Source organism: Maritalea porphyrae, assembly GCF_030159895.1.
Taxonomy (GTDB): domain Bacteria; phylum Pseudomonadota; class Alphaproteobacteria; order Rhizobiales; family Devosiaceae; genus Maritalea; species Maritalea porphyrae.
In genome coordinates this window covers 1,483,294-1,539,508 of sequence record NZ_BSNI01000002.1, presented here as the reverse complement: position 1 = coordinate 1,539,508, position 56,215 = coordinate 1,483,294, and the positions used below count along the sequence as shown (strand labels likewise).

The window sequence follows — 56,215 nt, the reverse complement described above, 5'->3', positions numbered from 1 at the left end:
GGTTTGAGGCTGGCAACGCGCCGGCGGTACCGGTTAGCAAATAACCGATATTGCCCCAAGACCAGCTATCATCCGCAACTTGTGGCGCAGAGAGAAAACCTGTTGGTTTTTTGACGCCATCACCAGAAACAAAGGCAGCCGTTTCTTGCTCTGCAAAGGCCGCTTCGACCTCTTCGGCAATCCACGCATCAACATCAACAGCGGCATCGTCCAGAAAGCTCGCCGTTGCGGCAGGCATGGCGTACAGCTCAGTCGTTGGATATTCGATTTCAGCAAGCGTTGAGGCTGCGGTTTCGGGTCGGGCATCGGTTTCGCCAACCCAACCGACGGTTGGGCCAGCGGTGGCAATTGGTTTTTTGTATACCGATGAGGAAACTTGGCGCACGCTAGCGATTGAGCGGATCGGCGAAATCGCGGCCAAACGACGGCCAATATCTTGATCCGTTTCAATTGGCACAAGATATCCACCGTCCGGATTTGACCCGGCTGACAATGCCTTTTCCTCGCCTTTGCGGACATAGGCGGAGAACGCATCCTTATACTCGCTATCGCCTGCAACAATCAGCCCATCAGCCCCGAGGTTTGGACGCATTTGCTTCGCCAACATATTTTCAATCGCAGCATTTTGACTGTCCATCGCTGCGTTGATGCGATCTAGTTTTTGATCAAGAAGAACGTCTTCTTTCTTGCCTTCGATGGCAGAAAGGCGAGCGTCGTTTGTGGACCTAAACTCTTCAAACGCATGCATAAAATCGTCAAACAAATGCGTGACGTCATCGGTGGCGTCAGCACGTGCGTGTGCCTTCACCTCAAAGTCGTGAGACGGTTTGGTGGTCATTGAGTATCCTTTAAAAGGTTGAGGTTAGAAGCTTGGTTGCTTGTTTGATGTTCTGCGCAAGCTGCGGCGCAGCAATCCGCGCCACGTCGAGCATGGGAAATGTCACTATCGAGATTTCCCAAAGGTCGATTTCGTAAAGACGACGAGCTGAAGCGCGCCACTTGGTGGACGCGCGCACTGTTCGAAATCCAATCGAGAGGCCATCGATCCCACCATCTCGAATGAGACTAATCAAATCATGACCGCGAGCCACGTCAGGACTGATTTGCCCAGTGACTTTGAGACCCAAATCCGTTTCACGAATGGAGTGCCAGACGCCAACAGGTTCTTTGGGGTCGTGCTGGAAAAGCATCCGAATGTTGGCGGCACCACGTTTATTAAGTGAGTTCTGAAACGCGCCGCGCACAACGATGTCGCCGCCCTGGTCAATTTTGCCAAAGATGCTGGCATAACCAGAAAACACACCATCTTCGCTGATTTTTATGTTCATTATTTCGAGCGCACCCGACCACCCGTTGCCGTGCGATGAGTGTTCTGCCCACCGCGACCAGTCGAGTTTTTGGTGGTTTTGGAAAGGCTAGAAGCCACATTCCATGCAAATTCTCTAAATTCATTTTTGGCATTATTGGACATTGTGTTTTTCTCAACCATTGAAACTCTCCCTTTGACTATTTGCGCTTGAAAAGCTTGTTCAGCGCGGCAATCTCATTGACGAAATTGTCAAAGCGGCGATTGGCTGCGCCCAGCTCTTTCAGCGTCCACACCAGCAATGCGCTTGTACTGCTTGCCCAAAGAAAAAGAGCGAGATGCGCTAAGTCACCTCGCTCGACAAAAGTTTGCGAAATTTCAGTCATTTAATCCTCCCTGTGGTCCGATAGGTCCGGACTCGTTTTACTAAAAGTATGCTTTGGAAGACCGATCAGCTCTCGCTTTTCGTCCTCACTTAGTGTGTTGAGGGCATCAATTTTTGCCCAATTGGCCAGTCGCTCATCGGCGATGGCCTCTATCGCCTCAAAGTTCGGCACCAATGCCCAACGCCCTGGAAATATCAGGTGGAGGTTGCGCGAAAGCGCTGCACAGGTTTTGACCATTTGAGGAATTATGGTTTGGCGCCAAAAGGCACGGTTTGCTTCTTTGTAGTTTGCATAAGTCGTGTCGCCCGCAATACAGAGCAACATTGGTGGCACACCAAATGCCATGGCGATGTCACGCGCAGCGCTGTTTTTGGCTTCAATAAAGTCCATATCTCGCGGCGACATTGAGAGCGTTTTCCAGTCAAGCCCACCTTCTAAAACCATTGGACGACCGGCGTTCGCAGCACCTTGAAAACTGGCGTTCAACTCGGACTTGAGCCGATCGAATTGCTCTGCAGTCAAATTGCCTGCTTCTGCGCTATATACGAGTGCGCCAGAGGGACGCGCTGCGTTATCCAGAAGCGATTTGTGCCACTCACAAGCTTTGTTGTGGGTATCCACCGCATCCATTGCGGCCAAGATTGGAGCTAGTCCAGAATGATCGCTTGTGGGATGAAAATTCCGCAAATGGATCATCGGGATCGGGTTTTGTTTTGAAGCTGCAATGCGGCGCTTCGTGTTGCCTACCTTGTAATCATACGCTTTAATCCAGCCATCTTGCCCCACAATTGGAACCACTCGGTCCGGACGCAAGGGGTAGATATGATGGCGTCCTGGCTCAAACTGCAACACCTCTAGATAAGCGTTTCCGCTGAGCAAAAGATGACTAAAAATCGTTTCGATCAGTTCAGGACCACTGAGGTCTGGATTTGGACGCGATAGCAAATCTAGTACCGGATGGGTTGCCAGCCGCTCCCCTTGATCGTCGACCATTAACGGCACACGTGCTGCATTTTGGGTGACCAATGAGATTGCGCGATGAGCAACGGGATTGCGGATACATGCGTTTTGCGCTGCCGCTGCATAAGAGCGCCCCGACCAGTTTGCGGACGGGCTCTCCATCATCGATATAAACGAGTGCGCCGATTTGTGTTCGGCAGGCGAGTTCGCCCGCTGCCCAAACAGTCGGTTGAAAAAGTTGCCCATAGGGTCCTTCCGAAAACTATATGTTTCTAATACGCGGTCGTTGTCGCTTGTTCAGCGCAAGTTCCGCCACCGCCCAAACAAGTGCATCCAGGCGGTCTGGCGAATGTCCATTCGATCGGCCATCAACGCTGAAATTGCACATCTGGTCCTCTAGTTCAGCTAGCAAGCCAACATGGCGCACGCATCCTCGTTCATAGAGAAGCGCCACCGGCTCTGCCCGCAACCACTTGCCGCGTTTGGCGTGCACCGATTTTACGGGCAAACTCGGCTCAACCTGTAGCAATGCATTGCTTACAAGGTCGCCGCCTTGGTTTACCTCTGCAACAACACAATCGGCTTGATAATACTCGTATAGTTCAACCACTTTGCGAGCCCATTTCAGCGGCGACGCTTTTGAAATCGTCGCATCGGCCAAAACGTAGACGCTTTCTTCAAAGAGGCCGGCAACAACGATGCCGCAGCTGTCTGATTTGTCGTGGCTTGTAACCGGCGGATCAACAGCCACCACAATTCGTTCCAACTCTGGTGCAGTTGCAACCCGGTTCAAGTCAATCAATTGCCGCGACCACAAGGCGTCGTCTGCGCTTTGAAGTATTTCACCCTCAAGTTCTTGTCGCCCAAGTGAGGTGCCGCGATACTGACCAACGATGTGATTTAGGAACGCGGGCGCCAGATTTTTCCGATTATCTTGCGTCTTAACTTTGCTTACCCGTGTCATTGGATCATCAATAATCCGCTTTAACAGTTTCATCGGCTTGGGCGTTGTTGTTACCAATTGTTGTGGGCGCTCACCGAGCCGCATACAGAATTGCAGCATGTCCCAGGTTTCATCCGCATGACCCCACTTACAAACCTCGTCGCACCAGGCGCTCGCAAATTGGGGACCGCGCAAGCTCTCGGGATCAGCGGCAGAATATAGACGCGCAATTGCACCGTTTGGCCATTCCAATTCGTTTCTCGCGCGGTGAAAGCTGGGCCGTTCACTTGTCGGGTGAATACTCATCAAGCCAGAATGCCCTTCAACCATCACTGCGCGTGCATCTGCTAGTGTTTCGCCCACCAGCGCAATTGGGCTCTTTGGCTTCTGTGCCATTGCGCTTGCGCGCACCCACTCAGCGCCGGCGCGCGTTTTTCCTGCCCCACGGCCACCAAGCAACAACCATGTTGTCCAATCCCCATTTGGGGGTAGCTGCGAACGTCGCGCCCAAATCGACCAATCAAATTTTAGCGCCTCCAACTCGTCATGGTCGAGTTGAGCAAGCAGTTGGTCAATTCGGTTCATTCAACCTTGCGAGATTTTGAGCAAGTGCCTCACGAAGCGCATGTACGGCCGCACTTTCAACCTTGGTAGACTTTGAAGTCTTTAGAGTTGAGCGCAGCTCCACAAGCTTTTCAAAGGTCTTTGCGATATTGCCAAGTTGCACCGCATCGACTGGTCGTTCAGGACTTATTCGGCGGTCAAGCTGTTCCAGCTGGCGATGCAACACACTAAACATGGTTTCCAAGAATTCATGTTGCTCTGAAATCTCGGTGGGATGCCGACGCGGCCAGCATTCCTTTTTTGCGCGGAGATACAATTGAGACCGAGAAATCGAAAACTTCGCGCAAATCTGCAGGACGGTGAGATTGCTTGAGACATAGGCATTCGCCACGTCGCTCCATTTTGGATCGGTTGGTTTCAAAGGTTTCGCTCATATTGCTGAAATAAAAAAGGCAACCAAGCTTGAGCTGGTTGCCGTTGTTGGCCGCACTACTTCGACCATGCCCAAAACCTACCAAATGACCGTCACGGTGTCAAGGACTATTTTCCTATTTAGGGAATTTTTCTTATTCAGGCTCTACCGTAGGGTCAAACTCTGGCCAGCCAACAATGTGGTTTTCCCAGTCTTCTTCATTCACTTCTGCTTCTGAAACAGAGCGTCCTTTGACGGAAATGCCGGCGTCGATAACGGTCTGCTGATCACCCGAAACAAGCGGATGCCACCAAGCGAGCCCCTTGCCCTCTGCCAAACGCCGATATGCGCATGTCACCGGCATCCAATTGATTTCAGTTACATTTTGGGGCGTCAGCTTTATACAATCTGGTACCCGAACTTGCCTATTGGCGTAGTCCGTACAACCGCACGTTTGCTCGTTCATCAGCTTGCAATGCACATCTGAAGTGACGATTTGTCCGGTGTCCTCGTCCTCAAGCTTAATCAGGCAGCAACGCGCGCAACCATCGCACAATGACTCCCATTCAGCATCGGACATTTGAGCGAGAGATTTTTCTTCCCAAAAATTCATATCGGTCTGTCTTGTTTCAGCCTGAAAATTGCGCCATCAATTGTTTCAATGTTGGCTTAATGCACTTAGTGTTAAGTCTCAAGCGCTTAATCGAAAACGACAATCGCAATTTAGATAGGCATGTAAGTGGTGGATCCGTTCTATCAAAAGAAGAAAGGGCGCAAAACGTCGAAGTTTATCCGCCTGGATTCTTGGCTGGATTCGTCGCTTTATGAGACCTTTCAATCGTTTGGCCATAGCTATCAACGCTTTGGCGATTTTATGTCTCTGTTCCGTGTCACAGGCTTTCGGCGGCTTATCGTCGAGCTGGTCTCTGATGGTTTAACGTTTTTTGCCCTTGGCTTGGTGTTGATGACGGCACTCGCCCTGCCCTCGTTTCAGCTAACAGCGAGTGGCGAGTTTAACCAGGTTGATGACTATGCCATCACCTTTCTTGATCGCTACGGAAACGAAATTGGTCGTCGCGGCATTAGGTCAGACGACAGCATTGAGTTGGCGACAATACCCGAACATTTGATCAATGCGACATTGGCAACGGAAGACCGGCGCTTTTACGAGCACTTTGGCATTGATATCATGGGCATTACACGTGCCATGATCACAAACGTGCGCGCCAATTCCTTTGTTGAAGGTGGTAGCACGATCACCCAGCAGCTTGCCAAGAACCTCTTTCTGTCGTCAGAAAAGACCATCACGAGGAAACTTCACGAAGCGTTCTTGTCGCTTTGGCTGGAAACGCATTATAGCAAAGATGAAATCCTGAAGCTCTATTTTGACCGCGCCTATATGGGCGGCGGCAATTTTGGCGTCGCTGCAGCGTCGGACTATTACTTTGGCAAGAAGGTGCAGGACATCTCCCTTGCTGAAAGCGCAATGTTGGCAGGCTTGTTCAAAGCACCGACAAAATATGCACCTCACGTTGACCTTGCCGCGGCGCGTGGGCGGGCAAATGATGTACTGACCAACATGGTGCAAGCGGGCTTTATGACAGAAGGCCAAGTGACCGCTGCGCGTTTGTCACCTGCTTTCCCGATCGAGCGCTTTGAAGATGTTGAATCGCCAAATTACTTCCTTGATTGGGCCTTCAATGAAGTCAAAAGCATTATCAAGGACTACCCGGTCGGCACCGCGTTTACCGTGCGGACAACTGTTGATCCCGTGTTGCAGAAACACGCTGAAAACTCAGTCGCCTCGATATTGCGTGAAGAAGGCGAAGCCTATCGCGTGCAGCAAGGTGCGATGGTCGTTCTAGAGCCACACGGCGCGGTTCGCGCTATGGTGGGCGGCAGTGATTACGGCAAGAGCCAATTCAACCGTGCAACGAGCCCGACGCGACAACCAGGCTCGTCGTTCAAACCATTCGTTTATGCAGCCGCACTCGAAACCGGCAAGTTCAAACCCAACACCGTTATTTCAGACGCGCCGATTTGTATTGGCGATTGGTGCCCCAAGAACTATGGCCGTTCATATGCTGGCCGCGTTACGCTCAAAAGTGCCCTAGCCCGCTCTATCAACACAGTGCCGGTGCGATTGTCGCAAGCAACTGGTCGCCAACCAATTGCTGATTTAGCGCATAAGATGGGCATACAGAACTCGTTCCCCGTTACCCGTTCGTTGGCACTTGGGGTAATTTCTGTCAGCGTGATGGACATGGCATCGTCATATGCAGTGTTTGCGAATGGCGGATACAAAGCCAAGGCTTTTGGCATAAGCCGCGTCACGACGTTGCGCGGCGATGTGGTTTTTGATGCAAAGCGCGATATTGCACGTGAACGAATTCTACAACCGGAAACCGTTTCAGGAATAAACGAAATGCTCCGCGCTGTGGTGACTTCTGGCACCGGTCGTCGTGCCCAGGTTCCTGGCACGCCTGCATCTGGCAAAACTGGTACCACGCAATCATATAGGGATGCTTGGTTTGCTGGATATACCGGCAATTATGTTGCCGCGGTTTGGTATGGGAATGACGATTACACCAAGACAAATAATCTGACAGGCGGCCGACTCCCAGCCCAGACTTGGCAGAAGTTTATGTCATACGCCCATTCCAACGTAAAGATTGCCGATTTGGAGGGCGCAGAATTTGAGCGCTTGGAAGTTGGTCTTGAGCAGATCGAAGATTCTGACAGTGAAGCACCGCCGTTGGTGCGTCCGCCGACGCTCACGGATGAAGCAGGCGAAAAACTTCGTGAATTGGAACGTACATTCCAAGAGCTTTTGTTCCGCCTTGATGGCTCAACTGGCACCGCAGATGTATCTGCGGCGTCACATCAAGAGTTAGGTTGAAATCTTGCTTCGCAACGCCTTCTACATCCTATTCACACTCGCGATTGCTCTAAGTACCGGGTTCGGCTCGGCTTACTATATGGTGGAAAATGGCCGACAGCTCACCGCATCTAAATATGGAGCTTGGTATGGATGGCCCGATTCTGGGGGCGCAGACACCCATCCCTATCGCCGTGCGGCCCTTGCTCGTTCTGGCGCCCTACAGCTCGGCCGCGCCGAGGGTGTTGTGTTCACCGCAACCAAAGATGACGAAGGTGAAGAGCTGACAAGCAAATGCCAATATCGTATTTTTGGTAGTACGCCGGATGCGTCTGCATGGACACTTCGGGCAGTTCCCGTTGGAAACCGATCATCTGCTGATATCGAGCGCTATTTGGTCAGCGACAAAATCAACCGTATCGAAGGCGGAAACTTTGAAATCGAGGTCTCGCCAAAAATCCAACCAGGCAACTGGTTGCCCACTCCTTCGGCGCAAGCGTTTGCACTCAAGCTGAGTTTTTACGACACAACAGCATTTCTTGTGCTTGGAAACGACGAAGTACGACTGCCGGCAATTGAGCGAGGCAACTGCTCATGATTAGGTTCTTCACCTATATGCTTGCTGGACTTGTTCTAGGCGGCATCATCCATATCTGTGTCATTCTCATTATGCCGGTCGTGTCGACCCAAAATGCATGGGTTTCTATTTCTACTTTTGCGCCAAATAACGAATTACGCATTCTGGGTCCCGACGATGCCGCGCTTGAGACAAGCCTAGAATTGGACCCCGCGTTCGTGCACGCCGTCTGCCAAGTGAGTTTGGACGATGGACCAGTGGAAATAGTGGGAGCTCTGCCCGCGACCTTTTGGTCCGCAGCACTTGTTGCACAAGATGGCAGCGTTCCCTATTCAACGACAAGCCGTACCAATAATAGCCGTGATATGAATATTGGCATATTTAACGTGGATCAGGCGCGAAAACTAATCAGTGACGAACTGGAAATTGATGAGAGCCAACAGATCGTGCGCGTTCCCACAAACCAATTAACGGCAATTATTCGTGTCTTGCCCACGCACCCAAGTTTATCTGCGGCGGTTGAGGCACAGCTAGAGAACGTCCGCTGCGCCCCATTGTGGGGATAGAATACCGCAAAGCTATTTCAGGAATTCGTCTTCATCTTCTTTGATCTCGCTTTGTTGTGAATAGCGAGAATCCAGGAGCGGGAAATCCTTATCGTGGTTGTAGCTTTCCTTCGCGAATGGATCGCAGAATTCACCATTTTTGGCGCGCCCAACAAGTACTGCAAATCGATTCAGATATTCATTTGCGGTGTGGGCTTCTTCATGTGGCGTTTCAACAAGCAATCTGTTTAGCGCGACATCATAAGATTTGTAGCGGTAGTCGACTGCCCTTGCGAACCAGGTGATGTAATTCTTGTTCTCATATTCCCGCGCGCGAACCTGATGCTTAACTGCTGTATTGTCGGCATAAAGTCCACTCAACGCTACTTCGCGTCGACGTTCGATCTCCATGACCAAACAAATCGACCCAAATGCGCTCGGGATCGTTTCAATGTCATCATACACATCTTGCGACAAACGAAGATATCGACCGCGAGAAGAAGCAAAATCCATCAAACGCAAATGGCGATAATATCGGTCTGTGCGGAAGTTGAGATCAACTGGTTTGCTCAATCTAGTTCTTTGCATTTCGACCGCATGATCGAACATCCAATCTTGCGCTTTGTTGGCAACCAAAAAGCGCCATATGCGGTTGCGCATGTCCTGTTCTTCGTTTGTCAAATTGAAAAGGGAGACAGGCTCTTTTCGTCCATCTGCGGCGAGCGCACCAACCCGCGGCAATATCTCATCGTGCAACACATCGGATTGCGCACGCCCAAAATCGCCAACTGGTCGTGCACAAGCAGCCAGTGCAGTCACTAGCAAGGTAAGAGCCATGAACTTGAATAGACTAGTTGCGCTTTTCGCGCCGCTTGCGCTTTGCCCGCACATTATTTTGGTCGTCATTTTCGCGTTCATATCGCACCCCAGGAAAAATCACTACATTGCCGCATCTGATATCTCTCGACCTATCCCGGCGTGGCCTACTACTCTTTATAAACTGTACGATCCGCCCCATGGGAGACCTCACAAATTTGAGTTTGCTGTGTCTTAATTGTTCACAAGCATAAAGTTGCACAAATTCGAGATTGAATTTGCTGTTAGAAAACCATTAAGAAATCGTCAAGGTTAACAGTCTGCTAACGAATTGATGGAAAAGTTAGTTAATTGATTTGTTTTGAACCAATTTTGTGATTCTGGGCGGTTATGATCGGCTTTCAACCATACGAAACATTCCAACTCCTGATTGAATCAGGTGGTATTGATCGTGCAAACACACTTTTGGTCGCCGCTTGTGACGCTTATTCGCGTCGTCCAAAGCCGATGCCAACTGAAAGAATGCAGTTCGAAGCGTTAGCACAAAGACTATTCCCAACAGCGTCTGTTGCGGCGCGTGCGCGAGCAGCTGCAAAGCTTGCCCGGTCTCCTCACCTATCGCCAATTCTCGAGGCACTAGTGGTTGAAAATATCGGCGACGAGTTGGCAAGTTTCCTCGAAAACAATGAGTCGGTTTCTGAAGAGCTGTTGCTCAATATTGTTGAAGGTGGTGACGTTGAAAAAGTCGCCTTGGTTGCTTCGCGTAAAGACCTGACCAAGAAGCTTGTCAGCAAGATTTTTCCGGTGAACAGCCGCAAGGTTTATCGCGCACTCTCAAAGAACCGCTCGATTCATTTCTCCGGCCCTTACTTACGCGCGATCAGCAAAGCCGCAGCAATGGATCAAGTCGTAGCCCATTCTCTTGCCGCACGCGAAGACTTTGACAAGGCATATCTGCTATCTGCGTTTTTCGATCTTAAGGAAGAAGATCGTCTTGAAGTGCTCAAAGCGTTCCAGGGTCGCAAAATTCCGCGCACCAAAATGCACCGCACTTACGAGCATATTTCAGTAGCGACCGCAGAATTCACACAAGCGATGATGAAACTCTTGTCGAAGAACCGTCGACCAGAAGTGACACGCTTGCTCACCCAAATCACTGGGCTTGATGAAGTGCGTTGCGGGGAGATTGCCCACGATGTGAGCGGAGCCGCGCTTTTTGTGGTGCTACGCGCATTCGGATGCAACGAGTATGATGGGCTAAAGGTTCTGATCCATGCCACCGCGCACGATCGAAACAGCTCAAGCGCCCTTGCGCAATATACACGCCTATTCAAACAAGTTGAACCAGAGGCCATGGTGTTTGCAATGTCTGTGTGGCGCGGCGATGCTGAAATCACCGCCCTCGCAAGAGAAGCGTCTTCACGGCCAATTTCACACAAGCCTGTCGCTCCATACAGCACACGTACACCAGAACTGGACAAGGCTGCGGACAGCGCAACCGATGCAGTTGAACGTGCAATGCAGGCGGTTCAAAAGCTGCGTAATAACAAAGCGTCTTAGCCCAAATCTACTATAGTTAGTCCAAGATCAGGTTTTCTGGTTTCGACAGAAACCACCCAAAAGTCTGGATCAAATTCCGCCTCTTGGACAATGCGTTCACGTACGGCAATTGGATCTTTAGCTTTTATGCGCGCAACGAACTGTCGATCGGTCGCGTCTGGATTGGCGGGCGCTGGCGCAAATAGCGAACAAGTGCCGTCAAGGTGATCGACCTCAATCCAAATTTGACCAGCGTCTTTGTCGCCGCGTCGAGACACAACACAGAATTCGCCAGCATCATTTAGCCGTCGCACAAGGGCAGCGACCCATAGCTCGGCGCGAACTCTACTCATATCAAATCAGAATTTCGCGTTTGCAGCGATGAGCATATCAATTAGCTCTGGCGTCACTTCGCCAGTTTGATCGTAATTGTAAAATGTTTCGAATTTGCGGATCGCAGTTGCTGTTGCCTCACCAGCAATACCGTCAACTTTACCGACATCATAGCCAAGTGAATTCAGACCGGCCTGTACTTTTGCGACCAATTCTGAAGAAACTGCGGACGATGTAGATGACGTCGTTTCTGCTGTAGCCTGCTGCGCGATATTAAGAAGCGGATCAGAAGCAGCTTGCGGTGCGCTCGCAGGCGCTGGATTTGAGACTGGAGCCGAGTAAGGCACAGTCACCTGGCCCGAGTTCAAGATTTCAATCAAATCGTCGCTGATGGCCCCGCTAGAGGTCAGCCCATTCTCAACTTCGAACTCGCGAATGGCAGCCGCTGTTTTCGGCCCATAATAGCCATCGACCTTTTCTTTGAAATAGCCGAGCTCATAGAGTTTTGATTGCACGAAGAACGCACTTGGGTTGCCAGTGACAGGACCAAAAGAAGGCGCAGCAGCCGGCGCTGGCATTGGTTGCGCAACTTGCTCGATTACGGTTGGTGTGCGAACTGGCGGCACAAACTCGACGGGCGCAACCGTTGCTTGTTCAATTTGCTGATTGTTTGCAAATAGCGGCGCGGGATGTGCGTTCTCCTGCATATAGAGCGCGTTGATGCTCGCCCAACCCAATGAAGCGGTTAGCGCCAACGTAAATGCTGTGTTGCCAGGCGATTTCGCCATCAATTTCCAAATTGGCATCAAGAAGCCAAGTTTAAACTCCGGCATTTTCATCTCCGGCTGTTGGTTTACACCAGTGTAATTTGCCATTTCAAAATGTCCCCGAATCTATCCCGTCTTCGTGTGCAGCTTTTGCTGCTTGCGCTCTTCTTCAACAAATCGTCTATCGCTCAGGTTTTCCAACACTGCCGCCTGTTCGGGGCTCGTTGGTCCGTCAATAGGCAAGTTGATGGCAAATTGAGCGCCTTCACCTAATTTTGATTTTATCGCCACTTCGCCGTCATGCAGCTCGGTCAAACCTCGCACAATTGAAAGCCCCAACCCAGTGCCCTCATATTGACGATTTAGTCCATTTTGCGCTTGGAAGAACGGCTCTCCAAGTCGTGCAATGTCTTCTTGCGAGATGCCTACTCCGTAGTCTTTGACGCGCATTGAGATCGTTGTTCCGCTCATTCGGATTTGAAGTTCAACCTTTGAGTTTTCCGGGCTGAATTTCACAGCATTTGACAAAAGGTTGATCAACACTTGGCGGCAGGCTCGCTCATCAGCGCGCAGCATTGGCAAGTTCTTTGCAACATCTGCAACCAGCTGAACATTTTTTGCGTCAGCCGCGTTCTTCACAATTGCGAAGCACGGCTCAACCAAATCCTGGGGCGCAAACAACTCTGTACTGATCTCAAACTTGCCAGCCTCAAGCTTGGACATATCAAGTAGCATTGAAACCGTATCGAGCAAATGTGTACCAGACTGACGGATCAGTTGTGCATATTCGAGGTGATCAGGCGAAAGCTCGCCACCAATATTGCTGATCATCATGTCTGAGAATCCCACCACAGCATTAAGCGGTGTGCGCAATTCATGGCCAATGGTTGCTAGGAAGCGCGACTTTGCCTCGCTCGCTGACTCTGCAAGCTTTTTGGCTGCCTCAAGATCAACTTCTTGTTCCTTGCGCGAAGAAATATTGCGCATGATCGCAATAACTTCTGCACGACCTTCATCATTTTGCCGATCGTGAACCGCTGAGAATGCGACTTCCACCCAGACAAACTCTGAGCGATCAGGTCGTTCGCAACGTATACGCACGTCAATCGATTTTGAGACACCTTTATGACTCACATCAGCGATTGTCTTGAGGTACTTAGGGCGATCCAAAACATGCACACGTTCCATCAACCCGGTGCCAGAAAGCTCATATCGCTTGCAGCCGAAGAGATTTTCGGAAGTATGCGATAGATAAATGAGTTTGCCATCAGCATTGTAACGCGCAACTGCGTCACGCACGCTTTCAACCAGATTGCGGAATGCACGCGCCTGTGCCTGGTCGCTTTCAGCAAATGCACGCTTTGATTCAACTAGCGTTACAGCAAACAGCGCAAAGCCCATCACAAAGGCAATGGTCGCCAATGCCGAATTCACATAGCCATTTAGACCCAAGTCAATTTCGATGGCGGATGAGTAAACTAGGAATTGGATTCCCAACGAGAGGCTGCCGAACAATCCAGCACCAAAGAGGGCTGAGCGGCGGCCGAAGAAGTGCGCTGAGATTGCGGCCAAGATAACAATCGCTACCCCCGCGATCGTTGAACTAGGGTCAAGCAACGCGCAGGCGACGCCGACCAAGCAAAGCCCGAGCACCTGCAAATGCACACGCGATTCGATTGGCAATAGTGTTGAGGCAAATCCTATTACCCCAAACCAAATGGCCAGTGAAAGGAATAAAGAGCCAACAACGATTGAGCCCAAATAGAATTGGAAAGCGCAAATGGCGATCCCAACAGCTGCAACAACAATGCTAGCTTGGGCATTCACCTGAAATGAACGCGCGCGAATTTGGCCCGGGTTGTCTCCCGAGATCCTCATACTTTGTTTGTCGGCGTGACTAAAAAGAGCCGCCAAGGGATTACGCATTACAAAACATCACTCGTTGCGGTTTACATGTTGGATGCCAACTTCTCACGCAAGAAACTAAGACAGCCTTAAATGGGCCGTCCCGGAGTGGTTTTTGAGAATGGTTTCTACAGCTGTGGTAAACAAATGCTTTTCAACGCAAAAATGCGGATAGATAAAATTTTATCGAATTTTCGCACGTCGATTTCACAAATTGTAGCTACGGTCAAACCAACGAAAAAATTGTGGTAACAAATTGTGTTTTTAATCCGTTGTGTTTTTTGGCTGGGATTGGGCTTTATGGTCGTCAAACCGTTTGCGTTTGCGCCAGATGACGCTGCAACCCTCGCAAATCAAGCGCTGGCAAATGGCACCAAGTTGGCTGTCGAACAAGCTCTTGATCTAGAGTGTACCGACACAACATGCCAGCAAATAAAGACTGCGGCACTTATTACATCCGTTGTTACCACGCATACGAACAAGCCTTTGAGTGAACCGGTGCGGATGGGCAGCATTGCCCCTACCCCGCCGCCACGCCCAACAAGGTTTAACTGAACCACAAGAGACCGCATCACTTCCCCGATGCTACTCCAAATGCGGTCTTGCACCTGAGCCGACAACATCTCCCCGGTGTTGCGGCTCTTTTTTTTGCGTGGAGAATTTCCTTTGCATGGTCTAGAAGGAGGCGGAATTGCTCTGGAGACGGTAATGAATTTTGATGAGATTAAAGAGAGCCTGGAATTTCTTGACGATTGGGAAGACCGCTACAAGTTCGTAATTGACCTTGGTGGTGACTTGCCTGCGCTTGAGGATGCGGAAAAGACCAAACTCGCTAAAGTCGAAGGCTGCGTTTCTCAGGTTTGGCTCGTCGTTGATGAAAAAGAAAACAATCAACTGGTGTTTCGGGGCGATAGTGACGCAATGATCGTCAAAGGTCTCGTGGCTATTGTTGTTTCTTTGTTTTCCAACAAATCGCCACAAGAAGTAATTGATACACCGGCACAAACTATTCTCGAAGGTTTGGGGCTAAATGAGCATTTGACGTCGCAAAGGGCAAATGGCTTGCGGTCTATGATTGATCGGGTTTATGCGGAAGCCCGCGCGCGTCTCTGATAAATAAGCGCGGCACAAAACCTGTGGCGACATCAAAATCGTTGTCGTTGCCCCCCTTTTGCGTAAGCGTTGATGTTCCAGAACTCGGCAGCGTGATCTAGCCCCATGCGCAGAACCAATTTCGCACTGCGGCGGGGCCATTGACGCTCAAATTCAATTTGTTGAAGGCCCTTGTCGAAGCCACAAATGTCGACAACGACCGCGGCACAGTCTTTGGGCAAGTGACTTATAAGCTCGGCAAGCTTCTTCCGACAATCCAATGACATATCGGATAAATCAGCAATTCCAGCAGGTGTTGTGCCTTTTGGTTGCCTCAAAACCGAAAGGTTTTGTGTAATATTGGGCCGCAACCGACTTCTTTCAATCAAGGTAGAGACCCGATTTGCAACCAAGACATGATGCGGTAACAAGAATGCTTCCGCCTCACCCTTGTTCGCCCGCGACAATCGGGCAATCGTGTCATTGGCGCCTACCACAGGACCAGTTGGTTGCGGGAGGTGATTGTCTTCCTGCAAAAGCCTAAGGTGCTGTCTTTTCAACCATGACCGCGCTTCTGGCGTTGTGAGCAAGCCATTTCCACCTTTGGTCAAGACACCTTGAGAAATGAGTGCGTTTACGACTTCATTTGGCAAAGAGCAGCGATTTGCCCCATCAAGGACTACCCACTTCCCTTCAACTTGAGACAGCTCAGGTTTGGAGTGGACCGTCTTCACAAATCTATATTGGCGTCGCAAATGTTTCATTGCGCGGCCTGCTTGTTGTTGTAGCAATGATTATCTGCTGCGAAATTCAGAACATATTCGAGCGCCGTTAACGCGTGGTCGAATTCGGGATCATCGCGCATATCTTCGATCCGAGCACAGGCGTGGGACACCGTTGTGCGATCGCGCCGAAACAATTGGCCCGTTTTTGTCAATGTATTGCCCAATGCAACGTGCGTCATATACATGGCCAGCTGACGCGCTAAGGCAATATGTGCTTGCCTGCTTGAATGATTAAGGATCTCATCCGGACTGACGCCTTGAATAGCAGCTACCAAATTGACAGCAAGTGTTAGTTCCTCCCTGTTTTTAGTAGTTAGTCGCGTCCGGAAAATGCTGGACCGAATAGATCTAATTTCTTGCGATTTTGATTTTAAAGTATGCATTGTGATAAACGCTTTCATAATAGGTATATATTCCTATACCGCGTTTGTCATGAGGCGGGGATAACTCTGCCCCCAATATTTTTATTAAATTTTTATAAAATATGCATTTTTTTCGCTAGACAGATTCAATCTTCAACTTGAAGTAGAAATAAAAAAAGGGCCGCTAGCGGCCCCTTGTGGATTTTCTTCCTATCCGGAGAACTTACTTCCCGGGCTTGCGGCCCAAACCCATTTCGCGAGCAAGACGCGAACGCGCAGCCGCGTAGTTTGGCGCAACCATTGGGTAGTCGGCTGGCAAGTTCCACTTTTCCCTATATTCTTCTGGAGACAGGTCATAGTGGGTGCGAAGGTGGCGCTTTAACGACTTAAACTTCTTACCATCTTCAAGGCAGATAATGTAATCAGGTGTAATTGACTTTTTGACGGACACGGCAGGTTTACGTGCTTCTTGGGCTGGCTGAGCCTCTTGCTGCGTCAAGGAATGCAATGTGTTGTGAACATCAACAATAAGCTTTGGCAAATCCGCTTGGCTGATCGCGTTATTGCTAACATAGGCACTAACGATATCAGTGCAAAGCTCAATTACTTCGCTACTATTTTGAGTTTGCTTGTCTGCTGTTTGTTCCACGTTTCAACACCGTTCGTTCGAAATTCCAATACAAATAAGTGTTCCGCACTTATTACGTGCGGTACTAAAACGAATATAGTCAACAATCAAGGTGTAAATAGGACCAAATAGAATCAAATATCAGATTGATTGAATTGTTCGTTCTACTTGTCTTTTTCTAAGTCATTTACCTTCATCATTTCTGTTGGCCGGTAACCTGCAGCATAAGCTGCTTTCGCCAATAGATGTGCTGAAATAGGAGCTGTGAGCAAGAAGAAAACAAAGCCGGCGAGCGCGCGAAGCGCAACAGAGCCATCCAGCGCAAATACTGCAATGGCAACGAAAGCCAAGCCGGAGCCAAGTGTACCCGCTTTGGAAGCGGCATGCATCCGCGTGTATAGGTCCGGCAAACGCAATATGCCAATTGCCGCCGCAAGGCTGAAGAAAGCCCCAACAATCAATAATGCACCAGCAAGATAGGCCAAAATATCAGTCATCGTTTAGTTTCCTTCCGATTCTGATTGGTTGGCGCGAATTTCCCAACGCTGTAAGATGTAGCGCGCAAAAGCAACGGTTGCCAAAAAGCCCACTAGGCCAAGTGAAATGGCGATATCAAGGTAAAGCATATAGCCTGTTTTGATGGCAATCACGGCGATGAAGCCAATACCTACCGATACAAGCATATCTAGCGCCAAGACGCGATCTGGAAGTGTGGGACCACGCACAATGCGTATGATCACCAGCAGCATCGCTAGCGTGAGCACAACAAACGAAATAGCGACTGCATATTCGAGAAAAGCCAAGCCTGACATTATTCGAATACCTCCATTATCTTCGCTTCAAAGCCGGTAGAGATGTCTTTGATCAACCCGCGTTTGTCTGGCGCAGAAATAGCATGCACATAAAGGACAGATCGGTCCTCCGCCACATCAACGCTAAGCGTGCCAGGCGTAAGCGTGATAAGGTTTGCTAATAGCGTGATCTCCATATCTGACTTCACCCGCAGCGGGAACGCAATTATGGCAGGTTCAAGCGACTTCTTCATGTTTGGCGATAGGACTAGGGCCATAACTTTGATCGAGCTGAGCACCAGTTCGTAGAGAAACAGCAACGCCAAGCCAATGATCTTTGGCACTTTGGACAAGAATTTAGGGCGAGTGATTTGGAGCCGGATGACCCAAAGCGCAGCAACACCAATTGCGCCGCCAAGCAATAAATTACCGAGACTGAATGTCCCCGTGATTGCAGCCCAGGTGACGGCTAACAAAACTGCGATGGCTAGAAACGTCATTGAGTTCTCTCCCCAAATACTGAGGTGACGTAATCACCGGAACTACGAGTTACATCGTTTGCCGACTCGATACCGGCACGGATATACATTGAGGGCCAAAGTCCAATTGCTACAATCAATGCAACCAGTGCTGCGGTTGGCCATAGGCCCCAACGTGTGCCTCGCCGATCCAACATCTTTATTCGATCGTTTGGCATTTCCGACTGACGGCCCTCGCGGCCATTGCGCCAGAAAATATGCGCCCAAAGTCGCGAACCTGCAATAGACGTCAGGATCGAGTTAAGGAGCAACGCGCCAACCACCCACCACTGGTGAACCGCTAGGCTGTTTTCCGCAAGTGTCAATTCTATACCAGATTGCACAAGCACAAGCTTAGGCCAGAAGCCTAAGAATGGCGGCAGACCTGCTGCGGCAAATACCAAAACAAGGAACAGAATTGAAAGTGGTGAACTTGCCCGATATAGCCCGCCCAAATGGCGAATATCAGATGTGCCGCCCATTCGTTCAACAAGACCAACAGTGAGATAGAGCGCTGTCATGGTGAGCATCGAATGCACAGCATAGAGGCTGGCACCAAGAATGCCGCGGGAAGAGCCAAATGCCAGGCCAGCCATCATTGCGCCGATGCCACCCATCACCAGAAAGCCTAGAGCGCGTCTTGCATTTGTTTGGGCTAATGCCCCAAGCGGCGCAAGCACCAAAGTGAAAACTGCAACGGCCATAATCAGAATTTGGAGTTGCCCATGCGACTGTGGGATTAGCATCAAATGAACGCGCAATAGTGCATAGACGCCAACTTTTGTGAGCAAACCAGCAAATAGCGCTGAAACAGCGGGATCAGGCGCGTGGTAGGATGCAGGCAACCAGCTGTTTACTGGGAATGCTGCGGCTTTCATTGCAAATGCAAGAAAGAACAGTGCTGCAACAGAAGCAATTGCGCCATTTTCAACAAGCGGTGCTTTGACCATGATGTCGGCCATATTCAAAGTACCGACGAGACCATAAAGATAGGCGATGCCGATAAGGAAGAATGTGGTCGCGAGGAAGTTGATGAAGCCATATTTGATCGCGGCATCGAGTTGAATTTTGCGTCCGCCAATGACCATCAATCCAAAGGAAGCAATCAACATCACCTCGAACCAAACATACAGGTTGAACAGGTCGCCCGTAAGGAACGCACCCGACACCCCGGTTAGAAGTATCAGCATCAATGGATGGTAGCCATATTTGGTCTCGCGGGCTTCAACCTCGCTTTGAACAAACAAGACCACCACGAGCATGACGACGGTGGAAACCAACGCAAACAGCGCGCCTAAGGCGTCAGCGGTAAAGCTGATACCAAATGGTGGCAGCCAATCGCCCATCGTCATCGTCAATGGACCCTTGGCGAAGACAGTCTGCAGAAGGCTGAAATTCGCAAGCAATGTGGCGATCAAAATCGCAAATGAAAATGGCGCCTGCCACTCGGTGCGATTGCGCAACATCAGCAAAATTGCGGCGCCAACCATGGGCAAAGCGATGGGCCACACAATGACCCAGTCTGCTGCAGACGTGGCGACGTCCAGCATGGCTGGCGGAAGATCTTTTGGTGTCGCTGCGGAACTAGCCATCTTGCGAGCGCCCCTTCTTAATAGCTCAGCGGTGGACGCGGACTATCGTCCGGTTCGGCCACGCGCATAGTGTCAGTGTTGTCGGCGTTGAGTTCTTGATAGGCGCGGTAAGTTAGCACCAAAAGAAACGCGAAAAGCGAAAAACCGATCACAATCGCTGTCAAAATCAGCGCCTGCGGCAACGGGTTCGCAATTGCTTCAAGGGGTTGATACTCCCCCTCCGGCACAATTGGTGGCACCTCGCGCGTCACGCGTCCAACGGTAAAGATCAATAGGTTTACAGCGTTACCTAAAATCGCGATGCCCAGCAGCATCCGAATAAGAGAACGTGAAAGCAGCAGATAGATTGCAACGGTGAAGAACAATCCAATGAGAATAGCGAGTGCAGTTTCCATTACTTGTCGTCCTCATCTTCTTCTAGCGCCAAAGCAATTGTGGAGATTGCGCCCAGAACCACAAAGTACACGCCAATATCAAAAAGCATTGGTGTAGATAGCGCCAATTCTGAGCCGTCGCTGAGGTTGATAAACAACCACAGCCCTTTAAGGAACGGCACTTCAACGAACAAGGACATGAAGCCGCTCAGCGCTGCGATAAACACCCCAAACCCTGCGAAAGTGATAGGATGGAAAACCAGCGCGCGACGCACTTCAGCAACGCCTGCAGAAATGCCGTAGATCGCAATTGCCGACGCAGCGATCAGACCACCAATAAACCCGCCGCCGGGTTCATTGTGGCCGCGCAACAGAACGAAGATCGAAAACACAATCATCAATGCAGCAAGATATGGGGCGATGGTGCGGAAGATCACTGTATTCATGATGCGCTCCTCGTCTTTCTAGCGCTGCTTGTGGCGCGTTTCACCGCCTTCTTGATGGCACCGATACCACGCTTGGGTCCGCCTGCACGGATGCGGATTAGGGCCAAAATGGCGATGCCTGCGGTCATCACAACGGAGATTTCGCCAAGCGTATCAATTGCACGATAATCAACAAGAATGACGTTCACGATATTACGGCCATGGGCAATCGGCACGCTGGTCTTGGTGAAGAACTCAGTCAAGGTCGTATCAAGATCGGTTTGCAAAACTGCAAGCAACAACATGGTCAAGCCAATGCCACACACAAGGGCCAAGCCGCCATCGCGAATGACTTCCTCAAAGACACGATTGTCGCGCTGGTCAAGGTGAAGCTTTGTCATCACCAACGCAAGGATAACAACAGATAGCGTTTCAACCATGAATTGGGTGAACCCAAGATCAGGCGCGCCCAAAAGCAAGAAAATTAGCGCTACCGCAAAGCCCTGCACCCCAAGCGATACAATCGCGACGAGGCGCGTGCGGCCAAAAACCACTGCCAACAAGCCCAGCGCAGCGATCAGCAACACGCCCCATTCCTGGAACCGCAGTTGCGGCAATACGTCAGGCATAGGTGGAATGCTGCCAGTGAGCACCATTGGCGCGTAAACAGCTCCAGCAAGCGCAACAAATACCAAAATCAAATAAAGCTCTAGGCGGCCATGCTGGATGATGCGCGTGATCCAGTCGGCGAAACGCACTAGGCCAAACATAAATTGATCGAACCCTTGGTCCGGCCCCCAAGTCCATACACGCGCAATGCGGCGCAAAATGTCGCGCACTGTTTCGAGCTTCCAATGGATTAGACCGCCCAAAGCCCATGTGGCAATCGAAAGCCCAAGAGGAATAGGATCAAAGTGCAGGCCAAGATGATTGGAGACTTTGTGGTTGTAGACAGCGCTCGCAGAAGGCGAGAAGAACCAATCTCCGAATTGATAAATAAACACACCAGCTGCAATGCCTAGAACAGCTAAGATTGCAGGTCCCGCCAACATCGAAAGTGGCGCTTCATGTGGGGACTTTGGTGTCGCAATGCGCGGCCCCAAGAATGGTTTGATCGCAATGGCTGCGCCCGCCGCCATCATTAGTGCGTTACCGACTAGCGCAACGATTGCAATTAGCCAATGTTGCCACTCGAATGTTTTGGCTATCAAGTAAATCTCTTCTTTGGCAAAGAAGCCAAGCGATATTGGCAATCCCGCCATTGAAAATGCGGCAAGTGCTGCGCCAAAGAATGTTATCGGAAGCTCTTTTGCGATGCCTGAAACTTCGGTGATATCACGTGTACCCGTTTCATGGTCGATTGCGCCAACCACCATAAACAAGCCGCCCTTGTAGAACGAGTGCGCAACCAAAAAGAGCATAGCCGCGAGAATTGCTTCTTTGCTGCCCGCGCCAATTAGCATCACCAACATGCCCAAAGACGCCATTGTGGTGTAGGCGAGCATTTGCTTCATGTCTGTTTGGCGCAGGGCCAACAAAGCTCCGGTGATTAGGGTAATGCCACCCAAGATCGGTAGCGTGACCTGCCATTCAATTGTGCCACCCAAGATTGGATTAAAGCGCGCGAGCAAATAGACCCCCGCTTTCACCATTGTTGCAGAGTGTAGGAAGGCTGAAACTGGAGTTGGCGCTTCCATGGCGTTAGGCAACCAGAAGTGGAACGGCACTTGCGCAGATTTTGTGATCGCACCAAATAAAACGAGGATAAATACCGGTAGGTAAGCACTGTGCTCTGCCATAAACCCTGGATACTGCAGCATTGTGCTGATGTCCAAAGTCCCCATCGAGAAGCCGATTAAGACCAAACCTGCCAAAAGCAGCAATCCACCGCCGCCAGTGATGACCAACGCTTGAATCGCTGCCCGACGTGACGCTTGCCGTGAATGATCGAAACCGATCAGCAAGAACGAAGTGATTGAAGTGAGTTCCCAAAACACAAACAGGGTGATGACATTGTCAGCCAAAACCAACCCGAGCATTGAGCCCATGAACATCAGGATGAATGCATAGAAGCGCCCCAAATGTTGATGTCCACTTAAGTAACCACCCGAATAGATGACGATGAATGTGCCAATTCCCGAAATGAGCAGACCAAAGACAAGGCTCAAACCATCAAGGTAGAAACTCAGCTCAATTCCCAGCATTGGTATCCAAGGAAGCGCAAAACGTAGCTTTTCGCCCTGTGCAATCAAATCAATAAAGCTGAAGATATATGCGAAAATACTTGCAGGAATAAGTGCTAAAACCCAGCCCGCGTGCTGAGGCACAAAACGCTTCACCAAGGGCGCGACAAATGCAGTTAAAAATGGTGCAATCGCAACGAGCAACATAGAGAAACTTTGCGCTTGTGTCGGTATCATTTGTGCCCCTTGATCTCATCATCTAGCGCGAACGAAACGCTCAAACGCAACGCAGTTTGCCGAATCATCCCACACGTGGTTGGTATTTGACCCGTACAACCAGCTACGGACAAGGCTTGCAACCGGATTAGCAAGTAAAAACAGTGTACAATCCGGCAAACTAGGTAGTGGCTATGCGCGCGGCAGCGTTTTGCCGAGAAATATGGCGCCGTTATCAGCAATTTCTTTGAATCCAAGCGCTTTGTAAAAACCAATAGCATTTGAATTTTGCTTGGACACCCCCAGATGAACTCCGCTAACGCGCGATGACTGGAGTTTTTCGCACACCGCTTCAATCAATTTACGCCCAAAACCCGTTCCCTGTGCTTCTGGAAGTAGATTGATGTGCAAGTGGGCCGGGTAGAGTTCGGCGAACTTGGGTGCTGCCTGTTTTTCATTGGCGATGGCTTCCCACCCAAGCCGATCATGCTTCGTCTTGGGAACAATGCCCTGTAATCGCTGCGCGACCAACGGCCACCAATTGTCATTTTGCCAGCGCTTGAATACTTCAGTGTTCGGGGCGGAAACGATGTAGCCCAATAATTTGGTGTCTTTTTCGATCACAAAGCAAAAACTGGGATCAAAATGCAGATATGGCGTTGCCCAGATTATTGCTGGCAAATCGGGAATTGAATAAAGGCTAGAAGCGTCTTTCCCGCTATCTGCGGTTTGAAGACAGATATTTGTGACCTGACGCTCATCAGCTTTGTTCGCAACGCGAAGCGATATCTCATTTGGGTGCGGCGACGTATTCATCATCAATCCCTGAACCGAATGGTTGCCATCTTTCACACAATAGTTAGTGTGTCTTTTCGCGGCGAATCCTTAAAAATCGTCCAATCAGAACCATATGTGACGGCGCAGGTCGACACGTTGCGATCTGAAATATCGTAAAAACTGAAGCATTGCGAACAGCGTTCTCGAATGTATCGCGCCAGTTGATGAAGGAAAACAAATGGGTCACATCAATCCGCCAATTGCAGAAACTCGGCCACATTTCAGCGAAAACCATGGATATAAGCGTAACGATGTTTACCACTGGTTGCGCGACGAAAACTGGCAAAAGGTCATGCATGACCCTTCGGTTTTGCGACAAGATATTCGAGACTACCTAGAAGCGGAGAACGCCTACTTTGACCAATTCATGGATGCGCATGAAGAGCTCAAAGACACGATTTACAAGGAAATCCGTGGCCGCATCAAAGAGGACGATACCTCCGTTCCCTTTAAACACGGGCCATATGCATATTTCAGCCGCACGTTAGAGGGGCAACAATATAGCCAGCTTTGTCGCACAGATCGCGACGGCGGAAATGAAACTGTACTGCTTGATCAGAACGTTGAAGCGGGCGACGGCTATTTCCGCTCGGGCGGCGCTTCGCATTCTCCAAACCACAAATATCTGGCATGGTCTTGTGACCGTAAGGGTTCTGAATACTTCACGATTTTTGTGCGGGATTTAGAAACAGGCAAAGAACTAGAAGATCAGATTATCAACACGTCGGGCGGCACCGTTTGGGCCGCCGACAGTCAAAGCTTCTTCTACATTGTCCAGGACGAGAACCATCGTCCACACAAAGTTTTCCAACATAAACTCGGTGACGATGCTTCCAAAGACCGCCTCGTTTATGAAGAAAAGAACCCCGGCTTCTTCCTTAGCCTGAACAAAACCAGCTCCAGCAATCTGATTTTGATTGATGCGAACGACCACATTACGAGCGAAATTCGCTACATCCCCGCGGACAAAGCGGACAGCGAACCCGTTCTTGTTGCCGAGCGTGTTACCGGTCGCGAATATGGTGTCGAAGATGATGGTGATACGCTTTACATTGTCACCAACGCTGACAATGCCATCGACTTTAAAATGGTCACCGCGCCCCTCACTTCGCCAAGCGCTGAAAACTGGACTGACTTAATTGAGCACCGGCCAGGGGTTTTGCTTCAAGGCTATTTCTTGAAAGATGGCTTTTTGGTTCGCAAGGAGCAGTTTGAAGGACTGCCGCGTATCATTGTGCGCAATCTGGAAAATGGCGAAGAAGAAGCGATTAGCTTTGACGAAGAGGCGTACACTCTGTCCGTGGCAGGTGGCTATGAGTATGACTCAAGTGAGATCCGCTATTACTACTCATCGCCGACCACGCCGTCTCAGGTTTTTGACTATGACTTAAAAACCAAAGAGCGTGTGCTGCGCAAAACTCAAGAAATCCCATCTGGTCACGACCCAAAGAAGTACGTCACACGACGTCTGTTCGCCACAGCGTCAGACGGCGAGCAAGTGCCGGTTACAATCTTGCATTTGGCGGACCTGGAATTGGACGGCACTGCGCCTCTGCTGTTGTACGGGTACGGATCTTACGGGATGTCGATGCCTGCAGGATTTTCTGAGAATAATCTGTCGCTTGTTGACCGTGGCGTTGTCTATGCAATTGCCCACGTTCGAGGTGGCATGGAAAAAGGCTATGCTTGGTACACCAATGGCAAGCACAAGCACAAAACAAACACGTTCGATGATTTTATCGCTTCGGCCAATATGCTAATTGAAAAGGGATATACGGCAAAAGGCAAAATCGCGGCCATGGGTGGATCCGCCGGTGGTATGCTGATGGGCGCCATCGCCAACAAAGCGCCAGAACTATTTGGTTCGATTATCGCTTTGGTGCCATTTGTCGACGTGTTGAATACGATGCTGGATGACACGCTGCCCCTCACCCCACCTGAATGGCCGGAATGGGGAAATCCTATTGAATCAAAAGAGGATTACGAGCGCATCGCAGCTTATTCGCCTTATGACAACGTGTCCGCACAAAACTATCCGGCGACATTTGTTATGGCTGGTTTAACCGATCCGCGCGTGACCTATTGGGAACCAGCAAAGTGGGTTGCGAAACTGAGAGTGACAAAAACGGACGATAACCCACTGATCCTTAAGACCCATATGGGTGCGGGACATGCGGGTATGTCCGGGCGGTTTGAGCGAATTAAAGAAGTCGCGATGGCCTATGTTTTCGCATTGGAAACTACAAAATAGTGCGGATTTAAAAAGTATTTTCTTATTGAAGTATTGTTGTCGCGCTTCTGTGGGCTTATAACTCTTGTGGAAACGCGGCAAAATCGCTGAAAAAGCAAAAAAATGGAGGCACCTATGTCTTTTGAACTTCCTGAACTGCCATATGCATATGATGCTTTGGCTCCATATATGTCAGCTGAAACTCTTGAGTTTCACCATGACAAGCACCACCAGGCCTATGTAACCAACGGCAACAAGTTGCTTGAGGGTTCTGGCCTTGAAGGCAAGTCACTTGAAGATGTTGTGCGTGAAAGCCATGGCAAAAATGCTGGCTTGTTCAACAACGCTGCGCAACACTACAACCACATCCATTTTTGGAAGTGGATGAAAGCAAATGGTGGCGGCGCAATTCCGGGTGAATTGGAAGCCAAGATTATCTCAGATTTGGGTTCTGTTGCAGAATTCCGCGAAGCATTTCTAAATGCAGGCGCGACACAATTTGGTTCTGGATGGGCATGGCTTGTTTTGAACAATGGCAAGCTTGAAGTCACCAAAACACCAAATGGTGAAAACCCATTGATTCACGGCCAAACACCGTTGCTCGGTTGTGATGTTTGGGAGCACTCCTATTACATTGACTACCGCAATGCGCGCCCGAAATATCTCGAAGCGTTCTTTGATTCTATGATCAATTGGGAATATGTAGCCGAGCTGTTTGACGCAGCAAGCTAATCCCTTTCAAGACTTTAGTCTTTTAGCCCGCTCCGCGCCCTGCTGAGCGGGCTTTTTGTTTGAAATTGGGGAAATTGAATTCTTCCCTTCTCTCGACACACCTCCAGGTGTTAATATTTGATTAACCAAAGAGGTGGTGTGTTGCGTACGCTTAAAGTTGTTGGAATTGTTGCACAAAATAAGGCGTTGGGCTCGATTTTGGCTATGATGCTAAAAGATACCCCTGACGTACGCGTGCGCGTTTTTGAAACCCACAAGGCCCTGCAGGTCTATTTGCGCATCGCGCCAATTCATCTGTTGCTGTGCGACTATCAGCTTGACGACATGAGCTGCCCGCAACTGGTTTCATCAGTGAAATCAAACCCACAAATGCATACTGAGAACATGCAAATCATTGCACTAACGCGCAAAGTCGATCGCGCAATGCAACGCCAAGTTGGCCTTGCTGGAATTGACGAAGTCATCGTAAAGCCGACGTCTCCTGCTTATATTCGCGAGCGTGCAATTGCACGACTAGAACAACCGGCAAAGTACAAGCGTGTTCCGGCGCAAAATAGTGGCCTTGCTGCCCGTGTCGATGCTTATATCGAGACGATCGCGCAAAATCGCGATTTGCCGGAAAACGTGGTTCCACTGTTTGGACAGAAGCAACCAGAGCAACACCCTGAACTGGTCTAACAGATTGTTGCTAGGCGAGTAGCTCCGAAAGTTTTTCCCAACCTTCTTCAGGCGTCCTTGCGAACATCAGCCGTTCGGCAGCGCGTGGCGCACCAGCCGAAACAATCTCCTGCACAAACCCGCGCAATAGCAAAAACTCATCACGCGGGGAGATACACAAGAGCGGTTTGTACCCAGAGTACACCCAAACTTCCAAATAGCGTTCAAGGTCGGAAAATGCTGGCGGCATTACCCAGAAATGCCCAACATCTGTGAGCGTTTTTTCAGTTGCAGAAGCGCCAACCTCAACTATTTCAGCGCCTTCTGGCCGGGCAATACCTTCATGCTCAGCGTCGGCATAGATTTTGACTTGTCCGCCGGTTGACAGTGCACCTGTTAGCAAAGCAATTCCAACTTCGCCTTCGGGCTCAGTGCAAACAATTCTCGATCCTTTACTGGCGATGAACTCGCCACAACTATGCGCCTCTTCCACATGGATTTGCTGGTTTGCACGCCCAATTGGTGCAAGAAAACCCGCAGGCGTGTCGATAGTTTGTAGCTTGGCCAACTTGGCTTTTGAACGTCGTTTGAGCAATTTCAAATCCTATCGACCGCGTTTGAGGCTGCCAAGAATCCCACGCACCAACTGGTTACCCAATTGGCGGGCCACGGTTCGGGCGAAGCTATTGATGGCTTTTTCTGTGGTTGTTTGACGAGAACGTGATCGACGGGTCTTTGACCGCGAACGCTTGGTCGGCCGATCATCGCGATAGTCGTCATTGTAGCCTGAGCGAGAGCGCTTCATGCGACCATATTCTTCGCGTTCCATTTCTTCACGTTCACGCTGGCGTTCTTCTTCGAGACGACGCTGTTCTGCGCGTTCGGCCAACACTTCAGCTGCAGATTCGCGATCAATCGTTTCGTCATAAAGGTCAGCCATCGGGCTGCTGCGCAGAATGGCCCTGCGCTCACTGTCAGTAATTGGGCCCAATCGCGAAGATGGCGGGCGCATCATGGTGCGCCCAACAATTGAAGGCACGCCCTTTTTTTCCAAAGTGGATACCAAGGCCTCACCAACACCAAGCTGTGTAATCACTTCTTCAGTGTCAAATTCGGGGTTCGGGCGGAATGTATCGGCCGCAGTGCGCACCGCTTTTTGCTCCCGCGGCGTATAGGCGCGCAAAGCATGCTGTACGCGGTTGCCCAACTGCGCCAAAACAGGATCAGGAATATCGAGCGGATTTTGCGTTACGAAATAAACACCGACACCTTTTGAACGCACCAACTTGACCACCTGCTCAACCTTGTCCAGCAAGGCCTTCGGCGCGTCGTCAAACAGCAAATGCGCTTCATCAAAGAAGAACACAAGGTGTGGCTTGTCTGGGTTACCTACTTCAGGCAACTCTTCAAACAGTTCAGACAACAGCCATAGCAAAAATGTTGCATAAAGACGTGGCGACTGCATTAACTCGTCGGCGGCCAAGACAGATACAAAACCACGGCCGTCTTTGTCGGTACGCATCAAATCACGAATGTCGAGTGCGCGCTCGCCGAAGAAATTCTCTGCGCCTTGTTGCTCAAGCACCAACAATGAGCGCTGAATTGCACCAATCGACGCCCGTGACACGCGTCCATATGTTTTGGAAATCTCGTCTGAGCGTTCATCGATCTCCACGAGCAGCGCGCGCAGATCTTTCAAATCTAGCAGCAGCAACCCTTCATCGTCGGCAAGGGCAAACGCTATGTTGAGCACACCTTCTTGCACGTCAGATAGGTCAAGCAAACGCGAAAGCAGCAAAGGACCCATATCTGAAATCGTAGCGCGGATCGGGTGGCCTTTTTTGCCGAACAGGTCCCAAAAGATGGTGGGGAAACTTTCATAGACATAGTCGCCAAACCCGATATCGGTGGCGCGTTTTTCCAAAAAGTCTTTGGTTTCGCCAGTCACTGCGATACCCGACAAGTCGCCTTTTACGTCAGCGCAGAAAACAGGAACACCTGCACGGGAAAAGCCTTCGGCCATCACCTGCAAGCTAACAGTTTTACCAGTACCGGTGGCTCCTGTGATCAAACCGTGCCGGTTGGCTAGCTTGAGATTTAGATATTCACCTTTGGTGCTGGTCCCCAAATAGACCGTGCCGTCAACAAACCGTTCCATCGTTGCCCTTTGCATGTTGCCTGGCGCTATATAAAACGCTCAACCCAGCAATCTCAATAGATTATGCGTATCTTGTGGCAGCAAAGCGGCTTTTTTAACAGAACAAATTTTGACCAAGGCTTGGAATGGCGAAGGTTTAGACCTATTTGGTGTAGCAACAAACAACACTGCATTTGGGGGCAACATGCTAACAACAACCACTGACACGCTCGAAGGCTTCGAAGTAACTGAGTATTTGGGCATCGTAATGGGCGAAACCATTTTGGGCGCAAACATCATCCGCGATCTAATGGCCACTGTGACCGACTACATTGGTGGACGTTCAGGCGCGTACGAAGAAACCCTGTCAAAATCGCGCAAGGCAGCGCTTGAAGAAATGACTGACCGCGCCCGCATGATGGGTGCAGATGCGGTCGTTGGTGTTGATTTGGATTATGAAACCGTTGGCGCACGCGGCGCTATGTTGATGGTGACATGTGCAGGCACTGCCGTCCGACTTCGCAAGCTCTAAGTAACCCCATTAACGCCAACAACAAGCTTTGATTGCACCGAAGACCAATTGATGGTCAATTTCAGGACAACAGAGGAGTTTGGTGCATGATTTCGCGACGCGGTTTACTCACATTTGCTGGTGCCGGATTTGGCGCGTTGACGTTCGCCAACAAAGCGATGGCGCAGTTTGGCGCAATTGACGCCAGTGCAAATGGCGTAGTCGCAAACACTGGCAGCGATATCTCCAGCGATTTGTCCGCGCTCCTAGAAAAGGCTGCGAGCCTATCCCAACCCGTCTATTTGCCCGCCGGCGAGTATTTAGTCAGCAACATTTCTTTGCCCTCTGGCACCGCACTCTATGGCGCGCGTGGCAGCACCCGCTTGCTGGCGTCTCGTGAAGGGCCAATCCTTGCAGGACAAGGGACAAGCCGGCTCAGCCTTCACGATATCGCATTGGTGGGCACTGGTGGCGCACTTGCAGACCCAAGTTTTGGCCTTTTGGACTTCGTAAACTGCGAAGATGTTTTGGTGGAACAATGCCACTTTGAAACTGCTTCGTCTTACGGCATTTCACTATACGGTACAGGCGGCACCATCACTGAAAACCGTTTTGAAAAGATCGCCAATGCAGCGATAAAATCTGTCGATGCAACTGGGCTATCAATTAACGATAATTTCGTAGACGGCTGCGGCAATAATGGCATCCTCGTTTGGCGCAACGACAATGGTCACGATGGAACAATCGTCACAGGCAACCACATCAAAAATATCGACTGGAAGAGCGGTGGCAACGGACAAAACGGCAATGGAATCAACGTGTTTCGGTCAGCCGATGTAATTGTTGCGAACAATGTGATCACCGACTGCACCTTCTCTGCCGTAAGGGCAAACGGCACAGTAAATTGTCAGATAGTGGGCAATAATTGTCGCAATTTGTCTGAAGTCGCCATTTTTTCGGAATTTGAATTCTCCGGCTCAATTGTTGCGCAAAACATCATTGACGAAGCCGCACAAGGCATCTCCATCACCAACTGGAATGATGGCGGTCATTTGGCCGTGTGCGCCAACAATATTGTGCGCAATATTTGGGCAAAAAGCCCAACCAATCCTGACACATCACCAGTGGGCATTGGCCTAGAGGCGGACATTGTGGCAAACGGCAATGTTATTGAGAATGTGCCCGGAACCGGCATGGCTGCAGGCTGGGGGCCGTATATGCGAAACCTAACACTCACCAACAATCTGGTGCAAAACACGCATATTGGCATCTATGTTTCGGTGGTCGAAGGTGTTGGGGCAGCCCAAGTCAAAGACAATCAAATCAGCAACGCAAAACGCGCACCAATTGTTGGCGCGCGTTGGGATGATATTGTTGAATTGGATTTGCAAAAAGCTTCGGCCAAGTATGCCCAGCTCGTCGTTGCAGACAATCAGTTTAGCTAGTCACCGATTAGAAATAGCTCGCAATTTCTGAAGCCGATTGCATATGCCCGACTTCGAACCCGCGCCAGTTTTTTGAAACCTGCACCTTCATCGTTTTCAACACGTTTTCGATTTCATCACTATTGCCGCCAATAGCACTGAGCAGACCGGCAACAATCGCGTGTGCTGCATCCATGTTGCCGTCATCGCATTTAAGCGCAAATCCCCAGTTTCGACCACGCAATGCACCACAGAACACACCAGCGGCCCCGATTTTCAACATCAGATCACCTGCGAATACGTTCATCGCATCTGTGTCAAAACCACCTGTTCCGGAAACCAGTTCAGCGTTACTTGCCGCCGCTTTGAACAGGCGATCACCTGCGTTCGCATAAACTGTTGGCAGTTCGTTGGACCCCGAAGACATTTTGGCAAAAGCCTGCGCAAAATTGATCAATGGCGCGCCCCAAGTCGGGATCGAGCAACCATCACGTCCGCAATGATCCGGTGTAAGCTGCACATTCAGCACGCGCTCGACGCATTCGCGTACCAAAACTTGCACTGGGTGCTCGCTCTCAATGTATCCTTTGGTGTCCACACCAAGCGCCTTGGCGACCGCTAGCATACCCGCGTGTTTGCCAGAGCAATTGTTGTGAAGCGCTGACGGTTGCTGTCCCGATGCCAACAACGCCTTGCGGGCAGCCTTGTTGGTCGGCAAATGCGCGCCACATTCCAAATCTGCTGCGGTTAGTCCAATTTTTTCCAAAAACCTGGAGACACCGGCGACGTGAAACTCTTCACCCAAATGTGAAGCACAGGCCAGGGCAAGGTCTTTGTCATCAAGGTCAAACATTTCTGCTGCCCCGCTTTGAAAAAGCGCAAGCGCTTGCAGAGACTTAATGGCAGAACGAGGATAAATCAGCGCACTGATATCGCCCGCCTTTGCAACAATCTCGCCGTGCTGATCAACGACACAAAAGGCACCACGATGTCGGTTTTCGACCATATTGCCGCGGACAAATTCCGCCAAAACTGGATTGGCGGCACCTGTTGCTTGATTTGTCATCACTTATGTCCCCATTTTATGTTTGCTTGCTCACTAGCAGAGAAAAAGGGACAGCGAAATAGCCCTTAGGTCGATATCTGTTCTGACCAATAAACACCCGTAGGCTCAATTGTCACACCAGCAATGTTTTGCGCTTGGTTGCCATAGTTAAAATAGAAGCGGTGAGTTTTGGTGTCGCGGCGTCTCACACTTGCTGGCATCAACTCCGTTGGAATATCCAGTTCTGCACATTGCTCAGCCAAAATATACATCAGCGCTTCTTGGTCTGGCCAACCTGCGACGTAGGTGATGTTGTTGCTTTTTGTGACGGCGGCTTGTCCATCCAGCGTTTGGGCCAAGGTGGCGGCGGAAGAAGCAATTTTCTCCTGCCACTTGATAAAATTGCCGCGGGTGTTGAGTGCGACTTGCGCGGTTGGGCGCATGCTTTCAACATATTCAATCGTTGCGTCCAACCCAGGAAAATTGGGAGGCAAAGGCGATGGAATAGCAAATTCATCCGTCTTTGAATTCGTGCGCGGACCTGCAATCACCTGCCCTGCAAACTGCTCAATTGCCTGCTTCAACTCGCTGCTAAGCGTCATGACGCCCGGCACCAGAACGAGTTGATATGCCGACAAATCAGCGCAATCAGGTGGCAGAATATCCAATGAAAGCCCAAGCTTTCGTGCGGCGCGGTAATAGTCGAATGCCAAATCGAAATAGTGGCAGTCTTTGCCTTGCGGCTGAATATCCGTCGCCCAAGCGCTTTGATAGTCAAATACCAGCGCAACTTTCGCATCCACATTTTCGTCAGTTGATAGCGCCTTCAACTCATTAGCGACTTGCAGCGCTTCATCAAACGCTGGCGCCGTTTCGCTATCTGGCCGCAACAGGCCGGAATGCATTTGTTCCTGCGCAAACGGCGCCTGCCGCCAACGGAAATACATCACATTTTCAGCGCCATGCGCAAACGCTTCCCAAGTCCATAGTCGCACCATTCCCGGCAGAGGCGCGGGATTATATGGCGCCCAGTTTACCGGCCCTGGCTGCTGCTCCATCACCCACCAACGCCCCTTACCTACGGCGCGGTAGATATCATGATGGAATGCTTGAAAATCAGGGTGACCTTGACGTGAGTGTTCATGTTTGAACTGTTCAGTTTCATCAATGCGGTCTTCCAGAAAGCCGAGCGGGTAGCTGTCCCAGCTCGCGATCTCAAGATCATTCCCAACCTCAAAATGATCGAATTCTGTGATGCGCCCCATATAGTTATGAGCGATTGGTATGTTGCTAAATTGCTTGATTGCGTCAACCTGCAATCGATTGAAACTCGTCACTTGGTCGGACGAAAATCGACGAAATGCCATGCAGTGCGCCGGATTTGCCTCGGTGACAGTAAGGTTGGGCAACTCAATTTGCTCAAACGAGCTATATTCCATTGACCAAAAGACGTTGCCCCAAGCCTGATTGAGGTTCTCAATCGTTCCGTATCGCTCTTCGCACCAACGCCAAAAGCCGTGCAATGCCGCTTCCGAATAGGAAATCACGGTATCGTGGCAGCCATATTCGTTGTCGGTTTGCCAAGCGGCGATATGTGGATTGCCGCCGTAGCGTTGCGCCAAAATATCAACTATGCGTTCGCATTCTGCTCGGTAGCCAAGATGAGAAAAACAATAATGGCGGCGCGATCCAAACTTGCGTGTATTTCCCATTTCATCAACAGCATATATGTCTGGGTGACGGTCTATCATCCAGCGTGGCGGCGTTGCCGTGGGGGTACCAAGTACGACTTTCAAGCCGTTTTCACCTAATATTTCAATCGCTTCGTCCAACCACTCCCATTGGAAATAGCCATGTTCCGGCTCAATGCGACTCCAAGCAAACTCGCCGATCCGCACCCATTTCAAACCCAACTCAGCCATGCGACGCGCGTCATTCGCCCATTGTTCGCGGGGCCAATGTTCGGGGTAGTAGCAGGTACCAAGTGCGCGTTGAATGGTCATTACAGGACAACCCGATGTTCTTTTTGCCCTTTAACATTAAGCGAAACGGAAAAAGTCGCGCCAGCTAATTCTTCGCTATCGCCAAGGCCAATTTTTGCTGATGTGATGATCAATTGAACCAGATTTTCTCCGCCAAAAGACGGGCAAGTAATTTGGCTGGCTGGCAGGTCAATTGCGCGTAAAAATGCACCATTCTGGTCATATTCTGCGACACGATTTGCGCCCCATTGTGCGTTCCAAAGGTGGCCCTTTGCATCAACAACTGAACCGTCTGGGTTTAGTTCATCGGCAGTTAAATCTGCAAAAACTTGCGGTTCACCGACGGGCCAACCGTTTTGTTGCTCCAATGCAACCTGCATAATCTTCTTGGTCACCGTATCGGCGAAATAGGCAGTTTTGCCGTCAGGTGAAAAGCAGATTGAGTTGGGAATACTAACCTTTTCAAACAGTTGGCGAACCTCACCACGATAAAAGCGATAGATGGCACCGGCCTCTGCTTCGGCATTCTTGCCCATTGTCCCAATCCAAAACCCACCAAAAGGATCAGCTCGACCATCGTTTGATCGGGTTATTGGATTGTCTTTTTCAATATCCGCAATGCGCGTTTCTTGCTTGGTGATGTGATTAAACTTGAACAAGCCGAGCTCATCGGCGACCAGCAAGTGGTCAGAATCGAGCCATCCAGCGGCTGAAACGTGCCGGAAAAAGTGTATTTGTTCCGTCTGATTCACGTTTTTTCCTGCCACATTCGGCACACGTTTAAACATCAGTTTTTTGTCGATATCAAACCAAAAAAAATCGCCCGTTTCAGGGTGCCACAACGGTCCCTCACCTAGGCTGCATTTGTGATCATCAAACACATCGAATTGCATTAGTTAAAAACCTCATCATATGCAGCGACGATCTTGTCGGCTTTGGCGCGAACAGTTTTAGCGTCATCGCCGGGCTTGTAAATGGCTGTGCCGATGCCAAATCCATCAGCGCCTGCTTCTTTCCATTTATCGAAATTGTCTGGCCCTGCTCCACCGACCGCGTAAGCATCAATGTCGGCTGGCAAAACCGCGCGCAACGCCTTTAAACCGCCTGTGCCGAGAACGCTGGCCGGGAACAGTTTCAGCCCGTCAGCCCCTGAGTGGATTGCTGCGAAGCATTCAGTTGCAGTGAAGACACCAGGGTATGAGTTCATGCCCGCTGCTTTGGTCGCTTTGATGACCTCTGGGTTGCAATCTGGTGAAACAACAAATTGCCCATTTGCGGCTTTCAGTGCTTCAACATCATCTGTTGTGAGCACGGTGCCAGCACCGATTTGAGCGGCCCCATCAAACGCCTCGCGCATTGCTTTGATGCTATCAAACGGCTGTGGCGAATTGAGCGGCACCTCAATCATGGTGATACCCGCTTCAACAATTTGCCTCGTGATTTCAACCGCTTCGTGGGCCTGAACACCGCGCAAGATCGCAATGATTTTTCTGGTCATATTACGATGCCTGTTCCATGGCAGAAAGTGCGACGGCGTGAAGGCCGCCAAGGGTCATCATGTCACCGTCAGCGATTGTTGCTTGGCAATTGTAGAACTCCAACGCCTTGTTGTAATGCTCTGAAAGCTTAGGATCGCCAATGATACAGACATCTCGCGACGACCATAGGTGCTCAGTTGCGCGCAATTCCGCACCGACCAACAACCCAGAAAGCCGCGCTCGTGCCTCGTTGGCTGGCAAATCATGCAGCATGGTCTGTGGGCGGATGGAGAACAGTTCTTGCGCCACAAGTTCGGGCGTATCCATTGCTAATTTGACACCGCCAATAAAGGCCGCATTGTCCCAGCCGCGTCCACCGACAGAATGACGAAGCACCGACTTTTTCGCCAACAGACCAAACATCTCGCCGGTCATAAATGTGGTGAAATGTTTGACCACACCTTTTGAGATGGTCACCCATTTTGAATGGGTTCCCGGCATACAAGCGACACCATCAAATGTTGGCATGCTGGCCAAGAAGCCTGCAATTTGCGTTTCTTCACCGCGCATGACGTCAGCCGGTTTGTGCTGCGATAATCCAGGAACGATGAAGACTTGAACGCGCGGATCAGACAATGGCGCTTGCACCAATTGTTCGTTGCGTGGTGGGGCACATGGCGTTTCAATATATTTGGCTTCGATCCAACCTTGTTTCGCGCCAACCATGCCGCAGGCAAAAGCGCTGACAGGGCTGTTTCGCCCGACCAGCCACTTCTCAACATGTTCTAAGAACACAGTTTCAAACTCATCACGTTCAAGTTTGCCCATGCCCTGATCAGATTTAACCTGATCAAGCACCTGGCCACCGGCGCCCATGGCCCATGCGCGGAAATGGGTTGTGCCCCAATCCAACGCTATCCATTCGATCTTATTGTTCATTGTATTATCCTGTAACTACCACGCCACCATCGACAACCATGGCTTGGCCGGTCATCATGCGGCTGGCTTTTGACGCTAAAAATAGTGTTGCATCTACGATGTCGTCAGGCGCCAAATGTTCTTTTAGACATTGTTTTTCCAAATGAGCGGCCAAATCTTCTGGCGTGGCCCATTTGTCGAGCTGACGTTCGGTAAGCACCCACCCCGGCAATAGCGCGTTCACGCGAATTTTGTTTGGACCAAGTTCTCGCGCAAGCGCACGCGTAAGCCCCGTTATCCCAGCTTTTGAGGTGACATATGAGGTGTAGCCAGCATTACCCATCATGTATGAAATTGACGAGAAATTGATGATCGATCCGCCCTCAGCTTCGCGCATGCCTTCGGCTGCTGCTTGGGCCGTGAAATAGTGTGGACGTAGATTTACATCCATCGCCATATCCCACTCTTCAACGGTGTATCCTTCAAGCGCGTGGCGCTTGTCGTTCGCCGCATTGTTGACCAAAACGGTGATGGGACCAAATGCCTTTGCAGCTTCCTTCATCGCATAACGCAAAGAGGGAATGTCGGTAATGTCGCATTTTATGAATAGCGGTTTGTTGTTGTATTTCTTGCCCATTTCCTCAGCAAACTCTGTCGCATCGGAGCGTTGAACAAACGCAACATTTGCACCTTGCTGCAAAAAACCTTCGGTTAGCGACGCACCAATTCCAGATCCACCGCCGGTAATGAAAACGCTTTGACCCTTTAGGTCGTGAAAGGTGACATTCTCACTCATTAGTGGCTTTCCCTTGTAACTGGTCTGGTGTCTTTACCGACCAAGAAATCTAGGTCAGCGCCTTTGTCTGCCTGCAACACATGGTCGATATAAAGTTTGGCATAGCCACGATCATAATGAGGTTGATCAGGCTGCCAAGCCGCGCGACGCGTTTCCAGTTCCGTTTCATCAACAAGCAGCTCAAGCTCGCCCTTAGAAGCACTAACGCGAATGCGATCCCCGGTCTTAACCAGTGCAAGGGTGCCGCCTGCTTGCGCCTCTGGGCTGACGTGCAGAATTACAGTGCCGAACGCTGTGCCGGACATCCTCGCATCAGAAATGCGCACCATGTCCCGAACGCCTTGCTCAACAAGCACGCGTGGAATGGGCATATTGCCAACTTCGGGCATGCCTGGATAACCCTTGGGCCCACAGCCCTTTAGCACCAAAATCGTATCCTTGGTGACTGGCAGATCAGGCTTGTCGATATTGGCCTTTAAATCTTCAATCGATTCAAACACATAGGCTTCGGCTTCGTGTTCCAACAATTCATCAGTCGCGGCGGACGGCTTTATGATCGCGCCATTTGGGGCCAAATTACCACGCAATACCCGCAGACCAGCAGCTGGTTTAAGCGGTGCATCGATTGGGTAAATGACGTCACGATTGTAGCACTCGGCGCCGTCGGCAAAGACGGAAATGTCTTTGTTTAGAACGGTATTTGCAGGCCGAAGTTTGTCGCCAAGTTCTTTGAGCACGACGGGCATTCCACCTGCATAGCAAAAGTCTTCCATTAGATATTTGCCGGACGGCATGCAATTGACCAGAAGCGGCACGTCACTGCCAAGTTCAAAGTCCTTGAGCGTGAGATCAACACCAACCCGGCCCGCCATGGCCAACAAATGAACAACAGCGTTGGTCGACCCACCAACCGCAGCGTTTGCCAAAATCGCATTTTCAAAGCTGGCTTTGTCGACAACCTTGGACATCACCAAGCCTTCTTCGACCATTTCCACAATGCGCTTGCCCGTCAGGTGCGCAAGCGAAGTACGTCGCGCATCAACCGCTGGCAGAGCCGCATTTGTTGGCAGGCTCATGCCCATAGCTTCAACAATTGAGGCCATGGTGGAAGCAGTGCCCATGGTCATACAAACACCAGCTGATCGGCTCATGCCACTTTCTGCGGCCATGAAATCTTGCAAGGTCATGTCGCCGGCGCGCACCTCTTCGGAAAACTTCCAAACGTCTGTGCCAGAGCCAATGTCGTTACCTTTAAACTTGCCGTTGAGCATTGGGCCAGACGAAACGACAATCGTTGGCAAATCCACCGATGCAGCGCCCATCAACTGGCCAGGCGTTGTCTTGTCGCAACCGCCCAACAGCACCACACCGTCGATACCATAAGCGCGGATGCTTTCTTCCACATCCATTGCCAACAAGTTGCGGAACAACATTGCAGTTGGCTTCATTTGCGTTTCGCCAAGGCTCATGACGGGAAACTCGACGGGGAAGCCGCCGGCCTCCCAAACGCCTCGTTTCACCGCCTCAGCCAACACCCGCAATCCCGAATTGCAGGGGGTTAGTTCTGACCATGTATTGCAAATGCCAATGATGGGCCGGCCATCAAACACATGGTCTGGAAAGCCTTGGTTTTTCATCCAAGAACGATGGATAAAGCCGTCTTTATCGAGTTTGCCATACCAAGCTTGGCTGCGACGGTTCTTCTTATCGGTCATTTATTCTACTTCCTTCAATAACCCAGATGGAGTTTGGAAAACTCCACGGCAAATTGATGCCATTATTGAGCAGGTAGGCCCCCGACAGCTCTATCGCTCCAGTTTTCATTGCGTTGCTTCCCCGCGAAAGCCCCACAATGTCTTCTTTGTTGATCAACTCAATTTTGTACAATGCAGTTGGATCAAGATTGGCCAAAGCAACAGGCCTTGGCAAAATCTGTTTGGATGTCGCGCGCTTTCCGACAAAGGCGACGAATCTATTTTGGTCTGCAGACATATGTTGCTCCGCCACAATCGCTTCGTCTAGCGTATCAAGGCGCAAAATGTCGGCTTTCATCATCCAGTCGCGATTTTGCTTCCACCAATTTGTGACGGCCTTAAGCGTTGTCGCCTCATCCGCGGTTAGCTCACGCGGGTCCATTTCAAAGCCCATGTGCCGCTGGGCAGCGACCCAGGCGCGCATGCTCATATCAATTGTGCGACCGGATGTATGACACTTGCGCGGTCCAACATGAGAGCCGGTGACAATAGCTGGCAAAAATAGCGCTGCATTATGTTGGATGTTTAGTCGCTCAACAGCATCGTTGCTATCAGACAACCAAACGCGGTGGGTGCGCTGCAAAATGCCGAAATCAATACGCCCACCGCCAGACGCGCAGCTTTCTATTTCCACATGGGGGAATGTTTCGCGAAGCTGGTCGATCAGCGCATAGGAACCGCGTGTTTGCGCTGCATCAGGCATCGGCAGCACGCGGTTATGGTCCCACTTGATGTAATCAATGTCATTGTCTTTAAGCACTGCGCTTATGCGATCAAACAAGAAGGCCCGAACTTCGGGCAAGGCCATATTGAGTGCTTTTTGCTGACGACCCAATATCTGGTCTTCGCCGCCAAGCGCCCAATTTGGATGTGCGCGATAAAGGTCTGAATCTGGGTTGATCATTTCAGGTTCAAACCAAATGCCAAACGTCATACCAAGACTATGAACGTGCGCAATTAACGGGCCAAGGCCATCTGGATATTTGCGCGGGTCAACTTGCCAGTCGGACAAGGATCGCGTGTCGTCATCACGATTGCCAAACCACCCATCATCCAGCACAAACCGTTCGGCACCCAAGTCAGCAGCGCGCGTGGCGATGTCTTGCAGCTCGGCCAAATTGTGGTTGAAATAGACCGCTTCCCAGCAATTGTAATGTACTGGGCGCGGACGTTCCGGATTTGGGAAGCTGACGATCTTATCGCGCAGATAACGCTGGAATGCGACGGCGCAGCCATTGAGACCAGTGTTTGAAAAGGTGAAATAAAGCGGCGCGGTTTCAAAGCGTGTTTGCGCAGAAGTTTCCATGCGCGCGGCGTGACCGAACTGGATTTGACGTCGACCATCAGGCAACTCTTCGGCGATCATTTTGTGACCGCCGGACCATCCATAGTGGAAGCCGTAGGCTTTACCGCGCGTATTGGTGGTGCCGTGATCAGGTACAATCAGTCCTGGGAAATGCTCATGCCCTGTGCGGCCGGTACGGTTTTCACGAAAGCGCACACCGGCGGACCATGCGGTGCGGTTCACTTGAAACTCATCACACCAGCGGCCAGCAAAATCGATCATTTCGGACGCGTGCTGGCTGGCTGGCAAAACCGGAGCGGCAAGCCAATGCAAATGCACTGGTCGGCTGGCTTCAAGAATGGTCTTTGCCACAATCATATGGCTGTGCTGATCAATCTTGAACTGGGCGCGATAGGTTAGCAATTTGGTTTGATCGATATAGACCAGCTCAAGAGAGTCTTGTTGTTCCTCTGCTCGTTCAAAGCAGAATTTCGGCATTAGCGGCGTGCCATCTTCATCGCGAATGATTAGCCCGGGTTGCCCTGGGAAACTGCGCGATGCTTCAGGGCAAATAGAGAGTTCGGGATTGGCGTCCAGCATGCCGCCCGTCACGTCCAATTCGCAAGCTTGATAAAGCGCGGCTAAATCCTGATCATCGGGGAGTTTTTCGCCCCAATAGATAACTTCGGCCAGCCGTTCGCCATTGGCGCCAAGCACAAGTGTTTGGCGCTGATCATCTAGTCTCCAAGTCCGTATCATTTTACCGCGCCCAAAGTCAGACCAGCAATGAAGTGCTTCTGCATCAAGAAGAACATCGCCACCGGTGGCATTGCGGCCATCAAAGACGCAGCGGAAACCAAGTGCCAGTTATTTACGAACTGACCGTTTAGCGCACGAACGCCCGCGGTTATTGGTTTAACGCTTTCACCTTGGGTCAAAACGTTGGCCCAGAAGAAATCGTTCCAGACGAATGTGAAAATCAAAACAGAAAGCGCAGCAATCGCGGGGCGCACCAAAGGCAGCACGACATACCAAAAGATCTTCCATTCCTTCACGCCTTCAATGCGAGCGCTCTCGATCAGATCAAACGGCAAGGCCTTGATGAAGTTGCGCATAAACAGCGTGCAGAAACCAGTTTGGAACGCACCGTGGAACAGCACCTGCCCTTGAATGGTGTCGTACAAGCCTGATTGCACTGACATATCGCGCACGGGCACCATCAGGATTTGATAGGGCACAAAATTGCCAGCTACAAAAAGGAAGAACAATGGCAGCGCGACCTTGAATCGATAGATTGCAAGCGCATAGCCGCCCAAGCAGGCGAGCCCAACAGAAATGATCACTGTAGGTATGGTGATCAAAAATGAGTTGGTGAGGTAGCGCAGCGCTTCTGATTGGGTAAACACCGCGATGTAGTTTTCAATCAGAGCAATGCGAGATGGGATGCCGAACACATTGCCTGAATTGATGTCTGCTGCTGGACGAATAGACGTCATGAAAATTGCGATCAGTGGCAACAGCCAGATCAGAAGCGCGATTGGCACAATGATTTGGTAGCCGAGTTGGGTCGCAAAGCCTGAGCGATCAATTGGACGTGGAAACATGATCAGCGACCTCCCTTTTCGTCTTGGTACATGCGCCACAAGAAGTAGCTAATGTAGAACAGCATAATGATGAACAACACCGTTGCGATGGCCGAGCCATATCCATAACGTTCGCCATATTCTGAGATGGCGGTTTCATACATGTAGTAAGCGAGCACATTTGTGGAGCCGTATGGTCCGCCTTGGGTCATGATCGCAATCATATCAAATGAGCGGAGAGCGCCAATTACGGTAACCACGACGGCGATAAAGGTTGCGGGGCGCAATTGGGGCAACACGATGTACCAGAGCATTTTCCAGCCCTTCGCGCCATCAAGACGCCCCGCTTCGATTTGATCAGCGGCGACATTGTTGAGACCAGTAAGATACAAAATCATGCAGTAAGCGATTTGGGGCCAAAGGCCAGCAGCGATAATGCCGTAGGTGGCAAATTCCGCGCTTGAAAGAATATCAGGTGGCGTTTGGGAACATCTGAAGGTCACATTGCCCAACAGGTTCACCGTTTCTTCGCAATAGAGTGCCTTCCAGATGGAACCCACCACCCCAAAATCTGGGTTATAGAACCAGCCAAAAATCAAACCCACAACCACTTGGGAAATGACGAATGGGAAAAAGAATAGCGATTTGTACAAGCGCATACCGGGCGTTTTTTGGTTCAAAAACAGCGCGATAAACAATCCAGCTGGCACAGCAAGCATAAATAGCAAGAGCCAAAGCACGTTGTTTTTCAGCGACATCCAAAACTTTGGATCGTCCCAAAGTTTGATGTAGTTTTGAAAACCTACCCAAGAGGCAGTCGAAGTGCCGTCGGCAAGATACAACCCGTTCCACTCATAGAATGAAAGCCAAATCGATTCAAAAATCGGGATGACGACATAGATGGCGAAGTAAACGAGCGCAGGCAGAAGAAAGAGCCAAGGTGCGATTGTGAGTTTATTTCGAGATAGCCAAGACGCTTGAGTGACGATTTTTGCGTTGTCGGTGACAGCCATTGCCTATCTCCCCCAATAACCAACTTGGAAAGAGATGGTGGGCACAAAGGCGCCCACCATCAAGATGTTATGGATTATTTGTAGACTTCCTCTTGCACGCCGTCGAGACGTTCAAGAATGGCCATCATTTTTGATGTGTCGAGCATAAACTCTTGGAAGCCTTCCATACCCGCTTTAGCCATAGCGGCTGGAGCATCGCGGTCATAGAATTGTGCAAGACCTGCAGCTGTTGATACCGTCTCAAAACCTTGCTGGATGAATTTGTCATCACCAACGGTCGCTTTTGAGTTGATCGGCAACTGACCAATGGTCGCATTCCACTTAGACTGAACGTCTGGGCGAGCAACAAAGGCGAGGAACTTACGTGCATCTTCTTTGTTTTTCGCATTGGTTGGAATGAAGAATGCATCAGCAGGTGCTTCTTCAGCACGTGGCAAGCCAGGTGTGATTTCAGGGAACTGGAAGAAGTCGATTTGATCTTCAGTCAAACCAGCATTCTTGTACCCGTCAACAGAGAAGTTGCCCATGACGTACATTGCAGCATCGCCGTTTGCGAATGGTGCAATAGCGTCCTGCCAGCTCATTGATGCGTGGTTGTCAATAAAGCCACACTCTTCGATCAACTGTGCCCAGTTTTCGAACGTTTTGACGATACGTGGATCTGTATATTTGATTTCGCCAGCTGTTAGGCCGTTGTGCACGTCATAACCATTTGTACGCAGGTTGATGTAGTCAAATACACCAGCTGCAGTCCAAAGGAACTTTGTACCAATTGTAAATGGAGTGACATTGTTTTCTTTCATCACCGCACATGCCGACAATAGCTCGTCCCATGTTTTTGGCTCTTCGATCTTTAGAAGATCAAACAAGTCTTTGCGGTAATACACGCCCCACTGGTAGTAAGAATACGGAACACCCCAGATCTCACCATTGCGAGACATTGTTGGCTTGATCGCCGCCAAATCTTCGTTGAAGCCCTGCTCTGCCCAAAGGTCAGTTACAGGCTCGAACAATCCAGCATCCACAAATGGAGCCATCCGGTTACCTGGGTACCAAGACGTTACGTCTGGTGCGTCAGCCGTTAGGAAGTTCCGAATCGCTGTTTTGTGCGCTTCGCGGTCATTGTTGTTCACAATGACGTTGATGTCTGGGTTTTCAGCTTGGAATTGCGCTACCGCGTCATCAAAGCCTTTTTTAGGTCCTGGGTTCAAATCATCGAAGTTGATGACAAGATCACCAGCTAGGGCCGTTGCCGACATCATCGTCGCCGCAAGCATTGCGGCCACGCCGCCGCCTAGTAGTCGTTTCATTGGTTTTACCTCCCGATTGGTTCCAACATATGAAACTAGGTTTTAACTATTGAAATTATTGTTCGTTAATCCTATTGTTGTCAACAGGGTCGTTGAGTAAAAGTCATAAAAAACGACGAGGGATGAAAAATGAGCAGCCAAGCAAATAAAGACGGAACCGTTGGCAAAGCCTTGGAAATACTGGACGATGTGGCTGCATTTGGTCGCCCTGTGCGCTTCAATGATTTGTTGGCGCAATCCAAGCATCCAAAAGCGACATTATACCGTCTGATGCAAACGCTGACGAACCAAGGCATGCTCGACTATAATCCAGACCACCAAACATATGCGCCCGGCGTGCGGCTTGTAAGACTAGCGCATTCCGCATGGCAGCAGTCTTCCCTTGCCCCAATTGCCAAGCCTGCAATCGATAGGTTGTCGCAAGAACTTGGTCAGACCATTCACTTGGCGCAGCTCGACAATGGCCAAGTGCTTTATGTGGATAAACGAGACGCAAATCGCCCAATCGAAATGTTCAGCCAGGCTGGGAAAGTCGGGCCGGGATATTGTACAGGTGTTGGAAAAGCAATGCTCGCCTATCTAGACGAAGACACCCAAGCCAAGGCGCTTGCGCAGCAAGCATTCTACCCCTTTACAGAAAACACGATTACAGAATCGGCCAAGCTCGAAGAAGAGCTCGCTGAGATTCGCAAAAGCGGTGTGTCTTTCGACTGTGAAGAGCACGAACCAAACATTATTTGTGTCGCCGTGCCGATCTTAGCGCAGTCAAACCGGGTTCTGGGTGGGCTTTCAATCACTAGTTCGACGAACCGCACATCAATAGACGAAATGAAGAATTATGCGCCGCAAATGAAAATTGCGGCAAAGGAAATTGCGACTGCTTCTGAGAATTGGCAGTTCCCCAACCACTAGGGCTGCGGCCCCAACCAATCAAGATCCATCGGGAGGATTCATGTCTGGTGTAAAAATTACAAATGCCATCAAGAAGTACGAGGCTGTTCAGGTTATTCACGGCGTGGATTTGCAAGTTGACGATGGCGAGTTTTGCGTTTTTGTTGGACCTTCGGGTTGCGGCAAGTCCACGCTATTGCGCATGATTGCGGGTCTTGAAGAGACGACCGATGGCAGCATCGAAATTGGTAATCGCGATGTAACCAGAGCAGATCCTGCGGATCGTGGTGTCGCAATGGTTTTCCAGACCTACGCGCTTTACCCACATATGACCGTTGCAGAGAATATGGGCTTTGGCCTGAAGATGAACGGTGTTCCCAAGGCCGAAATTGACAGGAAAGTTGGCGAGGCATCGCAAATCCTCAAGCTTGACGACTATTTAGATCGCAAACCCAAAGCACTTTCGGGCGGACAAAGGCAGCGTGTGGCCATTGGCCGTGCGATTGTGCGTGGCCCAGAAGTGTTTTTGTTTGATGAGCCGCTTTCCAACCTAGACGCCGAGTTGCGTGTAGAGATGCGCGTCGAGTTGGCGCGATTGCACAAAGAAATTGGCGCAACCATGATCTATGTGACGCATGATCAGGTCGAAGCTATGACGCTGGCCGACAAAATTGTCGTGTTGCGTGCGGGCGTTGTGGAGCAGGTAGGCTCCCCAATGCAGCTTTACAAAAATCCCGACAACAAATTCGTAGCAGGTTTTATCGGTTCACCTGGCATGAACTTTGTAAACGGCATCGTTGAGGCGGGCGCAATCAAAGTGGATGCGTTTGCAGATCGCGCAGTGGCTTCGACCGCCAAACTGCCAGAAAACGGTGCATCGGTGACGGTCGGCATTCGTCCACAGCATTTGCGCGTTGACCCTAAAGGCTCGGGATTAAAAGTCGACCTTGTGGAGCATTTGGGCGGCGTGACCTACATCTATCTTGATGCAGCCAACGGCGAACGGATAATTGTGGAAGCAAGCGCGGAAGTCGACGCGCCTTCTTATGGCAGCGATGTTTCAGTCACATTCGACGATGAAAACGTGATGCTGTTTGACGCAAAAACGGAAAAACGCATCCGCTAGCTCTTCGACGACAGCAATCGGTCCAACGCTTGTAAAAAGTTGGACCGATCTGCTTTGGTGAAACCCGGGTTATATCCTTTAATTTCGCCACTCTCGCGCAAGTCCTGTTTAAGGCCACGCATCGCAATTGCCATGCCGATATTTTCATCGGTAAATGGTTTGCCAGTTGGTCCGAGCACTCGAGCTTTTTTATCAAGGCAGCGCTGCGCAAGTGGAATGTCTGCGGTCACGGCGACATCACCTTCGACGATTTCATCGGCAATCCAATTGTCTGCCTCGTCGGCACCATGGGGCACAATGACGTGCTGGATCATTGGGTCGCGTGAAGGACGCAGGCCGCCATTTGATACAATCACGACCGGAACGGCATATCGTTCGGCAACGCGAATAATTTCATCTTTGACCGGGCAAGCGTCGCCATCTACATAAATTTTTGTCATAGCGACTTCTTAGCGATCGCAAATGCGGTTGGCCAGTAGCTATTGCACAACCCGCTGCTCAACCTTTGCGCCTTCAACCAAGTTGGCGCCCGGATAAAGGACGATTGCTTCCCCTTCTTCCAATCCCTCAAGAACTTGAGCTTGTAAGCCGTTGTTTTGGCCGATCCTAACCATGCGCTTGCTCACACTACCGTCTGCAACCGTGAATACGGCCCAGTCATTGGCCTCACGGAAAAGCGCGCTTGAAGGCAGTACCAACGCATTTTGATCTTCCCAGACCACAATCATCACTTCTACGCGGAAGCCATGGCCCAAACTCTGTCGTTGTTGCCACGGCTCTGAGAACTCTATGACAGCGTTGACGCGTTGTTCCTCAACGCCCAATGCGGAGTATTTTGTAAATCCCCACGGGTCGACACGCGTCACCACGCCATCCAATTGGTTTGGGCCACCCCAATTGTCGACAATCACCCGATTACCAACGCGAACCTTCACCGCATCGCTGGACAATAGTTCGACAACAATTTCCAATCCGTTTGATGTGTCACCGATCTCCAACACGGGCGCGCCGGCGGGCAAGGTGGTTTCGCTTTCCTGCATCACCCGCAACACTCGGCCAGAAACAGGGGCGCGCATCGGAATAGCGCCCTCACCTTGGGCGGTAGCTGAATTTGGATCGTCGTCAAAGCCAATTAGGCGCGCACGCGCATTTGCCAAGTCGGCCTCTCTGATCGAAATCGCCGCTTTTGCCGTATCTAGCGCTGCGTCGGACGCGCGCGCCACACGTTCGGCGCGGTCAAGCGCCGCCTGAGCAACTATTTCTTTGTCGAAAAGCTGCTTAGTGCGCTGCAAATCGAGATCTGAAAGATCTTTATCTGCAATCGCACGGTTATGATCCGCAACTGCGAGTTCAAGCGCAGCTTCAGCGGCTTTCACCGCTGCTAGCGCCTGCTCTCGCGTGCGCACATCAAGGGCTGCGGGATTTGTTGGCAACATGCGCGCAATGATTGATTCTCCGCCAATTACGGTTTCGCCCGGCTCCACTTCAACGCGCTGCAATCGACCGGCAACTGGTGTCGATACGGTATAGACATCCTGCACCCGTGTCTTTGCATCTTCGTCTATAGTCACGATCATGTGGGCGCGTTCTACCTTGCCAAAGTCAACAGCGATTGGCTTCGGCCAAAATGCATAAACCAAAGAAGCGGCAACGCCGGCGATCACCAACAATATGATCCAGTTGCGTGATTTTCTTTTAGCCATGTCCTATTCCCTTGTCTTCAAGGCGGAAACGAGATCGAGCCCGTCCATGTTTCGTTTTACCATCCAACCGGAAAAAACCGAAGAAACCAGCACGGCGATGCCGGCGGTGCCAAACGCTTCAGGTTGGATTTGATTTGGAATTTGGTAGAGATCGGTCGAGAAGCCCTCAACAATTGCCGCGTTGAGCCCCAGCCCAAACGCAATACCAATCGGCACTGCCATGATCACCATAATGGCGAGTTCGCCAAGCAATACAAAAGCCGTTTCGCCTTTCGTGAAACCGATAACCCGCAAGCTTGCAAGGTCGCGCGAGCGTTCTGCAAATGCGATGCGCGCACTATTGTAAACGATGCCAAATGTGATGATGGCGGCGATGAAACTCATCACGTAGCGCATAGAACCAGCGCTTTGATCCATCAAGGTCTCAAATGCCTCGCGCGATTTCGATTTCAAACTCGCGCCAGCGATGACGGGCATAGCTTTAAGTGCTTCATAGAGCGGTGCTTGAAGTTTCTCGTCAATTTGCAGATATGCGCCGCTGATTTGGTTCGGCTGCTTGAGCGCGCGATTGAGCGCACCAATTTCAAGATATGCAGGCGCACCCGACAAAGTTTCAGCAACACCAACCACCGGCATTTGCAGCGTTGGGCGTTCACCATCTTGCACTTCTATGAACAGTTTCTGTCCTGGGCTAATGGCTAGTTTCTTGGCCAACGGCTTTGCGATGATGATGCCATCTTCACGCAAGGTAATTGGATTTAAGTCCTTGTCTACCGCACGATATTGTTGAGGATTTGCAAGCAGACCGGTCACGGCACCTTTGTGACTGTGCAATCCATTGCGAAGGATCACCGGAACTGCTCGGAATGGCTCGACGTGGGTTACACCCTCTAAGCTTCGCAGCTCGTTTAGTGTGTCCGTGGACCGCAGAGCGGCAAATACTACCGTCATGTCGGAGCGATCGACATAATCAAAGGTCTGATCGACGACGTTTGTGAACGTCATCATCAGGCCAATTGAAGCTGCGGACAGTCCCATCCCGGCGCCAACCCCAAGTGCTGCACCAAAGGCCCTTCCCGGGTGGCGCGCAATCCGCCGCAAAACCATACGGGTCGGTTGATCGAATATACGTTTCACCGCCGCCATAAAACCACCCGCCCTTGAGTAATCGGCAGGCGCAGGTGGCCGCATGGCGACCGCTGGCGTCAAGGCAAAGACCTTGCGCAACACAAATAGTGCACCCGCTGAGGCGGTAAACACGCTAACCAGAATGCCGATGATGAACGCTTGCGGGTCCACCCGAAAGACAAGGAATGGAAACTTATAGTATTGCTGGAACAAATCTGCGTAGCTGCGGCCCACCCACACACCGATGAGACAACCAACTAAGGCACCGCCAATTGCGATGGCCAGCACGAATTTGAAGTAATGTGCACTGACTTCCATGGAGGAGTAGCCAAAAGCCTTCAACAACCCGATTTGCTCGCGCTCGGATTGGATCATTCTTGAAATCACAATGTTGAGCAAGAACGCAGCAATCGCCAGAAAGATCGGCGGCAAGATTTTGCTTTGAGTTGCAAGACCTTTGATTTCTTCGGTGAGGAAACGGTTTGAGGTTTGATCCTCCAAACCATAAGCGCCCGTGCCGCCATAGTTCGCCAATATTTGATCAACGCGATCCAAAACTTCTGGCAGCTTCGCGTCCCTTGTGAGCGAGAAAAGTGCCTCGCTAAACGCGCCTTTTAGGTCAAAGGCAGCGCCCAAACTGGTTTCGCTCATCCAAATCACGGCATATCGTTTATCATCGGGTGCGAGATCGCCGGGTGCCATGGACAACAAAAACTCAGGAGATTGCGCTAGTCCGGCAATCTCTAGCTTGCGCTTCGCACCATTTATGGTCGCCGAAATCCTATCGCCTGGCTGCAAACCATGCGCTTTGGCAAATGAGCGAAGCAAAAGGATTTGGTCTTCGCGGCCACGTTCGATTTGTTTCCCTTCGGCTAAATAGATATCGTTCAATCGCACAGCGCCATGATCTGGCAATGAAACAATTGCGGCAGTTATCGGCACGTCTTCTTGCGGCAAATTGACAAGACCACCGCCTCTAATGCGGCCAATGACGCTATCCACGCCGGGCACATTCGCCAAGTTTTCCAGCAAATGCTTGGGCGCGCGTACCGCAGGGGCGTACACTTCAGCCAACCGATAACGATCATAATATGTCGTTTTTGTTTGGCTCAGTGAATTGAACAAACCATCCATCATGACCAAAACAACAACCCCGACCGCAATCACCAATCCAATAGCAATAGCCTGCATTTTCATGCGGCCAAGGTCTCGAAATAGCTTCTTGTCGAGGGCTGAGAACATGATCGCTACCACTCAATCTCATCAGCTGTGAGCTTTGTGGTGTTTCTGATGACCTCACGCACACCTCCATCAGCAAAGTGGATGACGCGGTCAGCCATCGCCGCAGTTGCCGCGGCGTGGGTGACGATCATCACCGTGGTGCCAAGGTCCTGATTGACGCTCTGAAGCACATTTAACACTGAGCGGCCAGTCGCGCTGTCCAGTGCGCCGGTCGGCTCATCACAGAACATAACGGTGGGCTGCTTCGCGACAGCTCGCGCAATTGCAACACGTTGCTGTTCACCGCCTGACAATTGCGCAGGAAAATGGTTGATACGCTCTTTCAACCCAACACGCGCCAATGCTTCCGCTGCGTCCATTGGGTCATCGGCAATTTCGGTGACCAGCTCGACATTTTCCTTTGCTGTAAGGCTTGGCATCAGGTTGTAGAATTGGAACACGAAGCCAACATGCTCGCGCCGGTAGAGCGTAAGCTCCCTCTCCCGCATTGCAGTTAGGTCGTGATCGAAGAACTGTGCTGTTCCATCAGTTGCGTCATCCAGTCCGCCCAATATATTCAGAAGTGTAGACTTGCCAGAGCCTGACGGGCCCAACAGCACCACCATTTCGCCTTTGGGTATGTCGATATCAACTCCGCGAAGCGCATGCACCGCTGCCGCGCCGGAGCCGTAGACTTTTGTCAGCCCTCGCGTTCGAAATGCAGTATCACCCGTCATTTGGTGCATGTGGATCCCCATCTCTACCTTGCATAAACAACGTTAGAGATGAATCCTGGATATGCAAATGACCGAAATCAAATGCTTTCGCGCACCCGTTGCGCCACATGGTCACTGAAAGCGCGCACATTTGGAGCAAGATGCTTGTTGCTCGGATAGACGATATAAATGCCCATTGGATCAGGCATGTTATTGCTGAGGACAGACACCAGTTCACCTGATTTGATTTCTGCTTCAACCATATAGCTTGGACACAAAGTGACGCCACAATGGGAAAGTGCGAACTGCTTTGCCGCACCTGGACTATTAACTTCTATGCGCGCGTCGACACGCATTTTTGTGGCTTTGCCATTGACGACAAATGGCCATTGAAAGCGCCCCCGATAATTGCGGTCCACAATAGCTGAATGCGTGCGCAAGTCTTCTGGTAGCTTTGGCGTGCCATTTTCTTTCAGATATTGCGGCGACGCAACTAAGACCAAACCGGTTTCGCCAATTCTTCGCGCAATGAGCGATGAATCCTCCAAAGAACCGATCCGCACAGCAACGTCATTTGCCGAAGCAACAAGGTCAACATATTGGTCTGTTAGGTCCATTTGGATCTTTAGTTTTGGATACTTTGCCAAAAGGCTCGGCAAGACGGGGGCGATTTTTAGTTCGCCGAACGACAGCGGCGCAGAAATGCGAAGCAATCCACGCACCTCTTGGTTTTCACTTTGAACCGCTGACCATAATTGGGATTGCTGCTCTAAGATCACTGAGCACTGTTCTAAGAACGCACGCCCGATTTCCGTAAGCTGTACTCGGCGCGTCGTCCGGTGAAGCAAGGTTACCCCAAGCTCAGATTCGAGCGCTGCAACCTGCTTGGATAGTTGCTTATTAGATCGCTCAAGTCGTTCTGCGGCGGCAACAAATGAACCTTCCTCCGCAACGGCTCGAAACGCCTGCATTAGCTCAATACGATCCATATTATCTCCATAATGGCGATAGTAATTCGCTTTTTGCGATATTTATCTCCAATTAATACCCCAGTAGTTGTGTTGCATCAACTCAAATGCAAAGGAAATTGAAATGACAAATTCAAATGACATAGCGGCATTGTTGCTGCGTTTAACATTGGCGGCGCTCTTTTTGGCGCACGCTTGGCTGAAGATATTTGTGTTCACCCCAGCGGGTACTTCAGGCTTTTTTGAATCGCTTGGGCTACCGGGCATTGTGGCTTATCTCACAATATTCGCTGAGGTTATTGGCGCAATCGCCCTGATTATTGGACTACAGACTCGCTGGGTCAGCTTGGCATTGACGCCTATTCTAATCGGCTCGATTGTTTTTGTTCATGGCGCAAACGGGTGGTTGTTTTCGGCTCCAAATGGCGGCTGGGAATTCCCCGCTTTTTGGGCAGTCGCGTTGATTGTGCAAGCATTGCTTGGCGCGGGCGCATATCGAATGGACATCACAAACGGTAAACTCCAATACGTTGGTGGTGTGGCATAAATGTTGATCCAAGGAAAATGGGATGCCGACTGGCATCCCGTACAAAGCAAAGACAATGACGGTCGATTTATCCGGCAACGATCGACGTTCAGAAACTGGATCACACCCGATGGCTCTGCTGGGCCAGAGGGTCAGCCAGCACTGAAGGCAGAGGCAGGACGATTTCACCTGGTGGTGGCCTATATTTGCCCTTGGGCCTCGCGGACATTGGCCGTTCGCGCCCTAAAGGGCTTGGAAGATGTAGTTTCCGTATCCGTTGTTAATCCGCAACTTACGAAGCAGGGCTGGAGATTTGGTGGATATGATGCTGATACCGCGACCGATAATTTGATCGGCGCCCGGTATATGCACGAACTTTATACCCATTCAGACGCCACATTTTCGGGCCGAGCAACGGTTCCCATACTATGGGACAAAGAACAGCAAACCATCGTCAACAATGAAAGCGCAGATATTATGCGCATCTTGAATAGCGGGTTTGGCGAATTGGCGAACGAGCAAATTGATCTTTTTACTGCTGCGTTGGCTGATGATTTTGAGGAGTTTGACGCGCGCCTTTATGACCGGGTTAACAACGGGGTCTACAAAGCCGGATTTGCGTCTTCTCAAACTGCATACGAAGAAGCTGTTGAAATGCTGTTCGCTGAAATGGAAGGTATCGATGACCGATTGTCAGACGGGCGGCCATACCTGTTTGGTGACAAGTTGACGGGCAGTGACATTCGTTTATTTGTCACCATGATCCGATTTGACGCCGCTTACTTTGGCTTATTCAAATGTAACTTGGCTCCCTTAAGCGCCTTCCCTCACCTTATGCGTCACACCAAGCGACTATATGATATTGAAGCGATAAGACGCACGGTCAACTTGGATCATATTAAAAAGGGCTATTACTCAGTTAAGGCTCTGAACCCAAACGGAATAGTGCCCATTGGGCCCAACAAATTGTTTGCTGAATAAAAAGTGCCAGACGGGTTGGAGGCAACCCGTCTGGCTGTAGACGTCGTGGGAGTTGACGTTCTAGATTACTAAGCGATCCGAGCGCCGCTATCCGGCTCGAACACAGATGCCTTTGTGAGGTCAAACGCCAGCGAAGCACTTTGGCCAGCCATGACCTCAGCGTCAGCACGCAACCGAGCTGTTACCTGTTTTCCGCCCAAGCTTGTCACCACGAATGTGTCGGATCCAGCAGGTTCCACAACATCAATTTGGCAATCAGCGAGCTGACCACTTTGCGCCACGATGCTGAGCGGGTCAGTGATATTTTCAGGACGCAAGCCCAATATTACTTCTTTGGAGCCCGAACCGTTTAGGCCCGAAATCTCGCGATCAAAGTTGAGTACCAATTCATCTCCAGCAGCACGAGCAATCGAGATCTGCGTGCTGTTTCCCGAAGACGTTGCCTGAGCCGGAATAAGGTTCATCGAAGGCGAACCCATAAAATCAGCCACAAACATGTTCGCTGGGTGATTGTAGATTTCGTTCGGTGTGCCCACTTGCTGGATCACGCCGTCTTTCATCACCACAATCTTGGTCGCCAATGTCATCGCTTCGATTTGGTCGTGCGTTACGTAAACAATCGATGCGCCCAAGGTTTGGTGCAAGCGTTTGATTTCAGTACGCATTTCAACCCGAAGCTTTGCATCCAAGTTGGACAATGGCTCGTCAAACAAGAACAGTTGTGGGTCCCGAACAAGTGCCCGCCCCATGGCGACCCGCTGACGCTGACCGCCTGAAAGTTGCGAAGGCTTGCGATCTAGCAAGTGATCTATTTGAAGGAGCGTCGCCACTTCATTTAGCTTTGCCTGTTGCTCAGCTTCTGGTGTGCCCCGCACCTTCATGCCGAAGGTGATGTTCTTACCTACAGTCATGGTGGGGTAAAGCGCGTAAGATTGGAACACCATTGCGATGTCACGGTCTTTTGGCGCCACGCCGATCATTGAACGACCACCGATGTTGATGTCGCCCGCAGTTGACTCCTCAAGGCCCGCAATACAGTTGAGCAATGTAGACTTACCGCAACCAGAGGGTCCAACCAGAACAAGGAATTCACCTGGCTCGATTGAAACGTTGATGTCTTTGAGGATTTTGACCGCGCCGAAGCTCTTATCGAGATTTTCGATCGACAAAATCGATTGTGTGGTTTCTGTCATCTTTTTATCCCTTCACAGAACCGGCGGTTAGACCGCGGATGAAATATTTTCCGGCAACGACATAGACAATGAGTGTGGGCAGCGCAGCGATGATCGCGGCAGCCATGTCCACATTGTATTCTTTGACGCCAGTTGTTGAGTTCACGATATTATTGAGCGCCACAGTAATCGGTTGCGTACCCGCTTGGCTGAAGGACACACCAAATAGGAAGTCGTTCCAGATTTGGGTGAATTGCCAAATAACAGTCACAACGATAATCGGCGGCGAAATGGGCAAGAAGATCGAGTAAAAGATTCTGAAGAACCCTGCCCCATCAACTTTTGCAGCCTTCACCAATTCTTGTGGCACCGTCACATAGAAGTTGCGGAAGAACAGTGTGGTGAAGCCAATGCCATAGACCACGTGTACCAAAACCAATCCGCCAATTGTGCCGGCTAATTGCAATTTTCCAAGAACAATTGCCATCGGCAAAATGACCACTTGGAAAGGTATAAAGCAACCAAACAACATCAGAGCAAACAAGATGTTTGAGCCTTTGAAGCGCCACTGAGCAAGCACATATCCATTTACCGCGCCGAGCAAAGTCGACAGAAAGACGGCTGGAACAGACAAAAGAACAGAGTTCCAGAAAAACGGTTGCAGTCCGTCACACTGAATACCCGTACAGGCACCTGACCATGCTGTTGCCCATGAGGTAAAATCAATGTCCCGTGGCAGCGAAAGCAGCGAGCCAGTGCGGATTTCATCCAAGCTTTTGAGTGACGTGGTCAACATCACAAAAAGCGGCATCAAATAGTAAAGCGCGAAAACAAGCAGCATGGCGTAGAGGCCGAAGCGAAGCGCAATACGCTGCGCCAGTCGAATACGAGCTGCGTTCTTTTCCGAGGACACGCTATTCACAGAAATATCAGTCATGGCGTGGTCTCAATTCTGAATAGAGGTATGGAACAATAATGGCTGTCACGATGACCATCATTACAGTTGCTGATGAGGCTGCCTGTCCAATGTCGCCGCGCGAGAACGCCATTGCGTACATGAAAGTCGCAGGCATATCCGTTGCGTATCCTGGGCCACCACCTGTAAGCGCAATGACCAAGTCAAAGCTCTTGATGGCGAGGTGAGACAATACGATGAATGCAGACAAGAAGATTGGCGCCATCGATGGGATAATG

General features: G+C 50.5%; 59 protein-coding genes (2 of these 59 running past the window's edge). 15 read left to right on the top strand and 44 right to left on the bottom strand.

What is annotated here, in order from left to right; translation table 11 throughout:
* From QQL65_RS10925 to QQL65_RS10890, 8 genes are all read right to left on the bottom strand, one after another.
* Window positions 1–838, bottom strand: partial view of a phage major capsid protein gene (locus QQL65_RS10925; protein ID WP_284364442.1) — the 5' portion only. The gene continues 401 nt to the left of window position 1, outside the view; the window shows 838 of its 1,239 coding nt (coding positions 1–838); its start codon is at window positions 836–838; the stop codon falls past the left edge of the window.
* Window positions 839–848: 10 nt separating this feature from the next.
* On the bottom strand, window positions 849–1,328 hold the full coding sequence (locus QQL65_RS10920) for an HK97 family phage prohead protease (protein ID WP_284364440.1): 480 nt from the start codon (window positions 1,326–1,328) through the stop codon (window positions 849–851).
* Complete coding sequence (locus tag QQL65_RS10915) at window positions 1,328–1,489, bottom strand: hypothetical protein (protein WP_284364437.1); 162 nt, start codon at window positions 1,487–1,489, stop codon at window positions 1,328–1,330. Before QQL65_RS10915 ends, QQL65_RS10920 begins: the two co-directional genes overlap by 1 nt.
* Before the next feature lie 17 nt (window positions 1,490–1,506).
* Window positions 1,507–1,692, bottom strand: coding sequence for a hypothetical protein (locus QQL65_RS10910; RefSeq protein ID WP_284364435.1), 186 nt, complete (start codon window positions 1,690–1,692; stop codon window positions 1,507–1,509).
* Complete coding sequence (locus QQL65_RS10905; protein ID WP_284364433.1) at window positions 1,693–2,898, bottom strand: phage portal protein; 1,206 nt, start codon at window positions 2,896–2,898, stop codon at window positions 1,693–1,695.
* A 16-nt stretch (window positions 2,899–2,914) separates the two neighbouring features.
* A complete protein-coding gene (locus tag QQL65_RS10900) occupies window positions 2,915–4,180 on the bottom strand; it encodes a DNA-packaging protein (protein ID WP_284364431.1) in 1,266 nt (421 codons plus the stop codon).
* Entirely contained in the window at window positions 4,167–4,580 is a 414-nt protein-coding gene (locus QQL65_RS10895; RefSeq protein ID WP_284364430.1) for a hypothetical protein, read from the bottom strand. Before QQL65_RS10895 ends, QQL65_RS10900 begins: the two co-directional genes overlap by 14 nt.
* Window positions 4,581–4,725: 145 nt before the next feature.
* Entirely contained in the window at window positions 4,726–5,184 is a 459-nt protein-coding gene (locus QQL65_RS10890) for a YcgN family cysteine cluster protein (RefSeq protein ID WP_284364428.1), read from the bottom strand.
* A gap of 261 nt (window positions 5,185–5,445) precedes the next feature.
* Here QQL65_RS10890 and QQL65_RS10885 point away from each other — a divergent pair, with 261 nt between their 5' ends.
* Genes QQL65_RS10885 through QQL65_RS10875 form a run of 3 tightly spaced genes read left to right on the top strand, consistent with a single transcriptional unit; the run spans window position 5,446 to window position 8,592 of the window.
* A complete protein-coding gene (locus tag QQL65_RS10885) occupies window positions 5,446–7,470 on the top strand; it encodes a transglycosylase domain-containing protein (protein ID WP_284364427.1) in 2,025 nt (674 codons plus the stop codon).
* Window positions 7,471–7,474: 4 nt separating this feature from the next.
* A complete protein-coding gene (locus tag QQL65_RS10880; protein ID WP_284364426.1) occupies window positions 7,475–8,047 on the top strand; it encodes a DUF1214 domain-containing protein in 573 nt (190 codons plus the stop codon).
* The gene (locus QQL65_RS10875; protein WP_284364425.1) at window positions 8,044–8,592 is read left to right on the top strand and encodes a DUF1254 domain-containing protein; all 549 of its coding nucleotides are present in this window, start codon (window positions 8,044–8,046) and stop codon (window positions 8,590–8,592) included. Before QQL65_RS10880 ends, QQL65_RS10875 begins: the two co-directional genes overlap by 4 nt.
* A 12-nt stretch (window positions 8,593–8,604) precedes the next feature.
* On the opposite strand, the gene QQL65_RS10870 is transcribed toward QQL65_RS10875, so the two are convergent.
* Window positions 8,605–9,477 (bottom strand): hypothetical protein, encoded by an 873-nt coding sequence (locus QQL65_RS10870; protein WP_284364424.1) that lies wholly within the window; start codon window positions 9,475–9,477, stop codon window positions 8,605–8,607.
* Window positions 9,478–9,777: 300 nt separating this feature from the next.
* Here QQL65_RS10870 and QQL65_RS10865 point away from each other — a divergent pair, with 300 nt between their 5' ends.
* Window positions 9,778–10,947 (top strand): DUF2336 domain-containing protein, encoded by a 1,170-nt coding sequence (locus QQL65_RS10865; protein ID WP_284364421.1) that lies wholly within the window; start codon window positions 9,778–9,780, stop codon window positions 10,945–10,947.
* Here QQL65_RS10865 and QQL65_RS10860 read toward each other — a convergent pair.
* The 3 genes from QQL65_RS10860 to QQL65_RS10850 are packed head-to-tail and all read right to left on the bottom strand — an operon-like array spanning window position 10,944 to window position 13,904.
* Window positions 10,944–11,279, bottom strand: a complete 336-nt coding sequence (locus QQL65_RS10860; RefSeq protein WP_284364420.1) for a DUF1491 family protein — start codon at window positions 11,277–11,279, stop codon at window positions 10,944–10,946. The two genes, QQL65_RS10865 and QQL65_RS10860, sit on opposite strands and share 4 nt — an antisense overlap.
* Before the next feature lie 6 nt (window positions 11,280–11,285).
* Window positions 11,286–12,134, bottom strand: a complete 849-nt coding sequence (locus tag QQL65_RS10855) for a peptidoglycan-binding domain-containing protein (RefSeq protein WP_284364419.1) — start codon at window positions 12,132–12,134, stop codon at window positions 11,286–11,288.
* Window positions 12,135–12,152: 18 nt separating this feature from the next.
* Window positions 12,153–13,904 (bottom strand): ATP-binding protein, encoded by a 1,752-nt coding sequence (locus tag QQL65_RS10850; RefSeq protein ID WP_284364418.1) that lies wholly within the window; start codon window positions 13,902–13,904, stop codon window positions 12,153–12,155.
* A 327-nt stretch (window positions 13,905–14,231) separates the two neighbouring features.
* On the opposite strand from QQL65_RS10850, the gene QQL65_RS10845 reads away from it, so the two are divergent.
* Together QQL65_RS10845 and QQL65_RS10840 are read left to right on the top strand one after the other, a co-directional pair.
* Window positions 14,232–14,486: a hypothetical protein gene (locus QQL65_RS10845; protein WP_284364417.1), complete on the top strand. Its 255-nt coding sequence runs from the start codon at window positions 14,232–14,234 to the stop codon at window positions 14,484–14,486.
* Between the two features lie 153 nt (window positions 14,487–14,639).
* A complete protein-coding gene (locus tag QQL65_RS10840; protein ID WP_284364415.1) occupies window positions 14,640–15,044 on the top strand; it encodes a SufE family protein in 405 nt (134 codons plus the stop codon).
* 32 nt (window positions 15,045–15,076) lie between these two features.
* Here QQL65_RS10840 and QQL65_RS10835 read toward each other — a convergent pair whose 3' ends face one another.
* The 11 genes from QQL65_RS10835 to QQL65_RS10785 form a co-directional block, all read right to left on the bottom strand.
* Window positions 15,077–15,787 (bottom strand): DUF6456 domain-containing protein, encoded by a 711-nt coding sequence (locus QQL65_RS10835; protein ID WP_284364413.1) that lies wholly within the window; start codon window positions 15,785–15,787, stop codon window positions 15,077–15,079.
* Window positions 15,784–16,191 (bottom strand): helix-turn-helix domain-containing protein, encoded by a 408-nt coding sequence (locus QQL65_RS10830; protein ID WP_284364411.1) that lies wholly within the window; start codon window positions 16,189–16,191, stop codon window positions 15,784–15,786. The genes QQL65_RS10835 and QQL65_RS10830 overlap by 4 nt, the downstream gene beginning before the upstream one ends.
* A 202-nt stretch (window positions 16,192–16,393) precedes the next feature.
* A complete protein-coding gene (locus QQL65_RS10825) occupies window positions 16,394–16,819 on the bottom strand; it encodes a Ros/MucR family transcriptional regulator (RefSeq protein WP_284364407.1) in 426 nt (141 codons plus the stop codon).
* Window positions 16,820–16,962: 143 nt separating this feature from the next.
* Window positions 16,963–17,295 (bottom strand): monovalent cation/H(+) antiporter subunit G, encoded by a 333-nt coding sequence (gene mnhG, locus QQL65_RS10820; protein WP_284364406.1) that lies wholly within the window; start codon window positions 17,293–17,295, stop codon window positions 16,963–16,965.
* 3 nt (window positions 17,296–17,298) lie between these two features.
* Window positions 17,299–17,610 carry a cation:proton antiporter gene (locus QQL65_RS10815; RefSeq protein WP_348529148.1) on the bottom strand — a complete coding sequence of 104 codons (312 nt, stop codon included), beginning with the start codon at window positions 17,608–17,610 and terminating at the stop codon, window positions 17,299–17,301.
* On the bottom strand, window positions 17,610–18,089 hold the full coding sequence (locus QQL65_RS10810; RefSeq protein WP_284364405.1) for a Na+/H+ antiporter subunit E: 480 nt from the start codon (window positions 18,087–18,089) through the stop codon (window positions 17,610–17,612). Before QQL65_RS10810 ends, QQL65_RS10815 begins: the two co-directional genes overlap by 1 nt.
* Window positions 18,086–19,699: a proton-conducting transporter transmembrane domain-containing protein gene (locus tag QQL65_RS10805; RefSeq protein WP_284364403.1), complete on the bottom strand. Its 1,614-nt coding sequence runs from the start codon at window positions 19,697–19,699 to the stop codon at window positions 18,086–18,088. Before QQL65_RS10805 ends, QQL65_RS10810 begins: the two co-directional genes overlap by 4 nt.
* Before the next feature lie 17 nt (window positions 19,700–19,716).
* Window positions 19,717–20,094 carry a Na+/H+ antiporter subunit C gene (locus QQL65_RS10800; RefSeq protein WP_284364400.1) on the bottom strand — a complete coding sequence of 126 codons (378 nt, stop codon included), beginning with the start codon at window positions 20,092–20,094 and terminating at the stop codon, window positions 19,717–19,719.
* Window positions 20,094–20,519, bottom strand: a complete 426-nt coding sequence (locus QQL65_RS10795) for a Na(+)/H(+) antiporter subunit B (RefSeq protein WP_284364397.1) — start codon at window positions 20,517–20,519, stop codon at window positions 20,094–20,096. The genes QQL65_RS10800 and QQL65_RS10795 overlap by 1 nt, the downstream gene beginning before the upstream one ends.
* Complete coding sequence (locus QQL65_RS10790; protein WP_284364395.1) at window positions 20,516–22,918, bottom strand: putative monovalent cation/H+ antiporter subunit A; 2,403 nt, start codon at window positions 22,916–22,918, stop codon at window positions 20,516–20,518. The genes QQL65_RS10795 and QQL65_RS10790 overlap by 4 nt, the downstream gene beginning before the upstream one ends.
* A 171-nt stretch (window positions 22,919–23,089) precedes the next feature.
* Window positions 23,090–23,716, bottom strand: a complete 627-nt coding sequence (locus tag QQL65_RS10785; RefSeq protein ID WP_284364393.1) for a GNAT family N-acetyltransferase — start codon at window positions 23,714–23,716, stop codon at window positions 23,090–23,092.
* Window positions 23,717–23,912: 196 nt separating this feature from the next.
* Here QQL65_RS10785 and QQL65_RS10780 point away from each other — a divergent pair, with 196 nt between their 5' ends.
* From QQL65_RS10780 to QQL65_RS10770, 3 genes are all read left to right on the top strand, one after another.
* Window positions 23,913–25,985 carry a S9 family peptidase gene (locus QQL65_RS10780; protein ID WP_284364392.1) on the top strand — a complete coding sequence of 691 codons (2,073 nt, stop codon included), beginning with the start codon at window positions 23,913–23,915 and terminating at the stop codon, window positions 25,983–25,985.
* 114 nt (window positions 25,986–26,099) lie between these two features.
* Window positions 26,100–26,696 (top strand): superoxide dismutase, encoded by a 597-nt coding sequence (locus QQL65_RS10775; protein WP_284364390.1) that lies wholly within the window; start codon window positions 26,100–26,102, stop codon window positions 26,694–26,696.
* Between the two features lie 117 nt (window positions 26,697–26,813).
* Window positions 26,814–27,374, top strand: a complete 561-nt coding sequence (locus QQL65_RS10770; protein WP_284364388.1) for a response regulator — start codon at window positions 26,814–26,816, stop codon at window positions 27,372–27,374.
* 10 nt (window positions 27,375–27,384) lie between these two features.
* Here QQL65_RS10770 and QQL65_RS10765 read toward each other — a convergent pair whose 3' ends face one another.
* Window positions 27,385–27,948, bottom strand: coding sequence for a hypothetical protein (locus QQL65_RS10765; RefSeq protein WP_284364386.1), 564 nt, complete (start codon window positions 27,946–27,948; stop codon window positions 27,385–27,387).
* A 9-nt stretch (window positions 27,949–27,957) separates the two neighbouring features.
* The gene (locus QQL65_RS10760) at window positions 27,958–29,511 is read right to left on the bottom strand and encodes a helicase HerA-like domain-containing protein (RefSeq protein WP_284364384.1); all 1,554 of its coding nucleotides are present in this window, start codon (window positions 29,509–29,511) and stop codon (window positions 27,958–27,960) included.
* A 184-nt stretch (window positions 29,512–29,695) separates the two neighbouring features.
* Between QQL65_RS10760 and QQL65_RS10755 the strand changes: the two genes are divergently transcribed.
* Both QQL65_RS10755 and QQL65_RS10750 read left to right on the top strand, forming a co-directional pair.
* On the top strand, window positions 29,696–30,022 hold the full coding sequence (locus tag QQL65_RS10755; RefSeq protein ID WP_284364382.1) for a heavy metal-binding domain-containing protein: 327 nt from the start codon (window positions 29,696–29,698) through the stop codon (window positions 30,020–30,022).
* 86 nt (window positions 30,023–30,108) lie between these two features.
* Complete coding sequence (locus QQL65_RS10750) at window positions 30,109–31,446, top strand: TIGR03808 family TAT-translocated repetitive protein (RefSeq protein ID WP_284364380.1); 1,338 nt, start codon at window positions 30,109–30,111, stop codon at window positions 31,444–31,446.
* Window positions 31,447–31,453: 7 nt separating this feature from the next.
* Here the strand turns inward: QQL65_RS10750 and QQL65_RS10745 are convergent, their stop codons facing one another.
* From QQL65_RS10745 to QQL65_RS10695, 11 genes are all read right to left on the bottom strand, one after another.
* Window positions 31,454–32,491 carry an asparaginase gene (locus QQL65_RS10745; protein WP_284364379.1) on the bottom strand — a complete coding sequence of 346 codons (1,038 nt, stop codon included), beginning with the start codon at window positions 32,489–32,491 and terminating at the stop codon, window positions 31,454–31,456.
* 65 nt (window positions 32,492–32,556) lie between these two features.
* Window positions 32,557–34,473 (bottom strand): beta-galactosidase, encoded by a 1,917-nt coding sequence (locus QQL65_RS10740; protein WP_284364378.1) that lies wholly within the window; start codon window positions 34,471–34,473, stop codon window positions 32,557–32,559.
* Window positions 34,473–35,345, bottom strand: a complete 873-nt coding sequence (locus QQL65_RS10735) for an SMP-30/gluconolactonase/LRE family protein (protein ID WP_284364376.1) — start codon at window positions 35,343–35,345, stop codon at window positions 34,473–34,475. The genes QQL65_RS10740 and QQL65_RS10735 overlap by 1 nt, the downstream gene beginning before the upstream one ends.
* A complete protein-coding gene (locus QQL65_RS10730) occupies window positions 35,345–35,950 on the bottom strand; it encodes a 2-dehydro-3-deoxy-6-phosphogalactonate aldolase (RefSeq protein ID WP_284364374.1) in 606 nt (201 codons plus the stop codon). The genes QQL65_RS10735 and QQL65_RS10730 overlap by 1 nt, the downstream gene beginning before the upstream one ends.
* Before the next feature lies 1 nt (window position 35,951).
* The gene (locus QQL65_RS10725; protein WP_284364373.1) at window positions 35,952–36,869 is read right to left on the bottom strand and encodes a 2-dehydro-3-deoxygalactonokinase; all 918 of its coding nucleotides are present in this window, start codon (window positions 36,867–36,869) and stop codon (window positions 35,952–35,954) included.
* A gap of 4 nt (window positions 36,870–36,873) precedes the next feature.
* The gene (locus QQL65_RS10720; protein WP_284364372.1) at window positions 36,874–37,644 is read right to left on the bottom strand and encodes an SDR family NAD(P)-dependent oxidoreductase; all 771 of its coding nucleotides are present in this window, start codon (window positions 37,642–37,644) and stop codon (window positions 36,874–36,876) included.
* Window positions 37,644–39,359, bottom strand: coding sequence for an IlvD/Edd family dehydratase (locus QQL65_RS10715; protein ID WP_284364370.1), 1,716 nt, complete (start codon window positions 39,357–39,359; stop codon window positions 37,644–37,646). The genes QQL65_RS10720 and QQL65_RS10715 overlap by 1 nt, the downstream gene beginning before the upstream one ends.
* Window positions 39,349–41,442, bottom strand: a complete 2,094-nt coding sequence (locus tag QQL65_RS10710; protein ID WP_284364368.1) for an alpha-galactosidase — start codon at window positions 41,440–41,442, stop codon at window positions 39,349–39,351. Before QQL65_RS10710 ends, QQL65_RS10715 begins: the two co-directional genes overlap by 11 nt.
* Window positions 41,439–42,287 carry a carbohydrate ABC transporter permease gene (locus tag QQL65_RS10705; protein ID WP_284364367.1) on the bottom strand — a complete coding sequence of 283 codons (849 nt, stop codon included), beginning with the start codon at window positions 42,285–42,287 and terminating at the stop codon, window positions 41,439–41,441. The genes QQL65_RS10710 and QQL65_RS10705 overlap by 4 nt, the downstream gene beginning before the upstream one ends.
* A 2-nt stretch (window positions 42,288–42,289) precedes the next feature.
* Window positions 42,290–43,279: a carbohydrate ABC transporter permease gene (locus QQL65_RS10700; protein WP_284364366.1), complete on the bottom strand. Its 990-nt coding sequence runs from the start codon at window positions 43,277–43,279 to the stop codon at window positions 42,290–42,292.
* Between the two features lie 74 nt (window positions 43,280–43,353).
* Window positions 43,354–44,589 carry an ABC transporter substrate-binding protein gene (locus QQL65_RS10695; protein WP_284364365.1) on the bottom strand — a complete coding sequence of 412 codons (1,236 nt, stop codon included), beginning with the start codon at window positions 44,587–44,589 and terminating at the stop codon, window positions 43,354–43,356.
* Between the two features lie 129 nt (window positions 44,590–44,718).
* Here QQL65_RS10695 and QQL65_RS10690 point away from each other — a divergent pair, with 129 nt between their 5' ends.
* The gene (locus tag QQL65_RS10690) at window positions 44,719–45,501 is read left to right on the top strand and encodes an IclR family transcriptional regulator (RefSeq protein WP_284364364.1); all 783 of its coding nucleotides are present in this window, start codon (window positions 44,719–44,721) and stop codon (window positions 45,499–45,501) included.
* A 40-nt stretch (window positions 45,502–45,541) separates the two neighbouring features.
* Window positions 45,542–46,606 (top strand): ABC transporter ATP-binding protein, encoded by a 1,065-nt coding sequence (locus QQL65_RS10685; protein WP_284364363.1) that lies wholly within the window; start codon window positions 45,542–45,544, stop codon window positions 46,604–46,606.
* On the opposite strand, the gene QQL65_RS10680 is transcribed toward QQL65_RS10685, so the two are convergent.
* From QQL65_RS10680 to QQL65_RS10660, 5 genes are all read right to left on the bottom strand, one after another.
* Window positions 46,603–47,046: a YaiI/YqxD family protein gene (locus QQL65_RS10680; protein ID WP_284364362.1), complete on the bottom strand. Its 444-nt coding sequence runs from the start codon at window positions 47,044–47,046 to the stop codon at window positions 46,603–46,605. The two genes, QQL65_RS10685 and QQL65_RS10680, sit on opposite strands and share 4 nt — an antisense overlap.
* Window positions 47,047–47,085: 39 nt before the next feature.
* A complete protein-coding gene (locus tag QQL65_RS10675) occupies window positions 47,086–48,309 on the bottom strand; it encodes an efflux RND transporter periplasmic adaptor subunit (RefSeq protein WP_284364360.1) in 1,224 nt (407 codons plus the stop codon).
* A gap of 3 nt (window positions 48,310–48,312) precedes the next feature.
* Entirely contained in the window at window positions 48,313–50,691 is a 2,379-nt protein-coding gene (locus QQL65_RS10670; protein ID WP_284364358.1) for an ABC transporter permease, read from the bottom strand.
* On the bottom strand, window positions 50,685–51,404 hold the full coding sequence (locus tag QQL65_RS10665; protein ID WP_284364356.1) for an ABC transporter ATP-binding protein: 720 nt from the start codon (window positions 51,402–51,404) through the stop codon (window positions 50,685–50,687). The genes QQL65_RS10670 and QQL65_RS10665 overlap by 7 nt, the downstream gene beginning before the upstream one ends.
* Before the next feature lie 68 nt (window positions 51,405–51,472).
* Window positions 51,473–52,363, bottom strand: a complete 891-nt coding sequence (locus QQL65_RS10660; protein ID WP_284364354.1) for a LysR family transcriptional regulator — start codon at window positions 52,361–52,363, stop codon at window positions 51,473–51,475.
* 103 nt (window positions 52,364–52,466) lie between these two features.
* Here QQL65_RS10660 and QQL65_RS10655 point away from each other — a divergent pair, with 103 nt between their 5' ends.
* Window positions 52,467–52,889 carry a DoxX family protein gene (locus QQL65_RS10655; protein ID WP_284364352.1) on the top strand — a complete coding sequence of 141 codons (423 nt, stop codon included), beginning with the start codon at window positions 52,467–52,469 and terminating at the stop codon, window positions 52,887–52,889.
* Window positions 52,890–53,849, top strand: coding sequence for a glutathione S-transferase family protein (locus tag QQL65_RS10650; RefSeq protein WP_284364351.1), 960 nt, complete (start codon window positions 52,890–52,892; stop codon window positions 53,847–53,849).
* Between the two features lie 68 nt (window positions 53,850–53,917).
* On the opposite strand, the gene QQL65_RS10645 is transcribed toward QQL65_RS10650, so the two are convergent.
* The 3 genes in view from QQL65_RS10645 to QQL65_RS10635 are tightly spaced (at most 4 nt apart) and all read right to left on the bottom strand, a layout consistent with a single transcriptional unit that may run on beyond the window.
* Complete coding sequence (locus QQL65_RS10645; protein ID WP_284364349.1) at window positions 53,918–55,042, bottom strand: ABC transporter ATP-binding protein; 1,125 nt, start codon at window positions 55,040–55,042, stop codon at window positions 53,918–53,920.
* Between the two features lie 4 nt (window positions 55,043–55,046).
* Entirely contained in the window at window positions 55,047–55,958 is a 912-nt protein-coding gene (locus QQL65_RS10640) for a carbohydrate ABC transporter permease (protein ID WP_431357087.1), read from the bottom strand.
* A protein-coding gene (locus QQL65_RS10635; protein ID WP_284364347.1) for a carbohydrate ABC transporter permease crosses the window boundary here: on the bottom strand, window positions 55,951–56,215 show its end. 608 nt of this gene lie beyond the right edge of the window; 265 of the gene's 873 nt are visible here — the last part of the coding sequence; its start codon lies off the right edge, out of view — the gene reads right to left on this strand; the stop codon is at window positions 55,951–55,953. Before QQL65_RS10635 ends, QQL65_RS10640 begins: the two co-directional genes overlap by 8 nt.

What these genes read in the sequence shown, in the direction of transcription:
- QQL65_RS10920 (WP_284364440.1), bottom strand. Translation starts at nt 1,328, where the DNA reads ATGAACATAAAAATCAGCGAAGATGGTGTGTTTTCTGGTTATGCCAGC.
- QQL65_RS10915 (WP_284364437.1), bottom strand. Translation starts at nt 1,489, where the DNA reads ATGGTTGAGAAAAACACAATGTCCAATAATGCCAAAAATGAATTTAGA.
- QQL65_RS10910 (WP_284364435.1), bottom strand. Translation starts at nt 1,692, where the DNA reads ATGACTGAAATTTCGCAAACTTTTGTCGAGCGAGGTGACTTAGCGCAT.
- QQL65_RS10905 (WP_284364433.1), bottom strand. Translation starts at nt 2,898, where the DNA reads ATGGGCAACTTTTTCAACCGACTGTTTGGGCAGCGGGCGAACTCGCCT.
- QQL65_RS10900 (WP_284364431.1), bottom strand. Translation starts at nt 4,180, where the DNA reads ATGAACCGAATTGACCAACTGCTTGCTCAACTCGACCATGACGAGTTG.
- QQL65_RS10890 (WP_284364428.1), bottom strand. Translation starts at nt 5,184, where the DNA reads ATGAATTTTTGGGAAGAAAAATCTCTCGCTCAAATGTCCGATGCTGAA.
- QQL65_RS10885 (WP_284364427.1), top strand. Translation starts at nt 5,446, where the DNA reads ATGTCTCTGTTCCGTGTCACAGGCTTTCGGCGGCTTATCGTCGAGCTG.
- QQL65_RS10875 (WP_284364425.1), top strand. Translation starts at nt 8,044, where the DNA reads ATGATTAGGTTCTTCACCTATATGCTTGCTGGACTTGTTCTAGGCGGC.
- QQL65_RS10870 (WP_284364424.1), bottom strand. Translation starts at nt 9,477, where the DNA reads ATGACGACCAAAATAATGTGCGGGCAAAGCGCAAGCGGCGCGAAAAGC.
- QQL65_RS10865 (WP_284364421.1), top strand. Translation starts at nt 9,778, where the DNA reads ATGATCGGCTTTCAACCATACGAAACATTCCAACTCCTGATTGAATCA.
- QQL65_RS10860 (WP_284364420.1), bottom strand. Translation starts at nt 11,279, where the DNA reads ATGAGTAGAGTTCGCGCCGAGCTATGGGTCGCTGCCCTTGTGCGACGG.
- QQL65_RS10855 (WP_284364419.1), bottom strand. Translation starts at nt 12,134, where the DNA reads ATGGCAAATTACACTGGTGTAAACCAACAGCCGGAGATGAAAATGCCG.
- QQL65_RS10850 (WP_284364418.1), bottom strand. Translation starts at nt 13,904, where the DNA reads ATGAGGATCTCGGGAGACAACCCGGGCCAAATTCGCGCGCGTTCATTT.
- QQL65_RS10845 (WP_284364417.1), top strand. Translation starts at nt 14,232, where the DNA reads ATGGTCGTCAAACCGTTTGCGTTTGCGCCAGATGACGCTGCAACCCTC.
- QQL65_RS10840 (WP_284364415.1), top strand. Translation starts at nt 14,640, where the DNA reads ATGAATTTTGATGAGATTAAAGAGAGCCTGGAATTTCTTGACGATTGG.
- QQL65_RS10835 (WP_284364413.1), bottom strand. Translation starts at nt 15,787, where the DNA reads ATGAAACATTTGCGACGCCAATATAGATTTGTGAAGACGGTCCACTCC.
- QQL65_RS10830 (WP_284364411.1), bottom strand. Translation starts at nt 16,191, where the DNA reads ATGCATACTTTAAAATCAAAATCGCAAGAAATTAGATCTATTCGGTCC.
- mnhG (WP_284364406.1), bottom strand. Translation starts at nt 17,295, where the DNA reads ATGACTGATATTTTGGCCTATCTTGCTGGTGCATTATTGATTGTTGGG.
- QQL65_RS10815 (WP_348529148.1), bottom strand. Translation starts at nt 17,610, where the DNA reads ATGTCAGGCTTGGCTTTTCTCGAATATGCAGTCGCTATTTCGTTTGTT.
- QQL65_RS10810 (WP_284364405.1), bottom strand. Translation starts at nt 18,089, where the DNA reads ATGACGTTTCTAGCCATCGCAGTTTTGTTAGCCGTCACCTGGGCTGCA.
- QQL65_RS10805 (WP_284364403.1), bottom strand. Translation starts at nt 19,699, where the DNA reads ATGGCTAGTTCCGCAGCGACACCAAAAGATCTTCCGCCAGCCATGCTG.
- QQL65_RS10800 (WP_284364400.1), bottom strand. Translation starts at nt 20,094, where the DNA reads ATGGAAACTGCACTCGCTATTCTCATTGGATTGTTCTTCACCGTTGCA.
- QQL65_RS10795 (WP_284364397.1), bottom strand. Translation starts at nt 20,519, where the DNA reads ATGAATACAGTGATCTTCCGCACCATCGCCCCATATCTTGCTGCATTG.
- QQL65_RS10790 (WP_284364395.1), bottom strand. Translation starts at nt 22,918, where the DNA reads ATGATACCGACACAAGCGCAAAGTTTCTCTATGTTGCTCGTTGCGATT.
- QQL65_RS10785 (WP_284364393.1), bottom strand. Translation starts at nt 23,716, where the DNA reads ATGATGAATACGTCGCCGCACCCAAATGAGATATCGCTTCGCGTTGCG.
- QQL65_RS10780 (WP_284364392.1), top strand. Translation starts at nt 23,913, where the DNA reads ATGGGTCACATCAATCCGCCAATTGCAGAAACTCGGCCACATTTCAGC.
- QQL65_RS10775 (WP_284364390.1), top strand. Translation starts at nt 26,100, where the DNA reads ATGTCTTTTGAACTTCCTGAACTGCCATATGCATATGATGCTTTGGCT.
- QQL65_RS10760 (WP_284364384.1), bottom strand. Translation starts at nt 29,511, where the DNA reads ATGGAACGGTTTGTTGACGGCACGGTCTATTTGGGGACCAGCACCAAA.
- QQL65_RS10755 (WP_284364382.1), top strand. Translation starts at nt 29,696, where the DNA reads ATGCTAACAACAACCACTGACACGCTCGAAGGCTTCGAAGTAACTGAG.
- QQL65_RS10750 (WP_284364380.1), top strand. Translation starts at nt 30,109, where the DNA reads ATGATTTCGCGACGCGGTTTACTCACATTTGCTGGTGCCGGATTTGGC.
- QQL65_RS10745 (WP_284364379.1), bottom strand. Translation starts at nt 32,491, where the DNA reads ATGACAAATCAAGCAACAGGTGCCGCCAATCCAGTTTTGGCGGAATTT.
- QQL65_RS10740 (WP_284364378.1), bottom strand. Translation starts at nt 34,473, where the DNA reads ATGACCATTCAACGCGCACTTGGTACCTGCTACTACCCCGAACATTGG.
- QQL65_RS10735 (WP_284364376.1), bottom strand. Translation starts at nt 35,345, where the DNA reads ATGCAATTCGATGTGTTTGATGATCACAAATGCAGCCTAGGTGAGGGA.
- QQL65_RS10730 (WP_284364374.1), bottom strand. Translation starts at nt 35,950, where the DNA reads ATGACCAGAAAAATCATTGCGATCTTGCGCGGTGTTCAGGCCCACGAA.
- QQL65_RS10725 (WP_284364373.1), bottom strand. Translation starts at nt 36,869, where the DNA reads ATGAACAATAAGATCGAATGGATAGCGTTGGATTGGGGCACAACCCAT.
- QQL65_RS10720 (WP_284364372.1), bottom strand. Translation starts at nt 37,644, where the DNA reads ATGAGTGAGAATGTCACCTTTCACGACCTAAAGGGTCAAAGCGTTTTC.
- QQL65_RS10715 (WP_284364370.1), bottom strand. Translation starts at nt 39,359, where the DNA reads ATGACCGATAAGAAGAACCGTCGCAGCCAAGCTTGGTATGGCAAACTC.
- QQL65_RS10710 (WP_284364368.1), bottom strand. Translation starts at nt 41,442, where the DNA reads ATGATACGGACTTGGAGACTAGATGATCAGCGCCAAACACTTGTGCTT.
- QQL65_RS10705 (WP_284364367.1), bottom strand. Translation starts at nt 42,287, where the DNA reads ATGTTTCCACGTCCAATTGATCGCTCAGGCTTTGCGACCCAACTCGGC.
- QQL65_RS10700 (WP_284364366.1), bottom strand. Translation starts at nt 43,279, where the DNA reads ATGGCTGTCACCGACAACGCAAAAATCGTCACTCAAGCGTCTTGGCTA.
- QQL65_RS10695 (WP_284364365.1), bottom strand. Translation starts at nt 44,589, where the DNA reads ATGAAACGACTACTAGGCGGCGGCGTGGCCGCAATGCTTGCGGCGACG.
- QQL65_RS10690 (WP_284364364.1), top strand. Translation starts at nt 44,719, where the DNA reads ATGAGCAGCCAAGCAAATAAAGACGGAACCGTTGGCAAAGCCTTGGAA.
- QQL65_RS10685 (WP_284364363.1), top strand. Translation starts at nt 45,542, where the DNA reads ATGTCTGGTGTAAAAATTACAAATGCCATCAAGAAGTACGAGGCTGTT.
- QQL65_RS10680 (WP_284364362.1), bottom strand. Translation starts at nt 47,046, where the DNA reads ATGACAAAAATTTATGTAGATGGCGACGCTTGCCCGGTCAAAGATGAA.
- QQL65_RS10675 (WP_284364360.1), bottom strand. Translation starts at nt 48,309, where the DNA reads ATGGCTAAAAGAAAATCACGCAACTGGATCATATTGTTGGTGATCGCC.
- QQL65_RS10665 (WP_284364356.1), bottom strand. Translation starts at nt 51,404, where the DNA reads ATGCACCAAATGACGGGTGATACTGCATTTCGAACGCGAGGGCTGACA.
- QQL65_RS10660 (WP_284364354.1), bottom strand. Translation starts at nt 52,363, where the DNA reads ATGGATCGTATTGAGCTAATGCAGGCGTTTCGAGCCGTTGCGGAGGAA.
- QQL65_RS10655 (WP_284364352.1), top strand. Translation starts at nt 52,467, where the DNA reads ATGACAAATTCAAATGACATAGCGGCATTGTTGCTGCGTTTAACATTG.
- QQL65_RS10650 (WP_284364351.1), top strand. Translation starts at nt 52,890, where the DNA reads ATGTTGATCCAAGGAAAATGGGATGCCGACTGGCATCCCGTACAAAGC.
- QQL65_RS10645 (WP_284364349.1), bottom strand. Translation starts at nt 55,042, where the DNA reads ATGACAGAAACCACACAATCGATTTTGTCGATCGAAAATCTCGATAAG.
- QQL65_RS10640 (WP_431357087.1), bottom strand. Translation starts at nt 55,958, where the DNA reads ATGACTGATATTTCTGTGAATAGCGTGTCCTCGGAAAAGAACGCAGCT.